The 57,671-nt window shown below is 61.1% G+C and carries 50 protein-coding genes, 2 tRNA genes, 1 other RNA gene and 2 pseudogenes (1 of these 55 cut by a window edge); 18 read left to right on the forward strand and 37 right to left on the reverse strand.

What is annotated here, in order from left to right; genetic code table 11:
- Positions 1–66: 66 nt before the first annotated feature.
- Genes HMPREF2808_RS10565 through nth form a run of 4 tightly spaced genes read right to left on the reverse strand, consistent with a single transcriptional unit; the run spans position 67 to position 3,204 of the window.
- The gene (locus HMPREF2808_RS10565; protein ID WP_070624616.1) at positions 67–1,254 is read right to left on the reverse strand and encodes a MarP family serine protease; all 1,188 of its coding nucleotides are present in this window, start codon (positions 1,252–1,254) and stop codon (positions 67–69) included.
- Between the two features lie 37 nt (positions 1,255–1,291).
- Positions 1,292–1,969 (reverse strand): NUDIX hydrolase, encoded by a 678-nt coding sequence (locus tag HMPREF2808_RS10570; RefSeq protein ID WP_070624617.1) that lies wholly within the window; start codon positions 1,967–1,969, stop codon positions 1,292–1,294.
- Positions 1,966–2,535: a TlpA family protein disulfide reductase gene (locus HMPREF2808_RS10575; protein ID WP_070597368.1), complete on the reverse strand. Its 570-nt coding sequence runs from the start codon at positions 2,533–2,535 to the stop codon at positions 1,966–1,968. Before HMPREF2808_RS10575 ends, HMPREF2808_RS10570 begins: the two co-directional genes overlap by 4 nt.
- Before the next feature lie 9 nt (positions 2,536–2,544).
- Positions 2,545–3,204 (reverse strand): endonuclease III, encoded by a 660-nt coding sequence (gene nth / locus HMPREF2808_RS10580; RefSeq protein ID WP_246816441.1) that lies wholly within the window; start codon positions 3,202–3,204, stop codon positions 2,545–2,547.
- Between the two features lie 300 nt (positions 3,205–3,504).
- Here nth and glxR point away from each other — a divergent pair, with 300 nt between their 5' ends.
- On the forward strand, positions 3,505–4,188 hold the full coding sequence (glxR, locus tag HMPREF2808_RS10585; RefSeq protein WP_010189962.1) for a CRP-like cAMP-activated global transcriptional regulator GlxR: 684 nt from the start codon (positions 3,505–3,507) through the stop codon (positions 4,186–4,188).
- An 87-nt stretch (positions 4,189–4,275) separates the two neighbouring features.
- Here glxR and HMPREF2808_RS10590 read toward each other — a convergent pair whose 3' ends face one another.
- From HMPREF2808_RS10590 to HMPREF2808_RS13160, 4 genes are read right to left on the reverse strand one after another with little or no spacing between them, the layout of a single operon-like run.
- On the reverse strand, positions 4,276–5,088 hold the full coding sequence (locus HMPREF2808_RS10590) for an MBL fold metallo-hydrolase (protein WP_070524074.1): 813 nt from the start codon (positions 5,086–5,088) through the stop codon (positions 4,276–4,278).
- 18 nt (positions 5,089–5,106) lie between these two features.
- Entirely contained in the window at positions 5,107–5,565 is a 459-nt protein-coding gene (locus HMPREF2808_RS10595; RefSeq protein ID WP_070524072.1) for a RidA family protein, read from the reverse strand.
- Positions 5,565–5,726: a Sp36 family protein gene (locus HMPREF2808_RS13380; protein WP_154737218.1), complete on the reverse strand. Its 162-nt coding sequence runs from the start codon at positions 5,724–5,726 to the stop codon at positions 5,565–5,567. Before HMPREF2808_RS13380 ends, HMPREF2808_RS10595 begins: the two co-directional genes overlap by 1 nt.
- 13 nt (positions 5,727–5,739) lie before the next feature.
- Entirely contained in the window at positions 5,740–6,075 is a 336-nt protein-coding gene (locus tag HMPREF2808_RS13160) for a WhiB family transcriptional regulator (protein WP_180952135.1), read from the reverse strand.
- Between the two features lie 178 nt (positions 6,076–6,253).
- On the opposite strand from HMPREF2808_RS13160, the gene HMPREF2808_RS10605 reads away from it, so the two are divergent.
- Positions 6,254–8,686, forward strand: a complete 2,433-nt coding sequence (locus tag HMPREF2808_RS10605; RefSeq protein ID WP_232755666.1) for a transglycosylase domain-containing protein — start codon at positions 6,254–6,256, stop codon at positions 8,684–8,686.
- 4 nt (positions 8,687–8,690) lie between these two features.
- On the opposite strand, the gene HMPREF2808_RS10610 is transcribed toward HMPREF2808_RS10605, so the two are convergent.
- Positions 8,691–9,155, reverse strand: a complete 465-nt coding sequence (locus HMPREF2808_RS10610; RefSeq protein ID WP_070524066.1) for a GatB/YqeY domain-containing protein — start codon at positions 9,153–9,155, stop codon at positions 8,691–8,693.
- Positions 9,156–9,196: 41 nt separating this feature from the next.
- Here HMPREF2808_RS10610 and HMPREF2808_RS10615 point away from each other — a divergent pair, with 41 nt between their 5' ends.
- Positions 9,197–10,102, forward strand: a complete 906-nt coding sequence (locus HMPREF2808_RS10615) for a metallophosphoesterase (protein WP_070524065.1) — start codon at positions 9,197–9,199, stop codon at positions 10,100–10,102.
- An 81-nt stretch (positions 10,103–10,183) separates the two neighbouring features.
- Positions 10,184–10,260, forward strand: a tRNA-Pro gene (locus HMPREF2808_RS10620).
- An 82-nt stretch (positions 10,261–10,342) separates the two neighbouring features.
- Here the strand turns inward: HMPREF2808_RS10620 and HMPREF2808_RS10625 are convergent.
- The 3 genes from HMPREF2808_RS10625 to HMPREF2808_RS10630 all read right to left on the reverse strand — a co-directional run bounded on the left by HMPREF2808_RS10625 (position 10,343) and on the right by HMPREF2808_RS10630 (position 12,286).
- Positions 10,343–11,251 (reverse strand): tyrosine-type recombinase/integrase, encoded by a 909-nt coding sequence (locus tag HMPREF2808_RS10625; protein ID WP_158014586.1) that lies wholly within the window; start codon positions 11,249–11,251, stop codon positions 10,343–10,345.
- A 116-nt stretch (positions 11,252–11,367) separates the two neighbouring features.
- Positions 11,368–11,565: a helix-turn-helix domain-containing protein gene (locus HMPREF2808_RS14005; protein ID WP_083304526.1), complete on the reverse strand. Its 198-nt coding sequence runs from the start codon at positions 11,563–11,565 to the stop codon at positions 11,368–11,370.
- A complete protein-coding gene (locus tag HMPREF2808_RS10630) occupies positions 11,552–12,286 on the reverse strand; it encodes an FtsK/SpoIIIE domain-containing protein (protein ID WP_168165079.1) in 735 nt (244 codons plus the stop codon). Before HMPREF2808_RS10630 ends, HMPREF2808_RS14005 begins: the two co-directional genes overlap by 14 nt.
- Positions 12,287–12,554: 268 nt before the next feature.
- Here HMPREF2808_RS10630 and HMPREF2808_RS10635 point away from each other — a divergent pair, with 268 nt between their 5' ends.
- The 4 genes from HMPREF2808_RS10635 (at position 12,555) to HMPREF2808_RS10650 (ending at position 15,263) form a co-directional block, all read left to right on the forward strand.
- Positions 12,555–12,842 (forward strand): hypothetical protein, encoded by a 288-nt coding sequence (locus HMPREF2808_RS10635; protein WP_232755664.1) that lies wholly within the window; start codon positions 12,555–12,557, stop codon positions 12,840–12,842.
- A gap of 236 nt (positions 12,843–13,078) precedes the next feature.
- Positions 13,079–13,363, forward strand: a complete 285-nt coding sequence (locus tag HMPREF2808_RS10640; protein ID WP_230310978.1) for an ArsR/SmtB family transcription factor — start codon at positions 13,079–13,081, stop codon at positions 13,361–13,363.
- Positions 13,360–13,581: a hypothetical protein gene (locus HMPREF2808_RS10645; RefSeq protein WP_005323143.1), complete on the forward strand. Its 222-nt coding sequence runs from the start codon at positions 13,360–13,362 to the stop codon at positions 13,579–13,581. Before HMPREF2808_RS10640 ends, HMPREF2808_RS10645 begins: the two co-directional genes overlap by 4 nt.
- Positions 13,582–14,372: 791 nt before the next feature.
- Positions 14,373–15,263 carry a DUF3800 domain-containing protein gene (locus HMPREF2808_RS10650; RefSeq protein ID WP_246818571.1) on the forward strand — a complete coding sequence of 297 codons (891 nt, stop codon included), beginning with the start codon at positions 14,373–14,375 and terminating at the stop codon, positions 15,261–15,263.
- Between the two features lie 153 nt (positions 15,264–15,416).
- Here HMPREF2808_RS10650 and HMPREF2808_RS10655 read toward each other — a convergent pair whose 3' ends face one another.
- The 3 genes from HMPREF2808_RS10655 to HMPREF2808_RS10665 all read right to left on the reverse strand — a co-directional run bounded on the left by HMPREF2808_RS10655 (position 15,417) and on the right by HMPREF2808_RS10665 (position 20,314).
- Positions 15,417–16,919: a DUF5129 domain-containing protein gene (locus HMPREF2808_RS10655; RefSeq protein ID WP_070597364.1), complete on the reverse strand. Its 1,503-nt coding sequence runs from the start codon at positions 16,917–16,919 to the stop codon at positions 15,417–15,419.
- A 262-nt stretch (positions 16,920–17,181) separates the two neighbouring features.
- Positions 17,182–18,633: a hypothetical protein gene (locus tag HMPREF2808_RS10660; protein ID WP_070561350.1), complete on the reverse strand. Its 1,452-nt coding sequence runs from the start codon at positions 18,631–18,633 to the stop codon at positions 17,182–17,184.
- Between the two features lie 124 nt (positions 18,634–18,757).
- Positions 18,758–20,314 (reverse strand): catalase, encoded by a 1,557-nt coding sequence (locus HMPREF2808_RS10665; protein ID WP_070533789.1) that lies wholly within the window; start codon positions 20,312–20,314, stop codon positions 18,758–18,760.
- Positions 20,315–20,490: 176 nt separating this feature from the next.
- Here HMPREF2808_RS10665 and HMPREF2808_RS10670 point away from each other — a divergent pair, with 176 nt between their 5' ends.
- The gene (locus HMPREF2808_RS10670; RefSeq protein ID WP_070524053.1) at positions 20,491–21,039 is read left to right on the forward strand and encodes an RNA polymerase sigma factor; all 549 of its coding nucleotides are present in this window, start codon (positions 20,491–20,493) and stop codon (positions 21,037–21,039) included.
- A gap of 277 nt (positions 21,040–21,316) precedes the next feature.
- A complete protein-coding gene (locus HMPREF2808_RS10675) occupies positions 21,317–22,639 on the forward strand; it encodes a YkvI family membrane protein (RefSeq protein ID WP_070564287.1) in 1,323 nt (440 codons plus the stop codon).
- Between the two features lie 136 nt (positions 22,640–22,775).
- Here the strand turns inward: HMPREF2808_RS10675 and HMPREF2808_RS10680 are convergent, their stop codons facing one another.
- Complete coding sequence (locus HMPREF2808_RS10680; protein ID WP_070524049.1) at positions 22,776–23,813, reverse strand: aspartate-semialdehyde dehydrogenase; 1,038 nt, start codon at positions 23,811–23,813, stop codon at positions 22,776–22,778.
- 19 nt (positions 23,814–23,832) lie between these two features.
- Complete coding sequence (locus tag HMPREF2808_RS10685) at positions 23,833–25,098, reverse strand: aspartate kinase (RefSeq protein ID WP_070561344.1); 1,266 nt, start codon at positions 25,096–25,098, stop codon at positions 23,833–23,835.
- Positions 25,099–25,244: 146 nt separating this feature from the next.
- Here HMPREF2808_RS10685 and HMPREF2808_RS10690 point away from each other — a divergent pair, with 146 nt between their 5' ends.
- A complete protein-coding gene (locus HMPREF2808_RS10690) occupies positions 25,245–26,117 on the forward strand; it encodes a DMT family transporter (RefSeq protein ID WP_070624621.1) in 873 nt (290 codons plus the stop codon).
- Between the two features lie 14 nt (positions 26,118–26,131).
- Here the strand turns inward: HMPREF2808_RS10690 and HMPREF2808_RS10695 are convergent, their stop codons facing one another.
- Positions 26,132–27,325, reverse strand: a complete 1,194-nt coding sequence (locus HMPREF2808_RS10695) for a mannosyltransferase family protein (RefSeq protein ID WP_070624622.1) — start codon at positions 27,323–27,325, stop codon at positions 26,132–26,134.
- A gap of 305 nt (positions 27,326–27,630) precedes the next feature.
- Between HMPREF2808_RS10695 and leuA the strand changes: the two genes are divergently transcribed.
- The 5 genes and pseudogenes from leuA (at position 27,631) to HMPREF2808_RS10720 (ending at position 35,315) form a co-directional block, all read left to right on the forward strand.
- Positions 27,631–29,445: a 2-isopropylmalate synthase gene (gene leuA / locus HMPREF2808_RS10700; protein ID WP_070624623.1), complete on the forward strand. Its 1,815-nt coding sequence runs from the start codon at positions 27,631–27,633 to the stop codon at positions 29,443–29,445.
- 305 nt (positions 29,446–29,750) lie between these two features.
- Positions 29,751–31,616, forward strand: coding sequence for a hypothetical protein (locus HMPREF2808_RS10705; protein WP_070624624.1), 1,866 nt, complete (start codon positions 29,751–29,753; stop codon positions 31,614–31,616).
- 98 nt (positions 31,617–31,714) lie between these two features.
- Positions 31,715–32,881, forward strand: a pseudogene (locus HMPREF2808_RS10710) (DNA polymerase III subunit epsilon); the annotation flags it as partial.
- A 372-nt stretch (positions 32,882–33,253) separates the two neighbouring features.
- The gene (locus HMPREF2808_RS10715) at positions 33,254–34,543 is read left to right on the forward strand and encodes a Mur ligase family protein (protein WP_070624626.1); all 1,290 of its coding nucleotides are present in this window, start codon (positions 33,254–33,256) and stop codon (positions 34,541–34,543) included.
- Positions 34,536–35,315 carry a type 1 glutamine amidotransferase gene (locus HMPREF2808_RS10720; RefSeq protein WP_070624627.1) on the forward strand — a complete coding sequence of 260 codons (780 nt, stop codon included), beginning with the start codon at positions 34,536–34,538 and terminating at the stop codon, positions 35,313–35,315. Before HMPREF2808_RS10715 ends, HMPREF2808_RS10720 begins: the two co-directional genes overlap by 8 nt.
- Positions 35,316–35,338: 23 nt before the next feature.
- Here HMPREF2808_RS10720 and recR read toward each other — a convergent pair whose 3' ends face one another.
- From recR to ffs, 6 genes are all read right to left on the reverse strand, one after another.
- On the reverse strand, positions 35,339–35,995 hold the full coding sequence (gene recR / locus HMPREF2808_RS10725; protein WP_070624628.1) for a recombination mediator RecR: 657 nt from the start codon (positions 35,993–35,995) through the stop codon (positions 35,339–35,341).
- 114 nt (positions 35,996–36,109) lie between these two features.
- The gene (locus tag HMPREF2808_RS10730; RefSeq protein WP_070524027.1) at positions 36,110–36,490 is read right to left on the reverse strand and encodes a YbaB/EbfC family nucleoid-associated protein; all 381 of its coding nucleotides are present in this window, start codon (positions 36,488–36,490) and stop codon (positions 36,110–36,112) included.
- A 57-nt stretch (positions 36,491–36,547) separates the two neighbouring features.
- Positions 36,548–39,100, reverse strand: a complete 2,553-nt coding sequence (locus tag HMPREF2808_RS10735) for a DNA polymerase III subunit gamma and tau (RefSeq protein WP_070624629.1) — start codon at positions 39,098–39,100, stop codon at positions 36,548–36,550.
- A gap of 32 nt (positions 39,101–39,132) precedes the next feature.
- On the reverse strand, positions 39,133–39,714 hold the full coding sequence (locus tag HMPREF2808_RS10740; RefSeq protein WP_246818572.1) for a suppressor of fused domain protein: 582 nt from the start codon (positions 39,712–39,714) through the stop codon (positions 39,133–39,135).
- Entirely contained in the window at positions 39,695–40,966 is a 1,272-nt protein-coding gene (locus tag HMPREF2808_RS10745; RefSeq protein WP_070624630.1) for an aspartate aminotransferase type Ic, read from the reverse strand. Before HMPREF2808_RS10745 ends, HMPREF2808_RS10740 begins: the two co-directional genes overlap by 20 nt.
- A gap of 81 nt (positions 40,967–41,047) precedes the next feature.
- Positions 41,048–41,146, reverse strand: an RNA gene (gene ffs / locus HMPREF2808_RS10750) — signal recognition particle sRNA small type.
- Between the two features lie 167 nt (positions 41,147–41,313).
- Between ffs and HMPREF2808_RS10755 the strand changes: the two genes are divergently transcribed.
- Positions 41,314–41,402, forward strand: a tRNA-Ser gene (locus HMPREF2808_RS10755).
- A 459-nt stretch (positions 41,403–41,861) separates the two neighbouring features.
- On the opposite strand, the gene HMPREF2808_RS13385 is transcribed toward HMPREF2808_RS10755, so the two are convergent.
- From HMPREF2808_RS13385 to gluQRS, 6 genes and pseudogenes are all read right to left on the reverse strand, one after another.
- A complete protein-coding gene (locus HMPREF2808_RS13385; protein ID WP_128081864.1) occupies positions 41,862–42,104 on the reverse strand; it encodes a hypothetical protein in 243 nt (80 codons plus the stop codon).
- 142 nt (positions 42,105–42,246) lie between these two features.
- Positions 42,247–42,717, reverse strand: a pseudogene (locus HMPREF2808_RS10760) (IS256 family transposase); the annotation flags it as partial.
- A gap of 216 nt (positions 42,718–42,933) precedes the next feature.
- Complete coding sequence (locus HMPREF2808_RS10765) at positions 42,934–43,299, reverse strand: VOC family protein (RefSeq protein ID WP_070624631.1); 366 nt, start codon at positions 43,297–43,299, stop codon at positions 42,934–42,936.
- 281 nt (positions 43,300–43,580) lie between these two features.
- Positions 43,581–43,916 (reverse strand): hypothetical protein, encoded by a 336-nt coding sequence (locus tag HMPREF2808_RS10770; protein ID WP_070624632.1) that lies wholly within the window; start codon positions 43,914–43,916, stop codon positions 43,581–43,583.
- A 48-nt stretch (positions 43,917–43,964) separates the two neighbouring features.
- On the reverse strand, positions 43,965–45,536 hold the full coding sequence (locus HMPREF2808_RS10775) for a cation:proton antiporter (RefSeq protein WP_070624633.1): 1,572 nt from the start codon (positions 45,534–45,536) through the stop codon (positions 43,965–43,967).
- 70 nt (positions 45,537–45,606) lie between these two features.
- Complete coding sequence (gene gluQRS, locus HMPREF2808_RS10780) at positions 45,607–46,539, reverse strand: tRNA glutamyl-Q(34) synthetase GluQRS (RefSeq protein WP_070624747.1); 933 nt, start codon at positions 46,537–46,539, stop codon at positions 45,607–45,609.
- Positions 46,540–46,597: 58 nt separating this feature from the next.
- Between gluQRS and HMPREF2808_RS10785 the strand changes: the two genes are divergently transcribed.
- Positions 46,598–47,929 (forward strand): hypothetical protein, encoded by a 1,332-nt coding sequence (locus HMPREF2808_RS10785; RefSeq protein ID WP_070564253.1) that lies wholly within the window; start codon positions 46,598–46,600, stop codon positions 47,927–47,929.
- Positions 47,930–47,954: 25 nt separating this feature from the next.
- On the opposite strand, the gene HMPREF2808_RS10790 is transcribed toward HMPREF2808_RS10785, so the two are convergent.
- The 7 genes in view from HMPREF2808_RS10790 to HMPREF2808_RS10820 are tightly spaced (at most 23 nt apart) and all read right to left on the reverse strand, a layout consistent with a single transcriptional unit that may run on beyond the window.
- Positions 47,955–48,452, reverse strand: coding sequence for a hypothetical protein (locus HMPREF2808_RS10790; protein WP_070562448.1), 498 nt, complete (start codon positions 48,450–48,452; stop codon positions 47,955–47,957).
- On the reverse strand, positions 48,449–49,459 hold the full coding sequence (locus HMPREF2808_RS10795; protein WP_070624634.1) for a TRAFAC clade GTPase domain-containing protein: 1,011 nt from the start codon (positions 49,457–49,459) through the stop codon (positions 48,449–48,451). The genes HMPREF2808_RS10790 and HMPREF2808_RS10795 overlap by 4 nt, the downstream gene beginning before the upstream one ends.
- Positions 49,459–50,418 (reverse strand): hypothetical protein, encoded by a 960-nt coding sequence (locus tag HMPREF2808_RS10800; protein WP_070524550.1) that lies wholly within the window; start codon positions 50,416–50,418, stop codon positions 49,459–49,461. Before HMPREF2808_RS10800 ends, HMPREF2808_RS10795 begins: the two co-directional genes overlap by 1 nt.
- Positions 50,419–50,436: 18 nt before the next feature.
- On the reverse strand, positions 50,437–52,170 hold the full coding sequence (locus tag HMPREF2808_RS10805) for a GAP1-N2 domain-containing protein (protein WP_070564251.1): 1,734 nt from the start codon (positions 52,168–52,170) through the stop codon (positions 50,437–50,439).
- A 2-nt stretch (positions 52,171–52,172) separates the two neighbouring features.
- Positions 52,173–54,563 carry a SaeA-related protein gene (locus HMPREF2808_RS10810; RefSeq protein WP_070624635.1) on the reverse strand — a complete coding sequence of 797 codons (2,391 nt, stop codon included), beginning with the start codon at positions 54,561–54,563 and terminating at the stop codon, positions 52,173–52,175.
- A 23-nt stretch (positions 54,564–54,586) separates the two neighbouring features.
- Entirely contained in the window at positions 54,587–57,424 is a 2,838-nt protein-coding gene (locus HMPREF2808_RS10815; protein WP_070564245.1) for a hypothetical protein, read from the reverse strand.
- On the reverse strand, positions 57,424–57,671 hold the 3' portion of the coding sequence (locus tag HMPREF2808_RS10820; protein ID WP_070564242.1) for a tubulin-like doman-containing protein. 3,418 nt of this gene lie beyond the right edge of the window; the window shows 248 of its 3,666 coding nt (coding positions 3,419–3,666); its start codon lies beyond the right edge, outside the window; it ends in the stop codon at positions 57,424–57,426. Before HMPREF2808_RS10820 ends, HMPREF2808_RS10815 begins: the two co-directional genes overlap by 1 nt.

The following is a 57,671-nucleotide window of genomic DNA, read 5'->3' on the forward strand; positions in this document are numbered from 1 at the left end:
CCCCATGAGCACAGAGACTAAAACAGCACCGTAGGCCCCGCAACCGGAAGAAGAAACTACCTGGTCTTAGCCTACGCAGGAGCCGGTTGGGGTGGCGTCGACAAGCTGCGTGACGTCACCCACGTGGCCGCGCACCTCGTCCGCGGTAAGCGCATAGCCCGTATCGGAATCCTCAACGGAGGCACCAAACACAACGCCCAGTACCTGACCCTCCGGGTTGATCATCGGACCGCCGGAATTGCCCTGCCGGATGCTACCGCGCACCGTGTAGGCATCGCGCTCCACGCGGCCCGTGGAGTAGATATCCGGACCAGCAATGGTCAGGCGATCCCGCACGCGCGCCGGCTCCGCAGTAAACGGCCCCGACTGCGGGAAGCCCAAGACGATGGCATCGTCCCCGGTAGCAGCCGCTTGTTCCGCCCACGGCAAAGGATCCAATCCCAATCCCGGGCTATGCAGCACAGCAATGTCCACGTCCGAGTTGTAATACACCACGTCCGCTTCCTTGAGGCCAAGGACCGTATCGAGGCGAACCTTATCCGTGCCCGCCACAACGTGGGCGTTCGTGATGACGTAGTCCGGCTCCGTGACAAAGCCCGAGCCCATAAGTCGGCGCGAGCACGCCTCGGCATCACCCAGCACGTGAATAACGGAAGGCCGCACACGCTCCGCAAGCTCAGGATCCCCAATATTCACCGCCGGCGCATCTACCTCAACATCGGCGCCAGAACGCTCCCAAGGCGACACCAACGGCGGCAGCCCAGACTCGTTGAGGAGCGCAGCCAAACCATTCGGCAGCGCCGCCAAGCGCGAAGGCGCCACCGCATTGAGCGAGCTCAGCACGCGCGATTCACGCAGCGCCTGCCCCGGCTGACCACCCAGATTGGAGGCCAAAGGCAAGGACACCAGCCAAATCACCACGATGGCCGCAGCCGCCTGGAACACCGCGCCAATCGACGAATCCACGCGCTGCCCCGAGCGGGTTCGCATGCGGTCCCGCAGCACCATGCCAAGCGACGTCCCCACCAACTGCCCCAGGCCCACCAACAAAATCAGCACACCGACGGCCAGCAAGAAGCGCACTGCCGCCTGGTCCGTCAGCCCCATCACCAGCGGGGCAACCACGGTTCCTAAAACCAACCCCGCAATGATTCCCACCGCTGCGAGGACCGCCGCTAAGGCGCCCTGCCGCCAGCCCACGCGCACGGCAAGGAGCACGGCAATCACGATCAGGATGTCAACAGCTAGGGACACAGGGGGAATACTTTCTTAAAGGCTAAAAGGAGCAGAACTAGCCTATCTTCTCATTATTCAAAGAGCGATTGAGTGAGTCACGCAGATCATGAACCATATTCTTATCCCATTCCACGCTCCAGCCCGCATGGTCCATCAGCCCGGAGAGCACTCCCGCGGTAAAACCCCACACCACGTATCCCCGCGCCCGGAAGGCCGGCCCCTTCCAGCGGCTAAACCCCACCATCATGCGGTTGGCCGGATCCGCCAGCTCCCGCAGCGGGACGGTGAAGACATCGTCGGTCTCCGCCGGGCTCGCCGGCCACACGGTGCCCGGTTCATGCCAATACGCCAGGACCGAGCTCACGGTGTTGCCGGTAGCCCGGATGTCCAGCTTGCCCCACTGCTCAAGAGGGGTGACCGTGGAGCGGTCGAGGCCGGTTTCTTCCTCGGCTTCGCGCAGGGCGACGTCGACAAGCGAGGCGTCCCCCTCCTCCCTACGCCCGCCGGGAAAGGCAATCTGGCCGGAGTGCGAGCGCATCGACGGCGAGCGGTGCGTGAGCAGCACCTCACCATCCTCAAAACTGGTGCCCTTCAGCAGCACCAACACTGCCGATTCACGCCGGCGCTTAGCGGCCGGGACATGCCGAATGAGACGTTCTTGGACCTTGTCTGTATCAACCCCGAGCGCCGGGCGCAGCCACTCCGGGGCATGAGCAGGAAAAAGACGGCTCACTTGAGAACCTCCTCGACGGCCTCCTCCAAATCTTCTGCGGAGTCGAACGGCTTCACAAACTTCTCCTCCACCGTGCCATCGCGCACCACCAGGGTGATGGGGATAACGCCCGGCAACCCGAGCTCACCTGCGAAGGCACCGTCATCGTCTTGGTAGCTGGGGATATCAACCTGCAGGTCGCTGAGAAGAGCGGCCCCGTTGGCGGCGTTCGCATCCGCATGCACGCCGACGACATTCCACGTCGGGTGCGCTCGCGCAAGGTCTTCGAAGAAGGGCAGCTCCGTGCGGCACGGTTCGCACCACCACGCCCACACAGTAACGATCTGGACGTTCTTGGCCGCCGCAGTACCGGCCGCACCCAAGCACGGAAGATCCACACCCGCAAGCGGTCCCTCGGGGCATTTGGGGCGCTTGGCCACCTCTTGCTCCTGCGCCTCGGGGAGGGCGACCTCCGGCTCATCATTCTCAAGCAGGTTCACCACGCCGACGAACGCGAGCGCCGCCAGCGCGATAATGGCAGCGATGCTCGCCTTCACGTATCCGGGCCACCGAGAATATTGGCTCATTGCTCCACCTTAACCTCGCGAGGGGCACCATGGGGCGAGGACGCAGGCCACGCACTGCGGCTTCCGCGCGGTGCACACGCGCCGTCCATGGAGAATGAGGCGGTGCGAAAACACGGTTTGTTCTGCTTCGGGCACGCGCTTGGCGACGTCCCTCTCAATCGCCCTCGGGGTCTTCGCCTCGGTCAACCCAAGACGCTGGCTCAGTCGCGTGACGTGGGTATCCACCGTGATCCCCGGCAGGCCGAAGGCATTGCCGCGCACCACCAGCGCGGTCTTGCGCCCGACGCCGGGCAGGGAGGTGAGCTCGTCGATGCCGCGGGGCACCTGCCCGTCGAAGTCCGCGACGAGCTTTTCTCCGATGCCTAACAGGTGGCCGGCCTTCGTGCGCTGGAATCCGAGCGGGCGGAGGATGCGCTCGAGGTCAGCGCGGTCCGCGGCCGCATAGTCCGGTGCGGAAGGATACTGAGCAAAAAGCTCTGGGGTGACCTGGTTGACGCGGGCATCCGTGCACTGCGCCGAGAGCACCGTAGCAATAAGTAGCTCGAGCGGCGTGGTGAAATCTAGCTCGCAATCGGCGTCGGGATATTCATCCGCCAAGGCGGTACGAATATGAACGATGCGAGCGGCCTCGTCAGCGTCATCGTGGTGCACGGGAAGGTCAGGGGACATAAAAGAGATCTTAGTGACGGCGGCTAGAATGGGAAGCATGATTTCGCTCGTCATCTTTGTGCCGCTGTGCCTCGCGCTGTTTGCCATCCTCATGGAGAAACTTGAGGCGACGGCTTTCGAAAACTAAATAGACCATTCAAGGCGTGTGATTATTTTTCACGTTGGTGGAAATAGTGACTAATTACACTGTATGATATTGTGCAGTGCCTCGTGGCGCACTGGAGACTAGGTGCGTCAAATCAAACCAAACCAGCTTGTGTCCCAGTGTTTTCCGGGCTGCGCAGGCTTTAAGGAGTAACAGTGGAAGGCGTACAGGACATTCTCTCCCGCGCTGGCATTTTCCAGGGCGTCGATCCGGTAGCAGTACAGAACCTTATTGAGCAGATGGAAACCGTCCGTTTCCCGCGCGGCACCACCATTTTCGAGGAAGGTGAGCCGGGAGACCGCCTCTACATCATCACCTCGGGCAAGATTAAGCTCGCCCGCCACGCCCCGGATGGCCGCGAGAACCTCCTGACCGTGATGGGCCCGTCCGATATGTTCGGCGAGCTCTCCATCTTCGATCCGGGCCCGCGCACCTCTTCCGCTGTCTGCGTCACTGAGGTCACCGCAGCCACGATGAACTCTGAGATGCTCAAGCAGTGGGTGGCCGATCATCCGGCAATTGCTCAGCAGCTTCTGCGCGTGCTTGCCCGCCGTCTGCGCCGCACGAACGCCAACCTGGCGGACCTCATCTTCACCGACGTGCCAGGCCGCGTGGCCAAGACCCTGCTGCAGCTGGCTAACCGCTTCGGTGTGCAGGAGGGCGGCGCGCTGCGCGTGAACCACGACCTCACCCAGGAAGAGATCGCCCAGCTCGTCGGCGCTTCCCGCGAGACCGTGAACAAGGCGCTGGCCACCTTCGCTCACCGCGGCTGGATCCGCTTGGAGGGCAAGTCGGTGCTCATCGTCGATACCGAGCACTTGGCCCGCCGCGCACGCTAGGCCTTAAAGGCCGAGCTCTCCGGCCTTGGACTTGTCCTAACGCAAAATCCCCCGAGAATTTCTCGGGGGATTTTCCTATGTAGTGCTTTAGTTCTGAGCCGCGAGGTACTTCAGCGCGGTGCGCGTCGACTGCTCAGCCGCGTGGCGCAGGACCGGATCGACATCGTCATACATCTCATCAACGAGAGTCTTGACGTCGACGTCCTCACCCAAGCGCCCACGGACTTCCTTGATCTGGTCCAGACGGTGGTGACGGCGGTCAATGTATTTGCGGGCAACCGCGGAGGTGTCCTCCAAGTCCGGGCCGTGGCCCGGGAAGAGCGCCACGTCCTTGCCGCGTTCTTCCAGAAGATCCAGGGTCTTCAGGTAATCAGCCAAGTCGCCATCCGTCTCAGACAGCAGCACGGTGTGGCGGCCTGCGATGGTGTCACCGGTCAGGATGCCCTCCAGGGTGGAGTTCTTCGCTTCCGCGGACCACACAAAGAAGCAGGTGGAATCTGCGGTGTGCCCCGGGGTGTGAACGACCTCAAGCTGCGGGGTGATGCCGTCGACGGTGATCACTTCTCCGTCGACAAGCGCGTCGCCTCCATTGCAGTAATTCGGATCGAAAGAGCGGATGGGAGCGCCGGTGAGCTGACGCAGGCGCTGGGCGCCTGATGCGTGATCATCGTGGCGGTGGGTTAGAAGGATCAGCGCAACCTCGCCCGCCTTCGCGGTCACGACGTTGAGATGACCTTCATCCTCCGGGCCCGGATCAACCACAATGGCGCGGGAATCTTCCCCAGCGCGGATGATCCACGTATTGGTGCCCTCCAAAGCGGTGTAACTGGGATTATCGCACAGCACGACACCGACGGACTGGCTCACGGGACGCAGTTGGCTATATGCAGGATGCTCCATGGTTCTAACCCTATCCGATTACTCAGCGATTTCTACGATGACTTCGATCTCAACGGGGGAATCTTTCGGTAGGACCGCTACCCCCACCGCGGAACGCGCGTGGATTCCGGCGTCTCCGAAGACCTCACCCAAGAAGTCGGAAGCACCATTGATGACCGCAGCTTGCTCAGTAAAGGAGGGGTCCGAAGCCACGAATCCAACCACCTTCACCACGCGGGTTACGTGGTCAAGGCCTACGAGACCATCGATTGCAGCCAAAGCGTTCAGCACGGCCACGCGTGCCAATTCTTGCGCCTTTTCTAGGCTAACCTCTGCGCCGACCTTGCCGGAAGCCGGCAATTCACCGCCCACAACGGGCAGCTGGCCAGAGGTCCACACCTGGTTTCCCGCGCGGGTAGCTGGGATATAGGACGCGAGGGGGACAGCGACAGAAGGCAGCTCGACGCCGAGCTCTTCAAGGCGGGCAAGCGCACCCATTAGGACTCCTCCACAGGACGCTTGAAATAGGCGACAACATTCTCCGGGTTCATACCCGGGGTGATGGTGACGAGCTCCCAGCCGTCCTCACCCCAGGAATCGAGGATTTGTTTCGTCGCGTGCGTAAGAACCGGCGCAGTGGCATATTCCCATTTAGTCATGGGCTCAATGCTACTAAATACCGATGAGTTCGCCACCCTCAGCGAGGTAATGGGCCCAGCTCGTGATGTGCGGGTTCTTGCGCAGAAGGGCGCGGCGCTGACGCTCCGTGAGGCCGCCCCACACGCCGAACTCCACGCGATTATCAAGCGCATCCGCGCGGCACTCATTGAGCACCGGGCAATGGCGGCAGATTACTGCAGCTTTACGCTGCTCAGCTCCTCGTACAAAGAGTGCATCAGGATCACCGTTGCGGCACTTAGCTTGGGTAACCCACTCACCACGCTCTGTGGTTAACGAGGCATTCTTTACCATTGCGGACCGTCCTGCACCTTTGACACTGACTGCCATGGCTAGGTAACTCCTTCCAAGCTCACCCCCGTCGAGCTCAAAGATCATGAATAACCCTCTACCCGACGGAATATTATGTACCCTTGGTAAGTCTATTCACAGACCGGTATACCTGTCTAACAGGTCACACTTTAGGGGGGTCTCCCGGATATCCTCCTAAACCACTAGTGTGTGGAGGGTGACTGTGATCAAATCCCTGGGAAAGCTCGTCCTGTCCACAGCACTGGTCGGCATCCTCATCGCGCTGGCCATCGCCCCCGTCGCTGGCGTCAGCGGTGTCGCCGTGGCCAGGACCAATGAGACGATGCAATCAGACGTCCAGGATCTCACCAACGGTGATACCCCCGGCGTGAGCACCATCTTGGATGCCAAGGGCAACCCCCTTGCGTATATCTATGAGCAGCGCCGCCATCCAGTGAAACCGGATGAGATCTCGGACGCCATGAAGAAGGCAGTGGTGGCTATCGAGGACCGCCGTTTCTATGAGCACGAGGGCGTCGACTTGCAGGGCAATGTCCGTGCGTTGTGGACCAACCTGGTTGCGGGCGGTGTCTCCCAGGGCGCATCCACGCTTGACCAGCAGTACGTAAAGAATTACCTCCTTTTGGTCAACGCGACTACCGACGAAGAACGTCAGGCCGCGACCGAACAATCCGTGGCCCGTAAGCTGCGCGAAATGCGCATGGCTACGGACATCGATGCCCGGCTCTCCAAGGATGAGATCCTCACCAACTATCTCAACCTCGTCCCCTTTGGAAACCACTCCTTCGGCGTTGAGGCCGCTAGCCGCACCTACTTCGGAACCGATGCCGCGCACCTCACCGTGCCGCAGGCTGCGATGCTCGCCGGCATGGTGCAATCCTCGGAATACCTCAACCCCTATACCAACGAGGAAGGCGTAACTGAGCGCCGCAACGTGGTGCTCCAAGCCATGGTTGACAACGGCTCCCTTTCCCAGGAGGACGCCGACGCCTTTTCCCAGCAGCCGCTCGGCGTGTTGGACAGCCCTGCAACCTTGGCTAACGGCTGCATCGGCGCGGGCGATCGCGGCTTCTTCTGCGACTATGTGCTGGAATACCTCAACGAAAAAGGCATCGACCGCGAGCACCTTGCGCGTGGCGGTCTGACCGTTAAGACCACGCTTGACCCCGACGTCCAAGACCAAGCGCTCAACGCAGTGCGAAGCAACACCGCCCCGGATGCGGCGGGCGTGGCGGAGGTCATGAACGTTATCAAGCCGGGCACCGATTCCCGCAAGGTCCTAGCCATGGTGTCGTCGCGCACCTATGGGCTCGACCTGAACAACAATGAAACCCTTCTGCCCCAGCCCAATTCTTTGGTGGGCAACGGCGCAGGCTCCGTGTTCAAACTCTTTACCGCCGCGGCCGCCCTGGAGGCGGGCTACGGCATCAAGGACAAGCTGGCCGTGCCCAATCGCTACGAAGCGGAAGGCCTGGGATACGGCGGCGCAGCTAACTGCCCGCCCAACAAGTACTGCGTGGAAAACTCCGGCAACTACGCCTCCACGATGACCATGCAGGACACACTGGCCTACTCCCCCAACACCCCCTTCATCCAGCTCACCGAGCAACTTGGCGTCGAGCGCCTGGTCGACATCGCCGTCAAGCTCGGCCTGCGTTCTTATGAAGAACCCGGCAGCTACGACGGCGAGTCCTCCATCGCCGACCACATTAAGGAATCCAATCTCGGCTCCTTCACGCTCGGCCCGACAGCAGTGAATGCACTGGAGCTGTCTAACGTGGGCGCGACGGTGGCGTCGCAAGGCATGTGGTGCGAGCCCAACCCCATCGAGGAAGTCACGGACTCCCACGGCAACGAGGTCTACCTCAAACACACGCCGTGCGAACGCGCAGTGGACAAGGAAGTGGCGAAGGCGCTGGAAAACAACATGACCGCCGATACCGAAAAGGGCACCGCCTCCGACTCTGCACGCGCTGCCGGCTTCAGTGGCCAGGCCGCCGCCAAGACCGGTACCACCGAGTCCAACCAGTCCTCGGCTTTCCTTGGATTCAACTCGGCAGTCGCTGCCGCACCGTACATCTACAACGACGGGACCACCACGAGCCCGCTGTGCACCGGCCCGGTACGCCAGTGCTCCAGCGGCAACCTCTTCGGTGGCAAGGAGCCGGCGGCGACGTTCTACACAATGGCCGCGCGCGTACCCGAGGCGCAGAAGGGCACGGTGCCCGATTATGACCGGGCCTACGACTCCGGCAAGGTTTCGCCGCTTATCGACGGCGTGAAGGGCAAGTCCGAAAGCCAAGCCCGTTCCGCGCTGGAGAAAGCCGGATACAAAGTCAGGACCGCCGAGGTCCCCGCGCCCGGCGTGGGCTATGGCAAGGTAGTTCGCGTCATCACCGGTCCATCCGGCGCGAAGAAGGGCGCGGAGGTCACGCTCCAGCTTTCCGACGGCTCCGCGAGCGATTCTTCTGATTCTGCGAGCACGAACCCCATAGTCTGGGACTCCAACTCGGGCTCTCCGTCCGCACCGAGCGGCGGCGAGCCGGGAGGCGGCCAGTCCGAGCCACTATTCACTCAAGAAGATGTTGACCGCTTCACGAATGACGTGCGGAGCTTCTTCGGGCTTTAGCGCTTTAGTTGAGGGCAGCCTTCACTGCAGTGGACAGGCGCTTGCCGTCCGCGCGTCCGGCAGCCTTGGCGGTGGCCACCTTCATGACGTTACCCATCTGCTTGATGGTCGCCGGCTCACCGGAGTCCTTCTCAACCTCGGCGATGGATTCTTTAACGAGGGCGTTCAGGGAGTCGTCGTCAAGCTGCTCCGGCTGGTAGGCCTCGAAGAAGGGGACGTCGGCAAGCTCCGCCTCCGCCAACTCCGGGCGGCCATTCTCCGCGTAAACCTCTGCGGACTCGCGGCGCTTTTTAATCTCACGAGCGATGACCTTGAGGATGTCCTCATCGGTGATCTCGTGGCGAGAACCGGAAGTTTCCTCCGCCTGGATGGCAGACAGCAGAGAACGGATGGCGCTCGTACGGGCCTTATCCTTGGCCTTCATCGAGGTCTTAAGGTCAGCGCGGATAGTTTCTTTCAACTCACTCATGCCCTTCAATCTACGCCAGCCGGCCAGGTAGTGTGGTGAGGGTGAAGATTTTCCCTGTCCTTGGCGGACTCGCCGCCGCCGGCCTGGGCACCGCCGCATGGGCGCACTCAGAGCTCACCAAGTTCGAGCTCAAGGAGTACACCCTGCCGCTGCTGGAGCCCGGCACGCTGCGCGAGGAGTCCGAGTTCCGCATCCTGCACGTGTCCGACCTCCACATGATTCCGGGCCAGCGCGCCAAAATCGAGTGGGTCTCAGGCCTCGACGCCCTCGACCCGCACCTGGTGATCAACACCGGTGACAATCTTTCCGACGAGCGCGGCGTCCCCGAGGTCCTCCGCGCGCTTGGCCCGCTGCTGAGCCGCCCGGGGATGTTCTGCTTTGGCACCAATGATTACTGGGCGCCGCGCATCCCGAATCCCTTCAACTACCTGATTGGGAAGAAGAACGAGCCCTCTTATGTGAACCTGCCGTGGAAGGGCATGCGCGCGGCCTTCCTTGAGCACGGCTGGCACGATGCCAACCAGGCTCGCGTGGAATTCAAGGTGGGCGATGTTCGCCTGGCTGCCGCCGGTGTGGACGACCCACACCATGATCTGGATGACTACTCGGAAATCGCCGGCGCCCCGAACGAGGATGCCGACCTTTCCTTGGCGCTCCTGCATTCCCCGGAACCCCGCGTCTTGGAGAAGTTCGCCGCCGACGGCTACCAGCTGTCCTTGTCTGGACACACGCACGGCGGCCAGTTGTGCCTGCCGTTTAAGGTGTTGGGCTCGCGCTCCATCGTGACCAACTGCGGCATCGACCGCGTCCGCGCCCAGGGCCTGCACCGGTTCGGAGAGATGTACATGCATGTCTCCAACGGGTTGGGTACCTCGAAGTTCGTTCCCTTCCGAGTCTTCTGCCGCCCGTCGGCCACGCTCCTGCGTATCACTGAGAAGACCGCCTAGGGATACCCCCTCCACGCTGCCGTTTTGTCCTTTCAGACCGGGGTGCGTTACAGTAATCCGGTACCGCTTAGAGCGAGACACCGGGATATGGCGCAGCTTGGTAGCGCGCTTCGTTCGGGACGAAGAGGTCGCAGGTTCAAATCCTGTTATCCCGACCACCTCAACGGGTCGATGACCTGCACTTACTTCAAATGCAGTGATTCGGCCCGTTTCTTTTGTGCTTTGTTTGTCACCGCTTTGTCACCCGTTCATTCGTTCATACGCCGCAAGGTCAATCCCCATACCCAGATACGTCGTATAGATTGCTGTTGTTTCCAAGTCCGCATGGCCAAGCCACGATTGGACCACATTCACCGGGACTCCCCGCCGTAACCAGTTGCATGCGGCGCTATGCCGGAGATCGTGAATCGTGCGCCCTCCAGAAATTTCTTCCCACTTTGTCGAGCGAGTAAATCGCCCACGCCAAATCTGGCTTTTACCGTTCCGCGAGAGCAGATAGTCATCACCAGTCTTGCCTCGTGAGAGCTCTTCCACGACAGGGACAAGTACCTTCGCTAGCGGGACCACTCGCATGCGGCCCGATTTAGGAGCCTTTTCAGGTTTCCCTTCAGGCTGTGACCTTTTCACCTGGATATGCGGTGGATTAGACGTAAGCTGCACATCCGCAACACGGAGCGCACGAGCTTCTCCCCAGCGCACCCCGCTATAAGCCAATACTCGTACGACAGCAGCATCAAAGTCCCTCAGACCTTTAGCCATTGCTTCAATCTGGCCTTCAGTCAGTGGGCTAATGGCGTGCATAGTCTTCTTCCGGCGTGGGATTTCTACAGCCTTCATGGGGTCACTCACCACATAGCCGCGTCGTGCCGACCACTTAAAGAAGGCGCACAGGCAGTCGCAATAACGTCGCACCGTCGCCGCCGACTTCTCTGCACGCCACGAATCCACCAGCAGTTGTAAATCTTGGGGCTTAATTCCCCGAATCTGCCGTTTGAGGAGTCCCGATGGAAGAATGCCGATGACCACAGAGTCCGTCGCATACGTAGAAGCCGCCACGTCGTCCTTTCGAACTTCGAGCCACACATCCGCCGCCGTCTGCACCGAGACCCTGCCAAGCCTCGCGGAGAACGTGGAATCGGCGTACTTCAACCGCTCCCGATCTTCCCAGGCTTTGGCCTCAGCCTCAGTCGCGAACGTCCGCGACACCTGCTGACCTCGAATTTTGACGAGCCCCTGCCAACGACTTCCTCGTTGCCGAGCCATAACTATCGGCTCTCCAGCAGCCGACGCACGTCAGCCCGTGCATATCGCACGACGCGTCCCTGCGCAATAACCGGCTCAAGCGGCGGATTCGTCAAAGCCTTCCAGGCCGAGAGCGTCGACCTCGACACCGACAATATTTCCGCGACCTCACTGGGGGTCAGCACCGGACCGTAGCTAGATAGCGCCTTAGACGTTTTCATCCTCTTTCAGCGACTGCACTTCCCAGGCCCAGATGCCGATCTCGTCGTCATCGACGTACGGTGCCCGAAACCGAACCGGCGCCGGTTCACCATCCGCCCGCACGTACCCAACACCAGCGGTCGCGTAACCGTTCGTCTCCGTCGCCGGAGAAATCTCATGAGCCGCAGCCCCTAGGGCAGCCGCCCCACTTCCGAGCACCAGATCGACCTCCTGCGCCGACTCCACCCGCAGACAAATACGATTCATGAAATGCGCTCTGTACGGCCCTAAATTCTCCTTTTGCGGCTGCTGCGCGGCTGCTACGACATAGATCCCGGCCGACCGCCCCTGCGACAAAATTTGCTGCATCGAGGCTCTCACTGAGCTTTGCCATTTGCGGTCCCCCATCGTCCCCAAGGCGTTAAGCTCATCTACTACCAGGATGATTAGTGGACGTCCTTCCCGTTGCTCAAACTGCCTCTCTCCGGTTTCCTGCCGTCGCTTCATCTCAGCGACCAGGTCGAGCAGCAAGGACTCAATATCCGCCAAGTCAAAAGCCACCCGCTCAAATGCTCCGTCCACCACACCCGCGAGCTCCGCACGCTTCGGGTCGATTCCCCAGAATTGAGCACCTCCAGAAAGATACCCATAGGCATCGAATACACTTATCAGATAGCGCCACAGTAAGGATCCTTTTCCAGACCCCGAAGCCCCCACAACCAGCGTGTGTCCGAGATTCACGTAACAAACCTCGCCCCGGTCGTCCCTGCCGATGGGAAGCTTCTTACCAACGGGTTCCTCAAAAAAACTCAGCATTCTCATACGCAGCGGGAATCGGGTCCTCAAGAAAGGCAGTCACCGTCGCTCGACCACGTCCACGTGGGGTAACAGTCACATCCTCCACACGTAACGCATCACGAATCGCTCCGCTACACGCCACGATATCCTCGACGGTTCTTCCCGGATTAGGGCGCTTACCCGGTCTGTAAACGAGGCCACGGTTGCAGACATGTCTGCCACCACACCAGGACTCACCATCAATCTGCCCAATAGTGTCCACGACGACCTGATCATTCGCTGCACGACTTTTGACCCGGACGGGTGCGTTCCCGAAGCAAAGGACGAGTTTCCCGGCGTGGACTACTGCCCTAGCCTGTACCACCTTTTGCGGGACGAACCATCTCCAGGCATCGACATCACCCACGACATTATCCGCGCACTACTTCCCTACCGCGGGATCCACATGGAGGTAGAGCCGAGGATTCTCGATGGCGATGTAGACATCGAGCGGCTGTAGCTGCTGGCTACGCTGTAAGCCATGAAGGAACCCAGCTGTGGTGTGTGCTGCGGCTGGGTTTCTTCTTGGGGAGGGTGAAGAGGGGACGTGATGGGACACCGGCCACGTCTTAAGTCGGGCAGCGTCTCCGCCAGACCCGGCAGAACTTGCGCACCGCTGACTGTAAGCATATACTTACACCTGACATCGTTCGATTACGATACGGAGGGATGATGGACGCAGCACGGCTCGCTCAGATGCTCAGTGCTCTTGGAAGTGAGCCTCGGTTGCGAATTATCGCCTCCCTAGAGACGGATTCGACCCATGTCAGTGAGCTGGCCCGCCGACTCGGGATGTCTCGGCCACTGCTCTACCAGCACCTCAACCGCTTGGAAGCTGCTGGACTCATCGAGAGTGGCCTGGAACAGCTCGGAGAGAGCCGAGTGAGGAAGCACTACTGGGTCGCTCCGTTTCAGCTTGAAGTAACTCCAGACCACATTAGGCACCTGATTAATCAAGAACAGAAAAGGGAATCTTCGTGACACTTACCGCTACCGTATTTCTTGTCATCCTCGCCGCCGCATTACCACTCGCGATCTTCGTTGCTCTTACCGTCTGGGTGGTACGCACCGTCACCAGCGCACGACGCGAAACGGCGACGGCGATCGATGGTTCCAACCAACTCATCGTGGAGCATCTACGCAACATCACCGAGCGGTTGGATCGGATTGAGGCCCAACTCAGCGAGATCCCCGAGTAATCAGGCTCTTCCTTAAACAAGGGGCGCGGTGGTTTTGGCTCCGCGCTATGGGCTGTCACAGCGTATGCGCTAAGCACGTCGCGTAGACCTCCAGCAACATAAACTTGCTTGTGACTTTGGCGGCGGGGTGTGTCTCCGGTCGTGGCGTTATCCTGTCCCTCTCGCGGATAGGGGCTAGGACTGGGGACGAACCACGTGGTGTGCCCCCACCTCCGACACCGCCCCGGCCCACCTGCCGACGGAACCGGGAACGGAAACCGACGGAAACCATAGCTGTGGTTCGGGTCGTTGCAGGTGGGTGGGTAGTTTCGCAAAAGACTCAACCCGCAGGAAACTGCGGGTTCTTTTTCGTTTTCACCTCTAAAAGAGGGGTTAAGGAGAAGCGTAAACAACGTGACGCGCTGCACCCCATCGACCGGGACATACCGCGTCCGAGATTTCTTCCCTGACCAACATCGTGACCGAAGCCAATGAGATTGGTAAGTTCGGCTAGCTCTGCAAACATGACCAGGTTTATTCTTCGTACTGAGAGCGCACCGCACCAGGACCAAGACGAACAGTGCAGCAGTTGGAGCACCGGGTCACAGTTAGGTCAGCCTAGACCTCCTCAGGGCAAATGCCGAGGGCACATCCCCCTCTTCCGCGATTGAAGGTACCGCATCAGTAGAAAGCCACCAATTGCCGACGCGTAAATACACATATATACTCACAGAAGTACGCCAGGCGTTGAGCCGCGAGGCAAGAATACCCCGGGCAACAACTCCGAGAGCCGATGCTTAGCATCGGCTCTCGTGCCATTTTCCGGAGTCACGGAGTTCAATTTGCTGCTCGCATACCTCGACGAAATTGGTTCCCCTGGGGCCTTTGTCCATCCTTCACACAAGAAGTTCTCTGATAGCCCCGCTTTTGGTTATGGCGGCTTTGTAATTCCCGAAGATAATGCTCGGCAATTTGGCGCCTTCTTCGCGGAACGAAAGAAACAATTCTTCCAAAATGATATTCCAGACAACGTCGATCCTGGTCGATGGGAAAGAAAAGGCGCAGATTTACTGTTCGCCAAGGCGTACGATGAACGTCCCCAAAATTTAAGACTGCTTGGAAGTCTGATTTCCAAACTTAGGCAATTGAATGGAAACCTTTTCTACTATGCTGAAGAAAAGCCAATAGGCACTCCCAAAGAGACTAACTGTGGTCCAAATGAATTTCGCCAGCGAGAAGAAACCTCAATGAGGGAATCCTTAAATAGGCTGGCGAATCATGCACATTCGTTAGACCAATCGATGCTCGTGCTAATGGATCAAATCAATGAGAAATCCCGAATCCAGCGCTTACCTGTGATGTACGCCCATATTCTGGGTCGAGCTACCGAGCATAAGGAAATGCGGCGATTGATTGAACCGCCTATGCACATCGACAGTAAACTCTCTTCTAATATCCAGTTTGCTGATTGGGTATGCGCTTTAGTAAAACGAGCTGTCGAATATCAACTAGTAGAAGATTCTCGCTATTCATGGATCCCCTTTGCGAGTCAGTTATCGGCTGCGCGAGGAGCTTTCACCTATGAATCGAAACTCCACCTATGTGGGCGATCCATCTCAGATCTCCACCATTCAGAGATTATCTATGCCGAGAGGCCAGTTATCGACTTCCTAAATGTGAGTCAGGAAAACCGGGAAAACTAGAACGGGTCAGGAAAGCCACACTCAGGTAAATGCATGGTTGCCACAAATCTCCTGCAGGAAGCCAATTCCTTGTGAGAGGTTTTGCCAACGGAACCAAGCAGTAGGCAGCTTCGAGTTCTTTTGCGTTTCACGGTTAAGGGCTTTTAACCAGCCCTAAAAGCTCGAAGATCCACCCGAACCGGAAAAGCCCGAGCTAAACCCGCTGTTGACGCCGCCGCTGCTGGAGGAGCTATCGCGGGCGGTGGTGGCATCGCTGTCCCAGGTGCTCACAACGTAGAAGGGCACGTAGCCGTGGTAGCCGGAACCGGCGAAGAAGTTGGAGTCATAGATACGCGTGCGCTCTGGGCGCTCGTCGGCCTCGTTGCGCTTCTGCAGCTGCGCCTGCAGGTGCTCAGAGAGTAGCGCGGTGCGGTCCAAGAGCTCCAAGTAGCGTTCCATGAACTGCGGGTGATTGGGCTCGTTGGAGAGTGCAACGGCGGCACCTTCTAGCTCCTTGGCGTGACGCTCAAGCGCCGAGTCGATATCCGCCGCCAAGTAGCCTGCCTGCGCTAGGTCCTTGCCCAACTCGTAGAGCTCGAAGCGGCGGGCATCGGCATCAGCGTCTTCGATACGGCGCAGCTTTTCGATGTTGACTTCGGCGGTTTCCACGCGCTCACACAGCTCGCGCGCGTGGGCGATGGGCTCGGCATGCGAACGGAACTGTTCATCCGGCGCATCGGCTGGAATCGACATAAGGGATCCCACCTGGGCATCGATGGCGAGGAAGTCATCGCGAAGGCCCTCCCAGTCCTCACGCAAACGCTCATCCACCAGACCCGATTGCAGCGAGTGCGCCCGGATATCGATCTCCCTCAGGCGCTGTGCCACACCGGTATAGGTCTGCGATACGTAGTCCCAATCCTCGCGCGCCTGCTGCGCCTTCTTCTGCCGGCTGCGCCGAGTACCGCCGACAATGCCCGCGCCCGCGCCACCGATGCCCAGGCCCGCCACGCCGAGGCCAATGGCCGCCCCAATGCGCCCATCCTTCGCGCTCTCGTACTGGGCATCCGCAGCACGGTCCACATCGATCGCCGCCGCCGCACCTGCAAAGAGACCAGCAGGAATGTTGTCATCCCGCACGCCCGGCTTAATGGCTTCGATGGACTGCTCCAAATGGCTGTCACCTTTGCGCAGCTTCATCTGCCCGGCCACGTCCTCACCCGCAAAGACGAAGGCCTGGCGCGGGTCGAGTCCTACGCCGACGAAGACCTGACCATCAGCAAACTTATCCTTGCCGATAAGCTCCGGGTGATTATCACGCAGGTACTCCTCCACGGAGTCGTTAACGTTTTCTTTGTTCTTGGCAAAGACCATGTAGTGCAGCCCCTGGACCACGTCGGGGGCGGCGATCCGGGAGACATCGCTAAGCATGCGCTCTTCCTCCTCCGGAGTGAGCACATCATCCGGGTCCATGATGTCAGCCTGCACCTCACGCTGTGCGGGCTGCATGACGTAGTCGGAGCGTTCAGGCGCATCGAAGGCCGCCAAGCTCGCGCCCGCGCCGATTCCCCCGAGCAACAGACCGCCCACCATGGCCGCACCGACGATGGCGTCGACCGATGTTATTTTGGGGCCGCGGCTGGCGGCGAAAGGTTTGATATCGCGAGAGTCAGTCACGGTGATACTCCAATTCTTCAGCAGTCGGTGCCGCCAACTTTACCCCCACAATTGGAAACGACGCGGTGCCCCTACAGCAGCCGCGTCGCCCCTATTCCCTATCACTCACAACGGATTGGAGAAACCGTTTGCCTACCCCCTAAGTAGGCTTTGTGAGCGACTTTTACTCTAGCACTCTTTTCATTCACAGCGGTAGCAAAATCTGGAAAACCGAGTAACATATCGTGGCACTTCTGCGATGTGCCGGACGCAGGGCCGTGAGCTAGGCTTTTTCTTTTTCTGCCCGCCCTGCAGGTGCCCCCACGAGCACGAAGGCCGCAATCGTAATTACCCCCAAAATGGCCAGAGCAGTCCACAACTGTGGGGACTGCCCACCATTACCTGCCACGGTGATGGCGGAGGTGGCCCACTGCATGGGGAAGAGATGCACGAGCGCGCTCATCGCGGCGTTGAGATCGGTGCCGGTCGACGCCGCCTTCCACGCCCAGCCCACAATGCCAACCTGCGCCACGGCGAGCACGCTGCCCAGGACCCAGCCGCCAGCGCCAAGGCCGCGCGCAAGCGCGAACACAATGCTTGCCGACGCCACCCCGGCCCCCGCCGCCGCGAGCCCCGCCCAGGCCACCGCGGCTGCGGTCACGCCAGTAGCCAGGAGGGCCACGAGCAAGCCCACAACGACGCCAATCAGCACCGCCCCGCCGAGGAGCGTGAGGATTCGGCGCTCCACGCGGGTCAACAGTGCGCCGATAACACCGCCGCCAAGAGCAGCGATGGCTGCTAGCAACATAGCGACAATGGGGCTCAGCAGCTGGGCGGGTGCGCTGCCGCCCTCGGCGGGCCCGGCGACGGTCGGCATCGCACGCTGTGCGCCCTGCACCTTGGTCCGGTTCTGCTTGGCCATGCCATCGACCTTCTCCGCTCCTTCCACAAGCTTGTCTACGCCCTTCAAGGCCTCATCGACCTTCGCGTTGAGCTCACCAATACCGGCGTTGAGCTGCTTCGCCCCCTCGGTGGCTTGGTAGACGCCATCGTGATAGGCATAACCACTGACGGCCAGCTGATTGGAAAGCTCGCGCGAACCATCCTTGAGTTGCGTCAATTGATCCTGAACGGATTGGTCGAATTGGAAGTTCTCCACCTGGCCGCGCAGATCACCAAGCTGCGAGCGGATGTTCTTCGCCTCCGCCGAGTTGTTTCCTTCTAGGTCCTTTAAGGTGCCGTCGATTGCCTGCAAGAGCTGTCCGCGAACCACGCCGAGGCCCACGACTTGATCCACGGCTCCGCCGACCCCGTCGGCCAGCTCGGTGGCGCCGTTGCCCAGCTGGGCGGTGCCGGACTGCAGCTGCACGAGCCCGTCATAAAGCTCCTGCGAGCCGCCGGCCAGCTGGTCTACTCCACCGCCGAGCTCATCAGCGCCATCCTGGAGCTCCCCTGTGCCGTCTGCGAGCTGCTTCGTGCCGTTGGCCAAAAAGCCGGCTTGGGCATTGGCTTCCGAGAGGGCACGGGAGACGTCGTAAAGCTCAGCCGGATCGATGGTGCCATCGCTGGGAGCCCCGGCCTGTTCCTGCGACCAGGTTTCGGCCGGCTGCCACTCGGACACGGCGGCGACGACCGCACCGACAATGAGCGGCACGATGAGCACGAGGGTGAGAATCAGAGCGCGGGTGCCAACCTTCCGGTTGGCGTCAGCAGGACTGGCTAGGCGTGAGGTCATGTAAAAGAAACTATCGTTCACGCTGGGAAAAAGCGGTCAGGCGCGCGGAAAAGCCCCGCCAGTACCGTGTTCTTCGGTCACTAGCGGGGCTACTGAGGTTACGTAATTAACGCGTATGCGTTAATTACTTCTTCTCCGCGAAGAGCTCGCGCACGCGCTTGCCCAGCTGCGGGGAGACAGCATCCCAGTAGGCGTAGACGCGCTCCTCGGTCTCCGGGGACACGCCAGCCATAGCGTTGGTGATGTTGTCTGCGAGGCGCTCCTTGGCACCGTCGTCGTAGACGTTCTCGTACAGGTCAGTGGCCTGAACGGTGTCATTATCCTCGGCGTGGCGGACGTAGGGCGCACGAACCAAGTCGATGCCGGCCGGATCCGGGTTCACGTAGAGGTCCGGAGCGGTGGTGGTCTCCTGCTCCTTGAAGCGCAGGTTCTCATCGCCGTCCATGTAGCCGCCGCCCTTGGCGTGGCGGTTCGGCGAGTAGACCGGATCCTCCGGGGCATTGAACAGGTACTGCATCGAGCCCTCGTGCTCGTAGGTGTTGACCTGGTTAAGCGGCTGGTTCACCGGCAGCTGCTTGTAGTTCGGTCCGATGCGGTAGCGCTGCTGGTCGGCGTACGCGAAGACGCGTGCCTGCAGCATCTTATCCGGGGACAGGCCAATGCCCGGGACGATGTTGGACGGATCCAGGGCAACCTGCTCAATCTGCGCGAAGAAGTTACGCGGGTTGCGGTTGAGCACGAAGTATCCGACATCCACCAGCGGGTAGTCCTTCTTGGACCAGGTCTTGGTGAGGTCGAACGGGTTGAAGCGGTATTCCTCGGCCTCTGCCACCGGCATGATCTGAACCTTGACGTCCCAGACCGGGAAGTTGCCTTCCTCGATGGCGTTGTAGAGGTCTTCGCGGTGGTAGTCCGCGTTCTTGCCGGCCATCTCAGTCGCCTCGGCGTCGGTGAAGTTCTCCACGCCCTGGCGGGTCTTGAAGTGGTACTTCACCCAGAAGGCGTCACCGGACTCGTTGACCCACTGGAAGGTGTGGGAGCCGTAGCCGTTCTGGTGGCGGGTGGTCTTCGGGGTACCGCGGTCACCCATGAGGTAGGTGACCTGGTGGGTGGTCTCCGGGTTACGGGTCCAGAAATCCCACTGCATGTCAGCATCGCGCAAACCATTGGCTCCCAGACGCTTCTGGGAGTGGATAAAGTCCGGGAACTTAATACCATCACGCAGGAAGAACACCGGGGTGTTGTTGCCCACGATGTCGTAGTTGCCATCCTCGGTGTAGAAACGCAGCGCGAAGCCGTGGACGTCACGCCAGGTATCCGGGGAACCCTGCTCGCCGGCGACGGTGGAGAAGCGGCCCATCATCGGGGTCACGGTGCCCTTCTGGAAGAGCTTGGCCTTGGTATAAGCGGATACGTCCTCGGTAACGTGCAGCTCGCCGAAGGCACCGTGGCCCTTAGCGTGCGGGGTGCGCTCCGGCACGCGCTCGCGGTTGAAGTGTGCGAGCTTCTCAATAAGGTGGATGTCGTTGAGCACGACCGGGCCGTTTTCGCCAGCAGTGATGCTGGTGTTTTCCGTTGCAATGGGCTGACCGGAAGGGCGGGTGGTGTTCTCGCCGCCCGGGGCGCGCTGGCCCTTATCCAGAACCTTGTCTGCAACGAACTCGTTTGAAGCGTTAGTCATGGGGTTAATGCCTCCTACAGTTGTTGATAATTTGTGATTCGTTATCAATCTCGGACCTTTCATAGCCTACCCATTAAAAATGACCTACGCAACAGATTTTTTCCCAAATGTAGACGCCCACAGAGGAGCCCCAGCGGTTCCCGAGGCCCACGCCCCCGACTGGTAAATTATGGGAGGTGAAACGACACTCCGAGCGCGACGATGCGCGCGTCACCGATCTCGCCCTCAAGGCGGGCCGCGGCGACCGCGCAGCCCTCACGGAGTTCATCAAGTCCACCCAAGATGATGTCTGGCGCCTGCTCGCCCACCTCGGCGGCCCAGATATCGCGGACGACCTCACCCAAGAAACCTACTTGCGCGTCATCGGCGCGCTCCCCCGCTTTGCCGCCCGTTCTTCAGCACGCACGTGGCTGCTCTCCCTCGCTCGCCGCGTGTGGGTGGACAACATCCGCCACGACATGGCCCGCCCGCGCAAGTCCGCCACCGAGTATGAGGACGCCGCCGCCCTTGCCGCGACCCCGGAAAGCTCGGGCACGTGGAGCGAGTGGATCGACGCCCGCGCGCTGATCGACGCCCTCCCAGAAGACCGCCGCGAAGCCCTCATCCTGACCCAAGTCTTGGGCTACACCTATGAGGAGGCCGCGAAAATCGCCGGGGTTCGTGTGGGCACAATTCGCTCCCGCGTCGCCCGCGCCCGCAAGGACCTCATCGACCAGCGCGGATAATCGTTATCGAGCCGTTATAAATGGGCGTCGGGAGTCACAGCACCTGCGCAGACGTGCGGCAACTGACAGGTCCTGGCGGCCCGTCCGGTGCCAGCTCAGCGAGAAATCGTAGTGTCAGCTGGAAAATACCTATCGACCACACCTAATCTTTTTCGAGGCACACGTGATAAATCGATAGTCGAACCGGGCCCGCGAGGCTTTCCCGATTGCCCGCACCACACCTTGGGTTGTGATGACATTCCCCGGCGCGTGTGAGATTGAGAGACCTCTTTACCTTATGTGGAAACGCGCAGTGGCCATTTCCATGGCCTTCATTGGTGTCGTCGTCGGCGCCGGCTTTGCCTCCGGACAGGAAGCAATCCAGTACTTCGTGGCTTTCGGAAACATGGGACTGTGGGGTGTACTCCTCGCCTCCGCCCTCATGATCATTACTGGTGTAGCCATTTTGCAGCTCGGCTCCTACTTCCAAGCGGACGAGCACACGGCCGTCTACGACAAGATTAGTGGCCCCATCGTCTCCCGAGTGCTGGACTGGGGCACCCTAGCCACGTTGTTCTCCATCGGCTTCGTCATGTTCGCCGGTGGTGGCTCGACCATCAGCCAGCAGTTTGACGGCGTGCCCATCTGGGTGGGTGGGGCCGTGATGCTCGTGCTCGTTCTGCTGGTAGGCCTCCTCGACGTGGATAAGGTCAGCAACGTCATCGGCGCGATTACGCCCTTCATCATCATCTTCGTGGTTCTGGCCACCGGTTACACCATCATCGTGACGGATGTTGACTGGTCTAGCGCCAATGATTTCGCGGTCAACAACGTCGAAAGCCCTCTCAGCAACTGGTGGCTGGCCGCGCTGAACTACACCGGCTTGAATGTCATGTGCGCGGTGTCGATGTCCATCGTCATCGGCGGCAACATCCTGGATAACCGCGCCGTCGGTGTCGGCGGCCTCATCGGTGGCTTTTTCTACCTGCTTCTACTTACCCTCCTCGTGGTTTCCCTCTACATGGTGGCGCCGGATGTGCACAAGCAGGACCTGCCGGTGCTCACGTTGATCAACAACGTGAACCCGATCCTGGGTTACTTCATGACCTTCATTATTTACGGCATGGTCTTCAACACCGCCATCGGCATGTTCTATGCCATGGGCAAGCGCCTAACCCGCAAGAAGCCGAAGCTCTTCTACCCCGTCTACGCGGGCGCCTGTGTCGTGGGCTTCATCCTCTCCTTCATTGGCTTCAAGCAGCTGGTCTCCAGCGTTTACCCGATTCTGGGTTGGATTGGCCTGCTCATGATTGCAGTCATGGTCATCAGCTGGATTACCCAGCGTGACAAGATCACCTCCGAGTCTGACCGCCGCGTGCGCGCCCGCACCTTGGTCAAGCGCCGCCTCGACCCGCGCGAGCACTTCACCAAGAAGAACGAGCGCGAGCTGCGTAAGCTGGCCGCTGCCTCCAACATGGAAACGGAGGAGTTCGTCGAAGTCGTCGCCGAGGAAATCCACGAGGAACTCGAGGCCGACGATGAGATTGAATACGACCGCGAGGATCCAGACCCCTCCGTGACCTTCGTGGAGCACACCAAGCCCGAGGTCCCGAAGGACTAGCGCTTCCCGCATGTGTAGCGGGCCGCGCGTCCCGCTACACATAGCCACAATTAGAAAGAAGTCCGCCCCAGAATTCACTCTGGCGGCGGACTTCTTTTATTGAGGAGAACAGTGCGGCACTGTCGTGCGCCACACGCTAGACCAGCAACTCCGCAATCTGAATAGCGTTGAGCGCTGCGCCCTTGCGCAGGTTATCGCCGGATACGACGAAGACGAGGCCCTTGTTGTCCTCGACCGTCTGGTCCTGGCGGATGCGCCCGACCAAGGAAAGGTCGATGCCGGCTGCCGCCAGGGGCGTCGGCACATCGACGACCTTGACACCCGGCGCGGCCGAGAGCACCTCGCGGGCCTGCTCCGGGGTAATCGGCTTCTCAAACTCCGCGTGTACGACCATGGTGTGGCCAGTAAACACCGGGATGCGCACGCACGTGCCGGACACCTTCAGCTCTGAGATGCCCAGAATCTTGCGGGACTCGTTGCGCAGCTTCTGTTCCTCGTCGGTCTCTTCGGTTCCGTCATCCACGAGGTTGCCCGCCAACGGCAGCGCGTTATACGCAATCGGAGCGACATAGGGGCCCAAATCCTCCTCGGAGACCTCAAGCGCAGAGCCGTCGTGGACGAGCTCAACGTTGCGGTCACCGATTGAGGCCACCTGCTTGACCAAGGTTTCCACGCCGGCCAATCCGGAACCGGACACGGCCTGGTAGGAGGCGACGCGCATGGTGGTGAGACCAGCGGCGTCGTGAAGCGCCTTCGTCACCGGCATGATCGCCATGGTTGTGCAGTTCGGGTTGGCGATGATGCCCTTGGTGACGTTGTCTTTATCCTGCGGGTTCACCTCTGACACGATGAGCGGCACGTCCGGATCCCGGCGCCACGCAGAAGAGTTATCCACCACGGTGGCGCCGGCCTCGGCGAAGAGCGGTGCATACTGCTTGGACGTCGAACCGCCGGCGGAGAACACGGCGATGTCGATTCCTGCAAGGCTCTCCACAGTCTGCTCTGCCAAATCTTCGACGACGACCTTGTCCTCGCGGAAGGTGAGCTCCTGGCCTGCTGAGCGTGCGGAGGCAAAGAAGCGGACCGTATCGGCCGGGAAGTTGCGCTCCTCCAAGAGGGTGCGCATCACGCGGCCAACCTGCCCGGTAGCGCCTACAACTGCAACAGTGGTCATGACCTTTACTCCTTAATTTTTAGCGTCCGGTACCAGCATAAACGGTGGCCTCTTCCTCGCCACCTAGCTGGAACTTATCGTGCAGGGCCACGGCGGCCTTCTCCAGATCGGCCTCGCGGGTAAGCACGGAAATTCGGATTTCGGAGGTTGAAATGAGCTCCATGTTGACCCCGGCGTCACGCAATGCCTCCGTGAAATCTGCGGTAACGCCCGGGTGGGACTTCATGCCGGCACCGACGAGGGAGACCTTGCCCACCTGGTCGTCGTAAAGCACGTTGGTCCAGTGCCCCTCTTCCTTGAGCTTGGCCAGGATCTCCATGGCCTTTGGGCCGTCCGAGCGCGGGCAGGTGAAGGTGATGTCGGTGGTACCGGAGTCCAGCGAGGAGACGTTTTGCAGAACCATGTCGATGTTGATCTCGGCGTCCGCGATGGCGCGGAACAACTTGGCCGCCTCACCTGGGCGGTCCGGTATGCCCAGGACGGTGACCTTAGCCTCGGAACGGTCGGTTGCGATACCAGTAAGTACTGCTTCTTCCACGGGGATATCCTCCATTGAACCGGCGATGAGCGTGCCGGGGTCGTTTGAATAAGATGAGCGGACTCGAAGGGGAACGTTGAACGCGCGGGCGTACTCGACGCTGCGCAGGACCAGAATCTTAGAGCCCACAGCTGCCATCTCCAGCATCTCCTCGAAGGACAGCTGGTCGAGTTTCTGGGCGTTGTGGACGATGCGTGGGTCGGCGGTATAAACGCCGTCGACATCGGAGTAAATCTCACACACATCGGCCTTGAGCGCTGCCGCCAGCGCCACCGCGGTGGTGTCCGAGCCGCCGCGGCCGAGGGTGGTCACATCACGCGATTCCTTGTTCACGCCCTGGAAACCCGCAACGATGCAGATCCGGCCTTTCTCCAAGGCTTCGGTTAGACGGCCCGGGGTGACGTCGACGATGCGGGCGTTTCCGTGGCGCTCGGTGGTGAGCACGCCGGCCTGGGAACCAGTGAAGGACTGAGCCTTGGCACCAAGGGACTCCACGGCCATGGCAACGAGTGCGTTGGAGATGCGCTCGCCGGCGGTCAACAGCATGTCCATCTCACGCTGCGGCGGGACGGGGTTGACCTGCGCTGCAAGATCAAGCAGGTTATCGGTGGTATCTCCCATGGCGGAGCACACAACAACGACGTCGTTGCCCTGCTTCTTCGTCGCCACAATGCGCTCCGCCACCGCGCGAATGCGCTCTGCGCTTTCGAGGGAGGATCCCCCGTATTTCTGTACGACTAGGGCCACTGACGGTCCCACCTTTCCTGTTTGTGAGGGCCATTACCTGTTCACCGCCCAATACCTATAGACCGGCAGTCAACTCCTTTAGACTACCGCCCTTTGGTTCCCATCGAAACACGTGCTGGATATTAATTCCAGGTAGGGTAGAAACGATGCTTTCAAACCTGGTTGCCATTACTTTTGCACTGGCCTCCGCGCTAGTCGTGGCCTGGGGCACAGTCATACGCCACCGCATCGTGTTGGACGCTAGCTCCAGGAGCGTCATGCGCACCGCTATTCGGACTCCCTTGTGGTGGGTGGGGACCAGCGCCGCCGTTATTGCCTACGCGCTACAGCTCGTCGCTCTCCACTTCGGCACGCTGCTCATCGTGCAGCCAATCCTCATCCTGTCCCTCATGTTCACGCTGCCGCTCGCCGCCTGGTATTCCCGGCGGCCGATGCCAGCGCGGGAGGTGTTCTGGTGCCTCACGCTGACCATCGCGGTGAGCATCATGGTGGTCTATGGGCGCCCCACCGCAGGCTTGACGACGCCCACCTGGTCCCAATGGTGGCCCGCCTTCGCCCTCGGCGCGCTTGCCCTCACCGCTCTCTTCGTGGCGGCCTATAACCGGCCGGAGGAATCCGCTCTAGCGCTCGGGAGCGCGTGCGGCATCCTGTACGGCTACGTAGCGCTCGTAGCGAAGGCAGTGGTGGACGTCCTCTCCCACGAGGGCATCGCAGCCTTGCTGGCCAGCTGGGAGCTATACGTGCTCATTGGGCTGGCGGCTGCCGGAACGGTGATCCAGCAATATTCCTTCCATGCTGGCGCCCTTGCGCACTCTCTGCCTGCGATGACCATCATGGAGCCCATCGTGGCCTTCGGTTTGGGCTACTGGGTCTTGGGCGAAAAATTCCAGGTCAGTAGCGTTGCGGGTTGGTGCGTGATGGTGGTTTCGCTCATCATCATGATCGTTGCCACAATCGTCCTATCCCGAGTGCCGGTCAACCCGGGAAGCGCTCAGCGCGCGGAGCAAAGCCCGCGCTAGGACTAGCTTCCGCGCTAGATGGCCCACTCAAAGACCACCAGCATATAAGCGGAGAACCACGCCGACCACAGGACCCAGGCGCTACATGCGAGCCAGAGCTCGCGGGGTCGCAGCGCCTCAGCCGCGCGCACGGCCCAGGGAAGCGCCAAGATAATCGCGGGTAGGAGGAGGCGGGGACGCGAGTGCATGATGCCGTCGGAAAGCAGCACATTCGCACACAGCGCGGCACTAAACCACCACGCCACCGGATTCAGCCTTCCCCACGCCGCCACCAGCAGCACGGGGACGCCCAGGATCACCAGAACGCTAAGCAGGTAGCCCACATCGTTCTTCTCCGTCAGGACTTCCCATACGAACCGTACGGTGGCAGCACCCCAGTCGAAGGTGGAATGCCAGTGCTCGGTCTGGATGCCAAAGTAGCCGCCGGCTTCTGCGAGGTAGCGCTGCGCCCACAATAAATACGCTGGCAGCGGAAGTGCCGCCACGATGAGGCTGAGCCAGGCCTGCCACGAACGCCGCCCATAGATGAGCACCCACAAGGCAAAGACAGCAAGGAAGTCCACGGAGGTCAGCCGCACAAACGATAAGGCAAAACCGAACGCCGCCGCGCGCCACCAGGCGCGATCATCCAGCGCGACGAGCCCCCACACCAGGAGGGCCCCGAAGAGGGCTTCGGTATAAGGCATCGAGAACACGATGGACATCGGAGCGCTGCTCACCACGATGGCAGCGGCGCATTGCCCACGGCGCCCCGCCCCCAAGCGCTGCGCCAAGACCATAACGCCGGCGGCCATGGCCACGGTGAGGAGGGTGTTAACGATGAGCGCGGCTACCTCGAGGCTGATCCCGGTCCATCCCAGGACCCGCAACAGCATGGGAAAGCCCGGGAAGAAGGCCATTGTCGTCTCATAGACAGGGCCATCAGTGTGGATATCCGCGTCAAAATATCCCACCCGAGCAATTTCCAGGTAGTACTTGGAATCCCAAGACGTGAGCTGATCCCACAGCTCCTGGTCATTGACGGCGGCGATGACGTTCAGAACGGCAATGCGCACCGCGGTTCCAACAACCGCGACCAACGTGGCGAGCGACACCAGTGACAGCGCCCTGTGCGTGCCAGCAGGGGAGGCATCTGCCGCGCGCCCGCTATCCGCCGTGGGCTCTTCCCCCGGATCCTGAGTAGTCTTCGTCGAGTTTTCTTCATGCACGCCACATCATCCTAGCCACCCACATCACACATCCCAATATGTGAAATCGGTTGCCATAGAATGAGAAGGGCTGTAGTGTGGCTCACATGACTTTGCGGCACACTCTCCTCCTTAGTAGCCGCGGCGGGTTTTAGGTTTCTAGCTTCACGGCCAGCGCCCCGCCGCGGAGCGCGGTGATGCCAACACACCGCAGCTGGCCGTCCCCCACGATTCACGCCGAAGCTGCGCACCATAAATAGCGCAGCACAGTAAAACGCCTTTGGCCCCAGACCCATAGGCCCCAGACAAGGAAGAGAACAACCACCATGTCCCCCAACGATTCTTTCATCTCCGCTCCCCGCGAAATCACCACCCCGGCTGGCCCGCGCAACGAAAACCAGCCCGCGTGGAACAAGCAGCGCGGTTCCTCGATGCCAGTAAACCGCTACCAGAGCTTCGCCGAAGAGGTAGAACCGGTCTCGCTGCCTGACCGCACGTGGCCAGACAAGAAAATCACCGTGGCGCCACAGTGGTGCGCCGTGGACCTGCGCGACGGCAACCAGGCTCTCATCGATCCAATGAGCCCTGAGCGCAAGCACCGCATGTTCGATCTGCTGGTCAAGATGGGCTACAAGGAGATTGAGGTAGGCTTCCCGTCCGCCTCCCAGACGGATTTCAACTTTGTTCGCGAAATCATCGAGGGCAATAAGATCCCGGATGACGTCACCATCCAAGTCCTGGTCCAGGCCCGTGAGCACCTGATCCGCCGTACTTTTGAGGCTTGCCAGGGCGCCAAGAACGTCATCGTTCACTTCTACAATTCCACCTCGAAGCTGCAGCGCCGCGTGGTCTTCCGCAAGGACCGCCCGGCCATTAAGAAGCTGGCCACGGACGCCGCGGAGCTCATCAAGGGCATTGCCAAGGATTACCCCGATACCAACTGGCGCTGGGAATACTCGCCGGAATCCTTCACGGGCACCGAACTGGACTTCGCCGTCGAGGTCTGCGATGCCGTTGTTGACATCATGGAGGCAACTCCGGAGAACCCCATGATCATCAACCTGCCCTCCACGGTGGAGATGATCAGCCCCAACGTCTATGCCGACCAGATCGAGTGGATGCACCGCAATTTTGCGAAGCGGGACTCCATCATCATGTCCCTGCACCCGCACAATGACCGCGGCGAGGGAATCGCCGCCGCCGAGCTGGGTTACATGGCCGGTGCGGACCGTATCGAAGGCTGCCTGTTTGGCAACGGTGAGCGCACCGGCAACGTGGACATCATTACCCTGGGCCTGAACATGCTGACCCAGGGCGTGGACCCGCAGATCGACTTCTCCGATCTGCCTAAGATCCGCGAGACGGTGGAGTATTGCAACCAGCTGCGCGTGCCGGAGCGCCACCCCTACGGCGGCGAGCTGGTATTTACCGCCTTCTCCGGTTCACACCAGGACGCCATCAACAAGGGCCTGGACGCCCTAGCGCAGGAGGTGCGCCCAGGCGCGAACAACACTGAGGTGTCGTGGGAAGAGCTGCAGGATACTACCTGGGAAGTTCCCTACCTGCCCATCGATCCGAAGGACGTCGGCCGCGATTACCAGGCGGTCATCCGCGTCAACTCGCAGTCCGGCAAAGGCGGCGTAGCCTACATCATGAAGACCGATCATGGCATCAATATGCCGCGCGCCATGCAAGCGGAATTCTCCTCCGTCGTGCAGGCGGTGACCGACGCCGAAGGTGGCGAAGTCAACTCCAAGAACATGTGGGATATCTTTGCCAACGAGTTCTTAGAGCGCACCTCCCCGCTGGAGCTCGTCACCTTCCAGGTTGATAACTCAACCACGGAGGACGAAGACGCCAAGGTCACCGCAACCATCGTCTTTAACGGTGAGAAGCGCATTATTTCCGGCATGGGCAACGGCCCCATCGCCGCGTACGCCAACGCACTGGAAGATGTCGGAATCGACTTCGAGGTCATCGATTACTCCCAGCAGTCCCGTACGGCCGGTGACGATGCCGAAGCCGCCTGTTATATCGCCGCCGAAGTCAATGGCGCACAAGTGTGGGGTGCCGGCATCGCTGGATCCACCACCCGCGCGTCCATCAACGCCATTACCTCAGCGGTCAATCGCGCGGACTAATCCTCCGCCGCGACACAGGGCAACACAGGGGGAGGCAAGCTGTTCCGCGCGTCTCCTCCTTGCGCAGTCTCTCGCACGCGCACTCCCCTCGCTAAAGCTACTGACCGTAACATCGCGCTGGTTACGCATTGTTGTAGGCCAGCACAGAGGGTTATACAATACGAATACGCGACACTAATTGCACAACGGCATTGAGCACCTTGTGCACCCAATAAGAATTTCAGTCCGAACTTCGACATTCTCTACTGCGCTCAGTTTTGCAACTGCGCGCATTTGTTGCAGTTCGGCAGGCAAAGGCGAACACCATGACGGTCACTAACTACGTGGTCCCCCACTCTGGGTTTGGTGAACCTCGCCGCCTCACGGTTGACGCCGTTAACCCAGAGATGTTCCTGCAGCTACTCTCCCTGGCGGAAAACAACCACCTTCCCGTCACCCTGTGTGGACACTCAAGCTCCGGCTTCCGCGTCCGGTATGAAGATGACATCGTTGGCGCCATCCCCGCTTCCCAATCCGCCGATTACACAGAACTGGACTGGATCATTAGCGCGGGTTTGACCCCGCAGGCCACTGCAGAAATTTCGCTCCGCGAGGACGCGGTGGAAGAAACCGTTCCGGCATTCGAAGTTCTCCTCCCGGAGCCAGGCCTGTGCGTCCCGATCAATGTTCCCCCGGCTCAGCGATGGGGCATGCTCGACGGCGACCGCGCCCTTCGCATCACTGACTTTTCGGCCCACACCCGTTCCCTGCCGAAGCACCCTGCGCATCTACTCGTGCGCTTGACTAACAGCCGGCGCTTCTTCCACCGCGCCATCGAGGTTCATCTCGATGACAAGCTCATCGCCACCGTTCCGCGCGATCAGGCCACGTGGCTGAGCGATACCATCGCGGGTTTCAAGCACGAGGGTCTCATTGCCATTGCGCGCGCCTACTTCACACCGGATGATAAATCCCCAGCCCTGACCGTCTACTCCGAAGAAGGAACACCAGACGCTCACGTCGCCGTGGGGACCGCCGGCGTCATCGCTGCCGCCGCTGGCGCGGTTGCCGCGACGGCCACAAACACCGATAGGGCTCATGCAGCAACCGCTCCGGTAGGCGGGTTCCAGGCAACGGGCACGGCACACACCGCAAGTTCCGCTGCCACACAGGGCGCACAAGTCCTCTCCTTGAAATCCTTCGGGACCGCCGCAACAGTTGGCTCAAAGATCGCCGCTGCTAGTACTGGTGTCAAGCTGGTGTGCGCGGCAAGCGTTGCCGTCATCATCGGCGGAACCGCTAGCTTTGTATCCTCTGTGCACGCACTTCACTCCGCCCCCAATCAGGTTGCTGACTCGGCTTTAGAGGAGCACACCACTTCGCTCCTTGTCCCCAGCCCGGCCAATAATGCAGAAGCTGACGCCGCGCTTTCCAGCGAAGCTGACGCAACCGAGGACACGGCTGCAGGCGCCCACCGCCCCGATAACCAGGGGCACTCGGTAGCACCACGCGCCCTCGACCGAACCACTTCCTCGACTCCGGCGGAGCCAACGGAACTGTCTGAGCCGACGGAGCCGATTAAGCTGGCCGAGCCCACGCAACGTGCAGAGCTCGTCACGCCCGGAGAGGCAATCCCTTCCCCGCGCAACACGCACCACGCTGAAGTCACACCGCCAGCACCGCGGGAAACCGAAGCCACAGAAGAGTCCACGTCGCGCACGTCACGGCCCCGCCAGGAGGATTCCACCTCCACCACCACAACTACGAGCGCACCTAGCTCCACGCGGAGCGTGCCGACGTCCTCGCCTTCGGCGACCCCAACTTCTTCGACGACACCGACCTCATCAACTTCGGCGCCGAAGACGACTGCTACGACGCCAACGTCCCGCACCACCACACCTGTCAGCACTCCGCCCACGACTACGCCAGCGGAGTCGACTACTCCTGCACCGACGACCTCCAAGCCCGCTGCATCCACGACTGCTACGCCAACCACGACAAAGACTCAGCAGCCCAAGCCCAGCACCTCGTCTCAACCAAGCACCACGACTAAGCCCAGCACCTCGTCTAAACCGAGCACCACACCTAAGCCCAGCACCACGCCTAAGCCCAGCACCACGCCGAAGCCGGAACAGACTTCTGAGCCCACGCCAGACCACGACGGCTGGGTCATCATCATCGAGACCGACTAGTCCGCAACACGCCCTGCCTCACTGCCGATTCGGGGGATACGGCAGCTTCACGTGTGCCCTTTCCAGCTTCCTCGCGGTTGGGTACTAAACTGTGAACAATGACTACGACACCCGGCCCCACCGAACCTGCAGCGCAGCTCAGCGCAGCAGAGACGCCGGCCGTGGCGTCGCCACAATCCAGCGCTCCGAAACCAGGACCGCGCCCTCACTCAGCTGAGAACAAGCAGAACAGCAAAGAAGATAGGGCGTCAGCCCGCGAAGCCGCCCTCGCTGCCTTCCCCTTTGTTGCGCTGACCATCCAGACCACTGGCATTCACCCCTCCACAGGTCGGTTGCTTACCGTGGATGCGCTCACACTCAACGCCGCGGGTGAAACCGGCCAAGAGTTCCACGCCGTCCTCAACCCCGGTGAAGACCCTGGCCCCCGGCATCTTCACGGCTTGAGCGCTGAGGAAATCCAGGCGGGTCAGTCCTTTTCCATGTTGCTCAAGCCGCTGGATCGGCTCATCGATGGCCGCACGCTCATCGTCCACGACGCCCCGTACACCTGGGGTTTCATCGTCGCCGAGGCACGCCGCGCGATGACTGCCGCCGCCCGTCAAAACCGCGCGCGCAACCGCAACCGCGGTAAAGGCCGGCGCCGTCGCTTCAAGGTGGGACACGTTCCCACCCCAATAACCATCGTGGATACGCTTGCCACCGCTCGCCGCCAAAGCGTGTGGGGCACCGATATCCGCCTAGCGGCCGTCGCGCGGGATACCGGTCTTCCCGCGCCCGACCCCACCGCCAGCGTCGCCCGTGCGCAACGACCGGAAAAGGACACCTCCCGCGAGGCAACCCGTCTGCTCGTGGACCTCTACCGTGCGCAAGCCGCGGGCCCGCTCAGCAGCGCGGCACCGGATGAGCTGCGAGCTGATCGCTTTGGGCTACAGCGCTCCCACGTCCGCGTCGACGCTGCCGAAGCTCCCCGCCAGCACCACAACCCCGGCCCCTATGTGCCCGGCAAGGAACTCATCCGCGGCATGGAAATCGTCGTTGCCCCGGAGATCACCGAGGACCCCGACACCATCATCGCCGCCCTGGCCCGTGAGGAATTGAACTACTCGGAGAAGCTCTCCCGCGAGACGTCCCTCGTGGTCTGCAACATCACCACCAACCTCGTGGGCAAGCCCATGCACGCTCACCGCAAAGACATTCCGCTGATGTCCGATGTTGCCTTCCTCGCAGCCCTTGAGCGCATCGAGGAACCGACCGAACCTGAAGAGCAATCCGCCTCCAGCGCAACGAGCAATTCGGGTAAGCGCCACAGCAGTGGGCAGCCCAACCGCAATCGTTCCACAAACAAGAACCGCCGCCGCTCGCGCCGCAAGTCCTCCAACGCCCAGCACTCCCCTAAACAGGGACAAGGGCAGAAGAAGCACCAGAGCTCCCCGGCCGACGGATCCGCAAGCGACAAGCCTGCTCAGTCGGACTCCAACTCGAACAACCGGAATAAGGGCGGCAACAAAGGGCGTCGGCGTCGCCGCCGCGGTGGACGCGGCCGTCGCAATAACGGTAACCAGCAGAACCAGCAAAACTCGGGACACAACCGCTCCCACAACACCGATAGCTAGCATCCCCCGACTACTCTGGGGAGCATGAATTTTAACTTCCGAAGCGCGTTTTCTTCCGCGCGCACCACGGTTGCAACCACCGCCGCGGCGTTGGCCACCACCGCCTCGCGCGCCACGGGCCGCGGCGCGGGCGGCATGATTGGCGGGCTCATCGCTAATGCCATTGATCCCACTATCATGCAGAACCTGGCCAAGCAGCGCCCAGCCGTCTTGGTCACTGGAACCAACGGCAAGTCCACGACCACGCGGATGCTCGCCGCAGCGGTACGCGCCGAGCACACCGTGGCCACCAATGATGGCGGCGACAACATGGATGCGGGAATCATCTCCGCGCTCCTCGCAGGCAAGGATGCGAGCCATCTGGTCCTTGAGGTGGACGAGCTTCACGTTCCCCACGTGGCGGACAACATCAACCCCACCGCGCTCGTGCTGCTGAATCTCTCCCGCGATCAGCTGGATCGCGTCGGTGAGATCAACAAGATTGAGCGCGCCCTGCGCGGCGCCGTCGAGGCCCACCCGGACATGCTCGTCATCGCCAACTGTGATGACGTCCTCATGACCTCCGTGGCATATGACGCAAAGAATGTCATTTGGGTGTCCGCGGGTGCCGGCTGGATGGGCGAATCCGTCACCTGTCCGCGCACCGGCGGCCACATCGTACGTGACGGTGAGGACTGGCGCGCGGTCAAGCCGCTTGCCGACGGCCGCGAGTTCCGCCGCCCCACCCCCACCTGGGCGGTGACGGAGGAGGGCATTGTGAGCCCGGGGGGCGTCGACAAGCTCAAGCTTGCTCTACCGGGACGGGCCAACCGCGGTAACGCCGCCCAGGCCGTCGCCGCTGCCGTGGAGGCCTTCGGCGTGGACCGCCACAAGGCTATCGCCGCTGCCGAAAGCGTCAACGACGTAGCCGGACGCTACTCCACCATCACGCTGGGCAAACGCGAAATCCGCCTGCTCTTGGCTAAGAATCCGGCCGGCTGGCAGGAGGCGCTGTCCATGGTGGACCGTGACGCCGATGGCTTGGTCATCGCCACTAACGGCCACGTGGCCGACGGTATTGATATGTCCTGGCTCTGGGACGTGCGCTTCGAGGATTTCGAAGGCATCCCCGTCAAGGCAGCCGGCGAGCGCGGCACGGATCTAGCCGTGCGTTTGGTCTATGCGGATATCTCGCACGAGCTCATTGCGGACCCGCTCACCGCTATTCAATCCTGTCCGGAAGGCCGCATCGAGGTTTTGGCCAACTACACCGCCTTCCGTGACCTGAAGAAGGCACTCACCGCCGCAGCAGCAAAGGAGCACTCGAATGACTAGCCTGCAGATTGGCCTCATCCTCCCGGACATCCTGGGCACCTACGGCGATGACGGCAACGCCCTAGTCCTGCGCCAGCGCGCCCGCATGCGCGGCCACGAGGCAGAGATCGTCCCCATCAAGCTGGGTGAGCCGGTGCCGGAATCCTTTGATGTCTACACCCTCGGCGGCGGCGAGGACACCGCGCAGATTCTCGCCGCGGAGCACCTCATCGCTGACGGTGGCCTCACCCGCGCTGCCTCCGCAGGTCGCCCGATTCTGGCAATTTGCGCGGGCCTGCAGGTACTCGGCGAATCCTTCCGTGCGTCCGGCCGCGTGGTGGATGGCGTGGGGCTTATCGACGCCACCACAGCCTCCATGGCCGAGCGCGCCATCGGCGAGGTAGCCACCGAACCCACCAAGGCCGGCATCACCGCTGAGCTCACCGAGCCACTCACCGGTTTTGAAAACCACATGGGTGCCACCATCCTGGGCCCTGCCGCCCAGCCGCTGGGAACGCTCACGCGCGGTACCGGTAACGCAGATACCGCCGCCATCCTGGACCTCTCCGACAAGGCCGTCCAGCGTGAAGCCGAGGGTGCGGTACAGGGCAGCGTCATCGCCACCTACATGCACGGCCCCGTCTTGGCGCGCAACCCGCAGCTGGCTGACCTTCTACTGGCCAAGGCCATGGGAGTCGCACTCAGCGAACTCGAGCCCTTGAACATCCCCGCCATTGATCAGCTGCGCACCGAGCGCTTTAGCGCCTCGGAGCCGCCGCGCTCGCAACGCTAGGGGCGCTCGGAGGCACCGCGCCGCTAGACCGTCAGGCGGCCGCTCAACGCACGCGAGAGCGTCAGCTCATCGACAAACTCAAGGTCGCCTCCCAGCGGCATGCCGGAAGCCAGGCGCGTGATCTTCAGTCCCGGGAAGTCTCGTAGCAAGCGCACGAGGTAAGCCGCAGTGGCCTCGCCTTCGGTGTTGGGATCGGTGGCGAGGATGACTTCGGTGATGTCCGGGGAGTCGTCGTACAGCGGCTCCTCGGGGGTGGAATCAGCAAGCTCTCGGTCCGGTAGTACGCCGCCGAGGCGCTGCAGCAGTTGCGTGATGTTGAGGTCTTTCGGGCCCACGTTCGCCAGCGGGTCGAGCGCGCCGCCCAGCACGTGGTAGCGGCCGTTATATTCGCCGGTGCGCTCGATGACCTGGATGTCCTTGGGTTCTTCCACCACGCAGATGGTGGAAGCATCGCGCTGCGAATTGATACAAATGCGGCAGACTTCCTCGCGCGAAATATTGCAGCAGATGCGGCAGAAAGTCACACCATCACGCACTGCCCCCAGCGCCTTCTGGAGGCGGTCGATCTCCTCCGGGTCTTGATGCAGAACGTGGAAGGCGATGCGTTGCGCTGACTTCGGGCCAATACCCGGCAGGCGCGAGAACTCATCGATGAGATCCTGCAGTGGTCCTTCAAACACGCAATGCTCCCCTCACTTAACAATCCCCACGACCTTGACGGCCGGAGACACAACAAAAGGCCGCGCCGCCCTCCGTGAAGAGAGCAACAACGGCCTTTAAGTCTAACGCGCGGCTTACTGGTTACCGCCGAAGACATCCTGGATGGACGGACCATCATAGTTTTGCTGGGACTGGCCCATCCCCTGGGACAGCGGGCCAATCTTCTCCTGTGCCAGGCGGCCAGCTGCGGCGTGAGCCTCCTTGAAGGCACCGACGATGAGGTCCTGGAGGGTATCGATGTCCTCCGGGTCCACCACGGACTTATCAATGGAGATGCTCTGCAGCTCAGCGCCACCGGTCATGGTGACCTTCACCAGGCCATTGCCTGCGCTGCCCTCGACGGTGGCGGCCAGGATTTCCTTCTGTGCCTTTTCTAGTTCAGCCTGGACGCGAGCGGCCTGCGCCAGGATCTCGTTCATGTCATTTGCCTGCTGCATCGGATCGTTCTCAGTCATGCTAAAAGTCCTTTCGTGCGGTTATTTTCACTACGCGCCAAGTGTACAGATGCCGCGCTACAGTCGCCGCGCTCCCAACTCCTGCGCGAGGAGCTCCATGGCGACCTCCGTGGCGTTGCGGTGGTCCATCTCTCCGGCGCTCTGCGCGGCCTCCATCATCTCGCGTTCCTCATCCGCGCGGGTGTACTCCGGCTGCGGTGCGGGCGCATGCTGGGGCGCTGACTGCTGCGACGAAACAGACGCGTGGCCTGCGCTTTCCGAAGCCCCATTCGCCCCCGCCGGCGGGCCGTACTCCTCCGGTGGGGCCTCGAACTCGCCTTCGTCCGGGCCCGGCTCCGGCGGCAGCGGAACGCCGTTGCCGAACTTGGGAACCTTGGAAAACTCTTCATCGCGTTGGGCTGCGACCTGGGTCGCCTGCGCGATGCGTGATCGCCATTGGCTGCCACGGGCCTCCCTCTTTGGGGGCACCGCCGCCCCGCGCGGGGCGGCCTCCGACCGCTGTGGTTCTGCCGGCGGGCGCGAGTCTGCCTTCTCGCGCACACCGTGCTGGGGCTGGGGTTGCTCCTTCGTCGTTTCAGACGACGGAGCCTGCTGCCCGATTTGGCGCGGCGCGCCCCATGGATCATCGCTGGCGTTGTTGGGTTCCTTCGCTGCCGGACTCTCTGCCTCCTCGTCGGGCTCGGCGGCCTCACGTTGCGGTTGGTTGGGATTCCACTGGGTGCGCTGGGTGGGCTCTGGCACCGTGAAACCGTGCGCCTTCGGGTCGGTACCGATAACACACGTGACCTTCAGTTCTCGGCTGAGCTTTTCCTTGAGGACAGTCACGATGACCTCATTGGTGCCTGGTGAATTGATGCGTTCAGCCAACGCGCCCGTGGTGTGTCCAAGGACGAGAGTCTCATCCCGCACGCCGAGGACACGGGCTTCGGCGAGCATGATTTCAGCGACCTTATTACGCCGCCCAATCGTGGCGCGCAGATCAGACCATCGCCCGCGAATCTCCGCGGCGAGGTCTTGCGGTTGCTCAGGCTCAGACTGCTGTTCTTGCGTCTTTTCTTGAGCCTGTTCTTGCCGTTCGTGTTGTACCGGCTGTTCTGCTTGCTCCGCGTGCTGCGGTTGTTCGCGCTGCTCCTGTTGCTGGTGATCCGGTTGCTGTTGGCCCTGTTCCGGCTGCGGATCAGGCTGTGCTTCCGGCTGTGCAGGGCGCTCCGGTGCCGGAGGTTGTGAAACCTCGGGAGCTGGAGTCTGCTGCGCCTGCTGGGCTGCTTCTTGAGCCCTGTCGGCCTGCTGTGGTTGCTGCTGTGCTTGTTGCTGCTGGGCCTCCTGCTTCGCTGCCTGACGGCTGCGACGCTGCGCGATGATGGCCGCGGCAGCGGCCGCCGGATCCTGTGCGCTGGCGACCGCAGATGGCTGGCGCTGCGCAGGCGCGGAGCCCTGCCCCGCGGGTGCGGAAGGCTGTGCCCCCGCACCTTGCGGCAAGGCACTGGGTACCTGACCGGCAGCTGCCGCCGCGGGGGCGGAGCCAACGATCAAGTGGGCACAGAGGATTTCTAGAAGTAGGCGCGGGGACGTCGCACCTCGCAGGGAGGACACGCGCTCGTTGACGGTTTCCGCCAGGTAGGCCAGCTGCGGACCGGAGAAACGCTGCGCCTGGGCGGTAAGGACCTCCCCGCGATCAGTCGGCGCCGAGACCAGACCTTCCTCCAATGCGGAGGGCACGGCTTGCAGGATCATCAGATCCCGCAAGCGATCCAACAGGTCGATGGCAAAACGGCGAGGTTCGTGGCCGGCTTCAATGACATCGTCGACAAGCCGGAAAAGCCCCGCCTTGTCCTGACTAGCCAGGGCATCCACCGTATTATCCAGCAACCCCACGTCCGTGACACCCAGAAGCGGGCGGGCTACCTCGTAGGTCAAGCCATCGGGGCCCGCACCCGCCAACAGCTGGTCAAGGATGGACAAGGTATCACGCGGCGAACCCCCGCCAGCCTGGATGACCATGGGGTACACGGTGTCATCCACGTGGACGTTCTCCGAGGCCACGGTGCGCTCCAGCAGCCCCTTCATCGCCGGCGGGGTCAGCAGACGGAAGGGATAGTGGTGGGTACGCGAGCGGATGGTGCCGATGATCTTCTCCGGCTCCGTCGTGGCGAAGATGAAGATGACGTGCTCCGGCGGCTCCTCGACAACCTTGAGCAAGGCATTCGCACCGGAGGCAGAAATCATGTGGGCCTCATCGATGATGAAGATGCGGTAGCGCGACTCCGCCGGCGCGTAGTAGGCGCGGTCACGCAACTCGCGCATATCCTCCACACCGTTGTGGGAGGCGGCGTCGAGCTCCGTGACGTCGAGGTTGCCCGGACCACCCGGGGCCAGCGAGACACACGAATCGCACACACCGCACGGCGTTGAGGTTGGCCCCTGCTCACAGTTCAGCGAGCGGGCCATGATGCGCGCCGACGACGTCTTTCCGCAGCCACGCGGGCCGGAAAAGAGGTACGCATGGTTAATGCGCCCTGCGTCGAGGGCGGCGGATAAAGGCGTGGTGACCTGCTCTTGGCCTACCACTTCCGCGAAGGTTGCTGGACGATATTTCCGGTAAAGAGCCACGGTTAGTCAGTGTAGCGTCTCAACCCGACACATCACTCTGAGCGCTTCCAATCCAGCAGATCGATGCCTTGTTCAGCCACCGCTTGTTGCAGCGCCGGCACGCCTTCCTCAACGGCGTAGGCATACTCGGCATCGCTTAGCATGAGCAATTGGCACACCAGCGTCAGGCGCTCCTTTTCCGCCAGCTGCGGGGTCTGTCCGCCCCACAGGTATGGGGCGATGAGCATGCCATGGCGCACGCTGAAATGAGCGAAGCGCTCGTCATCCTCCGCAAAAAGCTTGGGCAAGAGCAAGCCCGGCTGCGCGGGCAGCAACCCTGCGGCTTGTTTAAGCAATGCCGCTGCCGCACTCACCGCAGCGGCAACCTCCGGTTGGCCGGTGCGTGCAACGGTGAGCAGTTCGCAGCGCACATCGATCCCCTGCTCGGCATGCGCCAGCCCGGTATCGACATCGGCAAAGCCACACGTGACCGCGAGGGACTGCTCACCCTCCAGCGAGGCTAAGCCCAAACGCTGCCCCTCGACATTTTTAAACTCGAGGTCAGCCGGGATGATCTGGTCGAGCCAGTAGGCCGTCTCGTCGGAGTTGATTGCCTTATGCCCCCAGCTTCTCAAGTGCGGCGAGCAGCACGCAGGTGGCCACGCCATCCATTGCTGCCTCGACTTCTTCCTGCGGCGGCAGGGACGGCGCCAAGCGAATGTTGTGGTCCTTGGCATCCTCACCGTACGGGAAGGCAGAGCCAGCCTGGGTCAGGAGAATGCCGGCGTCACGGGCCAGCTCCCACACGCGGGTGGCGGTGCCCTCCATCACGTTGAGGGAGATGAAGTAGCCGCCCTTGGGGTGGGTCCAGTCCGCAATCTCATGGTGGGTGAGGTTCTTATCCAGGATGCGAAGAACCGCCTCGAACTTCGGCGCCAGCAGCGCAGCGTGGCGGCGCATAACCGCGCGCACGCCTTCGGCGGAACCGAAGAACTCGTAGTGCGCAAGCTGGTTGATCTTGTTCGGGCCAATGCCGCGGATACCAGCGTGCTCCAGGTACCACTCGAGGTTGTCTTCGGAGGAACCGAAGAAGCTCACTCCGGAGCCAGCGAAGGTGATCTTCGACGACGAGGACATAGCCCAGAAGCGGTCCGGGTTTCCTTCCTGTTCCGCAATCTCCAGAATCGGCAGAACCTCCGGGAAGTCCTCGGTCAGCGTGTGCACGGCATAAGCGTTGTCCCACACGATGCGGAAGTCCGGTGCGCCGGTCTCCATCGCAGCGAGGCGGCGGGTCTTCTCTTCAGAGATGACGGCACCCGTGGGGTTGGAGAACATCGGCACAACCCACATGCCCTTAACCTGCGGGTCCTTGGCCAGCTCCTCGACTGCTTCGATGTCCGGGCCATCTTCTTCCATCGGCACCGTAACCAGCTCGAAGCCGAAGGATTCCGTGATGGCAAAGTGGCGGTCATAACCCGGGGTAGGGCAGAGCCACTTGATGGTCTCTTCCTTGGACCACGGCTTCTCAGAGCTGTTGGTGCCAAAGGTGTAGGCCCACAGGATGAGGTCATACATGATGTTCAGGGAGGAAGAATCCGCCGCGACGAGGAGCTCTGGGTCCATGTTGGTGAGCTTGCCCCACAGATCGCGCAGCTCCTTGATGCCCTTCTGGTTGCCGTAGTTGCGCAGGTCATTGCCTGCGGCATCGGTGTAGTGACCACGGCCCGGCAGGACGAGCAGGTCATTAGACAGATCCAGCTGGGCCTTGGACGGCTTACCGCGGGTCAAGTCAAGATCCAACCCCTCAGCCTTGAGGGCCTCGTAGTCCTTGCGCACCTGCGCGGCAAGCTCATCAAGCTCGGACTTTTCAAGATTAAGAAGAGACATCCGTCTTCCTTCCGGGACGTAGTGCGGGCATATGGCAACCATACTAACGCCCCGTCACATCCCCCGTGTGATGGCATACATACAAAAAGGGGACCCCGCGCACCCGCCAGAGCCTCCTGACCCTTGCTGCATTCCTGCCCTGGGGGAGTTCAGAGGATGGACGCCACGCGGAATCCTGCGGTCTAGCCTAGCGCGCCTTGCTTGTCGACGCCAAACCGCTCCCCCGCCACCCAACTCCCCACTCCGCTTCCAAGCGCACTCCCCACCTCAAACCACTAAATTCTTAAGTTTTCGGCCCTGACCTGGCGATTTTGCTTCATTAGGGGGCTCATGTAATGTTTTCCAGCGGAGGATTCGACTAGCGGCCTATGTCACACGCCTGGAACGCGTGCGGGAGTCACATCCCTCAGGGGTTCAAATCCCCTATCCTCCGCCATTAGGAAGTCCCCTGGATGTCATCATCCAGGGGACTTTTCTTCATGCGCAGGTGGCCGATTCTAGCGGTCGTGGAAACACGGTTTTAGATTTCGTTGGCATAGCCTTGGAGTTCGGCCATTTCTTCGGCTGGTATTGCAGATCCTAGGGTTGCGCGTGGTCTTCTTCTTAACCACGTAGGCCGAGTTTCCCGCAGTCGTAGGCGACTATTGTCGATACGACTGCGGACAGCGAGATATCCCATGAGCTGTTTGGCTAAGAGGTAGCCAGGAATGGGTGGAACATTTGTGATCATGTCGACCGTGCTGTCGCATGGTATCTCTTCCGAAATCGCCTACGCCTTGCCGCTAGGGGCTTCTACGTGCTTGAGCTGACAGACAACAACCGGCAAGGCGCTACCTCAGCCTTCAATGAGTCGGCGTCCTTCTATATGACAAAACCTAGACTGAGCATATCCCTATTACTCTTTACTTCTCCTTTTAGCTGATGCAGCAACTGAAAGAGCTATTCCTAGAAGGGCCATAGGAAGCCCAAGATTAGTAAGCCGAGTTTCCCAAAATAAGCCCGCTATACACAACAAAGCGCCTGCAATGAGAATGACAAGGGTAAAGACTTTAAATAGTTTCATTTCCGCATCTTCCTTACAACTTCCGTCATCGCCCGAAGGCAGGAATCCCCACGAGAATAACAATTCTTTACTCACAATTGATCCCCCCCACCTAAATTTGGAACTTTCGTATACTCTTCTCGGGTTCTATGGCTTGAAGAGTGCATGAAAGAGAAAATAGGTGTGTGCCATTAGTCGGCACTGTGGAACCCAACCACCGATCAGCAAAGGTTCACTCCCCCGACCCGTCGGTGGTAACGATGTACGATTCCGCGATTTTGTCGAGCAGTTTCAGGTACTCGTTTGAGCTTTCACGCAGGCACCAATGTCGGGCGATGACGTGCGTTTCGGTGCAGGCTACCAGCAGGCATTTCTTGTGAAAGTAGGTGCCGTCGATAAAGACCTGGTCATAGACACGATAGGGATCTGCTGCTGTTGGCACGATGATAAACCACAGCAGCTTAAACCACCGGGTCAAAGTCCGCCTTGTTATCCCAAGGCGTTTGGCCAAGTGGTCTGCGGATTCCCCAGAAAGGACCCAGTCAATAAAAGATTTTAAAATGCCGAATCTCACTGGTGTGCGCGGGTGTTAATCGATGAAAACGTTGCACTGAGGGCATAGCCGGCCTTGGGGTCCTGCCGCAGTTTTGTTGTTCTTAACCAGAAAGTGGCCGCACATGTCACACGACGGCCGATTCCTATTAGCAATAGGAATTGGCATTACCGCACCAGCAGCAGTCCTCCCACCACAGGTCTATGGCTATCCGATGTCGATTTCACCGATCAGGCTGTTGGAACCGATTCAAAATCAAGATCACCGTATTATCCCAGGCTGCCTTGGGAATCCGTATCGGTTTATCCACACGAAAAGTCCCTTAAGCCGTTAATTCTCAGAAGCCGATTTCTGCGAAGCAGCAAACTGATTTCACCACGTATAGAACTCCAGAATGTTTCCGTCTGGATCCGAAATGTAGGCGGAATAAGAACCCCATGGCATTTTCTTGGGTGAGGCAGAAGCCTCGCGATAGGAATCTGGAAGTTGACCCCAATACTCGTCGACGTCCTCGACAGAGAATTGGATTACTGCTCCGCCGGGGGTTGCCGGACTAGTGTTAGTGGCTGAAGCAAAAACTGAAGAATCGAATACGCCAATTACGCTGTCATCAAACGACACTTCAAAATATCCTTCTTCAACAGACAATGGCTTTGCTTCGGAGTTTGGAAGTTGATGGTAGAACTCCCATGAGGCTTCGATATTGCGGATCAAGATGGTCAAATGATCGAATCGCATGTTTGGCATAACCTTTCTCGCTGCGCCAAGGATTAGTTGCGATTATTCCAAATACCCTTTGCACCTGTGCGGTGTTAGGAATCGAGGCTATTGGATTCTTCATGCGGTGACTTTGAGCCTTCAAGCAAAGGAACCAAAGTAAAGGCACCATTTGCGGGGCCTAGGATGGAAAACCCCAGGTGATTGCATGCGGAGTTTCGCATAAGGTGTCAGTACTTTGGTTCCTTTGTGGCTGGGCACTCGAGCTGGGCGCCTCATCGAACGCCCACAGCTGCACACCCCTAATCGAACTCGGGGGCCGCGAAACCGTCTTCCTTGAGCCACTCCACGTGCGGCGGGGTGTTCATGCCCCATTCCGTGCGGGCAAGCAGGAAGGCCTCCTTCACCTCGGCCTCGCCATAGCCGCCATCGCGCAAGAACTGGCGGAAACCGCGGGGGCCAGGTTCTTTGATCCACAGCCAGACGTAGTCTTCCAGGGTGTGGTCGCCCAAGATGTCTTCCATGCCTTCTGGCAGCAGCTCACGCCCGGCGCGCACGCGCTCCTCCAAGTCAGCGTCGAAGAAGTCGTAGAGGTAATCCAGGCCGTCTTCCATCTGGGCGTACTCATAGGCGTCCATTGATTCGCTCCTCTCGCCACCATTCTTAGTCACGGATCAGCACTCCCCTCAACTGTGTTTCTTTGCGCCGAGGGACATCCGATCGACGTCGGCAAGCACTTCGTCCACAATCATCGGGTTGAATTCCCTATCGCGGCGCAGGCGCAGCAACTCTTGCTGGGCGCCGGCGAGGGCTGTTCGCCGTGCCGCGAGGGCCACCTCACGGGCCTCGATGGCCATGCGCAGACGAGTTGTAGCGTCCTCACCATCCTCGTCTTCGCCGAGGCGGTCCTCAAACCATTGGGCAATATTTGCCGCAGTGTCGGGGTCCAGTTCCTCATACTTCGCGCGCATCGCAGCAATGCCGGCTTTACGCGCGCGGGAGGTAATGGTCGCGCGCATCTTATCCGTGGCTGCCTGCGAATACGTGGTGAGGTCGAGCTGACGCATAAGCCACGGCAGCAACAGGCCGGGAATCACCATGGTCATGAGCAGCACCACGAGGGCGATAACGGTCAACTCGTTGTAGAAGCTCAATCCACTCGGAACAGACAGAACCAGCGCAAGAGTCACCAAACCGCGCATGCCGGACCACGTCATAAGCAGCACTTCTTGCAGGCGCAGCGGCGCCAGGCGTGGCTTCCCGCGGCGCCTATTAATGAGATAGAAGGCGTACATCCACACCAAGCGCACGAGGAAAGCAACAACGGACAGGATGACGCCGATGATGACCGCATGCCAGAGGTCCGCGCCCGCGGCGTCGATGGCGCTGAACACGGTCAGGCCGATGAGGCCGAAAGCCACGCCCGTGAAAAGCAGCTCAACGGTCTCCCAGAATGACTGGCCGGAGAGGCGGTCCTCCGCCTGAATCGGTGCGCGGGAGTGCAGTTCCACCGCGGCAATCACCACCGCGATGACACCGGAGGCACCGAGTTCCTCCGCGGCGATGTACACGGCAAAAGGAATCACCCACGTCAAGGCATTGCGAGCGACAACCTCGTGAACCGCGCCGACGAACCACGAAGACACGCGCCCCACGACGAGCCCGAGGATGGCGGCTACAGCCGCGGAGTAGAGGAAACGCGTCACCGCTTCCCCGGCGTGCATCTCACCCGAACTCGTCACGGCTTCCAAGGCGAGGTGGAAGGCCACAATAGACGCGGCATCATTAAACAGGCCTTCGATCTGCAGCACGGAAATGATGCGCCGTGGGATACCGGCAGGTTCTGCCACGGCCTCGACGGCCACCGGATCCGGCGGGGCAATCGCGGCGCCGATAAGGATGGCGGCAGCTAGCCCCAAGCCTGGCATGAATGCGCGAGCAGTGAATCCCACCGCAAGGGTCGTAGCCACCACAAGCAGCACGGACAGAGCCAGGATGGTCATCCACTGCTCACGAATAACACCCCACGATGTCCTCCTTGCCAGCGCCCACAGCAATGGCGGCAAGAAGATCGGAAGAATGAGGTCGGCGGGCACGGCGAACTCGAATGTGCCATTCGAAAAAGTGGCGTATACCGAAACCGCCACCGCCGTGAGGATGGTCAGAAGCGCTGGCCAGGGAAGCCCGAGCTTGTCCCCCACCGCCATGACGATGACGGTCAACAGCATCAGGCCAATAAGGACAAATAAAACTTCCATACGCACTTCTTTCCCCGTTTAAGTTTTTCTGTTCTCAGACTACCGTTGCGTGGCCGGCGAGGGAGAGCAGTTACACAGCGCCATCCCAGACGAAGGCCTCCCGCGATAGCTTCTCCGGCTGAAACTGTTGGCACAGCTCCTGCACGGAAGAGGCCTCATACCCTAAGGATTGGGCCAAGAGCTTGACGACGTCCCCCGCATCCCTACCGTGCCCCTCGAGCAGCTGACGCAGGGTCACCGCCCCATCGCGCTTGGACAAACGCACGCCCTCAGCGTTGAGCACGAGCGGCACGTGAACGAACTCCGGCTCCGGATAGCCCAGCTTGTGCGCGAGGTAGGCCTGGCGTGGGGCAGAAGACAGCAAGTCATCACCGCGCACGATCTGATCGACGCCTTGGAAGGCATCGTCGACGACAACCGCCAGGTTATAGGCCCAGTCCATGCCCTGGTTCGGATCCGCCGGGGGCTGGCCGCCGCGGCGCAGGATGAAATCATCCACCTCGCCGGTGTACTCGCCGGCGAGGGCGTCGTGGATGGTGAAGGAGGAAGCGTCGGCACGCAGACGTATGGCTGGCACGCGGTTCTGAGCGGCGAGTTCGGCGCGTTTGGCGGCGCGCTGATCGTCGCTAAGCTCGCGGCACGTCCCCGGGTACTGCCCAGGGATAGCATGCGGCGCGCGGGAGGCTTCCTGGATGTCCTTGCGCGAGCAATAGCACTCGTAGGTAGGAAGCTGCGCCAGGGCCTCCTCATAAGCCGCGTAGCGATCCTGCTGGTAGATGACTTCCCCGTCCCAGTCCAGGCCGAGCGCGGCGAGGTCCTCCAGCTGGCGCTGCGCCGCCTCCCGCGAGGAGCGCTGCGTATCGATGTCCTCCACGCGCACAAGGAAGCGGCGCCCGCTGCTCCGGGCGTAGAGCCAGGCGAGCAACGCCGTGCGCAGGTTACCCAGGTGAAGATCGCCGGACGGGCTCGGGGCGTAGCGTCCGGCGGGGCTAAGAGAATCCATGGCCACCAGTCTACGAGGAGCCCCGCGCGCACCGGAGTCCTCTACTAGACTCTCCCCCATGGCTTCTGATGCGACGTATCCCCTGCTTGATTCTGCCGACGCCGAAAAAATGCTCGCCTATGCGCGCGCCCAGGCTCCCGGGCTTTCTCTTCCCACCGATGAGTCCGCCCACATTGATGAGCAGATTAGCCGAGTACTCGCAGATGATACTTTCCTAGGCAGCCTGGAAGATGCCGTTCCCGCCGCCCTCTATTTGGAGGCCCGGGAGACCCTCCGCGTGGCCGCCGGCACCATCAAGAACGTCGACGATTCCTTCACCATTGCCGCACTCGGCGCGCTGACCGGACAGCCATCGCTGGTGGCCGCAGGCTATACCCGCGTCGCCCGCGCATGGCTGGATCACAACGACACCGAGGAAGCAGAGAAGTTCGCCGCCAAGGCAGCCGCGGCTGGAGATGACACGGCGTTGAATGAGATTGCCGCCGCCCGCATCGCAGCAAGCCACAAGGACTTCTCCGAGTCCGCCCCCGCCAGCGTGGATGCTTCAGCCGACGCCAATAGCCCATCCTCGAACTTCGGCAACAGCGTCTCGCTGGCCGAGCTCCAAGAGCGCCTAGAATCCGCCAAGAGCGGCGAAGCGAAAACACACGCTGCTGAATTCGTGGCTATCAACGACGCCGTGACCGCAGGAGAATTCGACGGCGCAGGGGCCACGATGGGGGATATCCTCCGTACCATCCTCGAATCCGCCGTAGGCGCGCTGTGGGCATCAGACTCTGCCGCCGACTGCGAGCGCGTTGCTGCGCAATCCTTCACCATCCTGTCCAACGCACGCGCGGATGAGGAATACCAGCAGCTCCCGGCACCGATGCTGGCCCGCTTTTACAGCGATGCTGCACAGCACTCCGCTGCGGATGTGGAGCAGCGCGTGGCCTGCTTCACCGCTGCTGCCCGCGAGTTTCAGCGCTACGGAGACCTCGACGGCGAGCTCCGTTCGATTCTCAAGACCGTGACCCTCGACGTACAACACCGCGCCCCTGAGGAAGCCTATGACATCCTGGCCTCCCGCTACGTGGATTCACTCAAGCTCCAGAGCCTGCCCGTATCGGCCAAATGGACCGTCCTTTATTCTGAAAGCCTGCTTTTACAGGCGCAGGACATGTACAAATCCAAGCAGGTCTTGCTCAATTTCTTAGACCGGCACCCTGACACCGAGGCCACGACACCTTCGGAGCACAACGCCCTCGCGGAAGTCGCCGAGCTCCTAGGTGATCGCCACGCCTCCACCGGCAAGGCCGACCTCGCTCGCAGCATGTACTTCTTGGCGTACAACCTGTTTGAAAAGGCCCACAATGTCCGCGCGCTCGAGGAGCTACGCAAGAAGGCCTAGGCCCCGCGATGCACGAGGCCTAGCCTCATCGCGCCTGGCCGCCGAACCACTGCCGGTTCGCCGGCAGCCACAGCAGCACAATGACCACCGCCGATGCGATGGACGCGGGCATGACCGAACTCGCCGGAATGAGCAGCACCACGATGGCGCTGATAACGGTCAGCGCAATCCGCGCGGACTGCTGCGCGTGCAGGACATAGGTGGTGAGGACGCACACCAAAAGAACCAGCGCGCCAAGCGCTACTCCCAGCTCGGTGGAAAGCTGGTCCGTGCGGGTTACCGCCGCCGGACTGTTTTCAAAGGCAATGAGCCGGCAGATGTTGTAGACGGTGTAGCTCGTGATGAAGACCTCCAGCACCGCTGCGATCTTCAACGGCCACGGGGCCCATTGCGCCTTCATATCGGCCGCGCGGCGGGCCTGGCGGACGGTGTCGCTGACCTGCCCATAGCGATAGTCCGGCGCGGGTGCAGCAGGCGAGCCTGGCTGTGGGGTTCCTGGGGACTGCGGGTTGCCGAAGGTCATGACACATCCTCAGCAAAGACGCCGCGTTGACTCAGCAACCAGCGGATGGGATCCAGAACGCGATAGGGCGCAATGCCGCTGCGGGCTAGCTGGCGGCCCGTCGGGGCCTCACCCAACGCCGAGGTCACGAAGAAACTACCGCCACTCGGCGCTGCCGAATAGATCTTGTTGATGAGGTCGTTGGCACCCAGGAAGCGCAACAGCGATTCGGCTTCGAGGTGAACCATCCAGCGGTCCGAATCGCGGAAATTCCACCCGGTATCCCGGCGGAAGGCGGAGCCGCGGTTGGCCATGAGCTTCTTCCAGCGCACGTCATCGACTTGTTCCAGCTTCTGCACCGTGTCGAACTTCGAGATGGTCACGGCCAGCGGCGGCGGAGTATCCGTGTCGAGCAACGCCAGTAGGTTATCCAGGACCCGCAAGGAATCCGCACCGAGCTCACCAATATTGGGGATCAGCCCATGGATAAAATCCTGAATCTGTTGCACGCGCAGCGGGTCAAAGAGGAAGATCACCAAATCTGCGTGGGAGAAGAACGCAAGATTCTCGCGGTCGGCTTCGTTCTCCGGCGGGTTCTCCAGGTCCTCGCCCGCAACGTCGCGGAAGACCAAGTAATTCATGCGCTCACGGCCCTGCTCATCGGGCCACTTGCCGAGCTCAAAAATCAGCGGATCGCGCTGGTAGGCGTCGGTAGCCACCGCGCTCGGCGTGGGGTCCATGGCCCGCATCTCCTCAAAGAGCGGCTTTTCATATACCTCCGCGTAGCGCTCCCGGGTGGATTCATCCGCCGCTTGCACGGAGCGGTTGTGTTTGTGCGCCAGCTGCTTGAGCTGCTTAATCATCACCGCGGTATACAGCGACTTACCGGAGTTACGCGCGCCCGCCATGGCAACGCAATGCGTCACGGCGTCGGTCCATCCCTGCGGCAACTCCCGGTTGGTGTACGGGCTCACCGTCACACCATCCTCGAGCGGTTTAAAGGTCCACGGGCAACGTGCCTGGGTCATTAGTTCCTCTCCTTCAGCATGGCGGTGACGCGGTCAGTCAATTCCGAAAGCTCAGTGTTGGCTCCGGATTCGAGCTGCTTGACGACGTCCCCGTCGATCACCGCATAGGCCACATGAGCCGGAGTCCCGTTGATGCGCGCGAGCTCGAGCTCCTGGCGGCCGATGGCGCTGGTGATGAGTACAACGGTGGGCACCTGGGTCTCCAGCATGGAGGCCACGGGAGAATCGGTGATGTAGATGACCAGCGAGGACGTGGAGGTGAGAGTCGGCAAGCGCCACGGCCGCTGGCCTACGCGCTCCGCGCCACTATCAATCACACCCGCGATGAAACGGGTGAGCTCATCCACCTTATGGGTCTCGATGCTGTCCTGCCCGTCAGTGGCGCGGAAGTGCCGGAAAGCATCTGAGAGCGCATCGATGTACTTAGCGGCCGCTTCAATGATCTTCGGAGTGACGTTGACCTGCATGGAGGCAGAGCCATCGATGACCACGGTGACATCATCGAGGCCAGCGACATCCAGCTCCGCGCGGCGCATTTTGGAACGCACCTCGCGGGCGGAATCTGTGATTCCGGCGCCCTCGGTCGTGCCGAATGCTTCCAAGAGGTAGCTCCCAGATTCCGGGGTGACCTCGGCGAGGCGTTCGGCGGAGTCCTCGGCGGCGTCGATAAGCACGCGCGGGAACGTCACCGAATCACCGGCGTTGCTTACCGTCAGGCGCACCTCGCTGCGCAGGCCGAAGGTCCCATTCCGCTTGGGGCGTACGACGATGGTGGCGCGCTCAGGCAGGGAGTGCACCATGATGGAGAGGTCGTGGACGCGCACGGCATCAACGCCTTCTCCCATAATCGCCAGCTCCATCGAGGCGCCGCCAGTTCCCATCTCGAAGGCTTCAACGCGCAGGATGCCGTCTGAGCCGATGCGGCGGGACTCTCCGTCCCGCAGTGTGTATTTAGCCATGACGCTTCTTCCCTTCTCTTACCTTCCGTGGAATCCCATGTTTCGACCGTGTTCGCCTGGTCCTCCGTGAACTGCTCCACGGTGCTGCCACGCTGTGTGCTGTGCAAAATGCGATGGGGCGGGTTGTTGCTGCGCGCGCGCCGAGCGCTCCGCGAGCAACTGTGTCGTGCGGTCCAGCACCATGGCGACGCGCCCCGTGGCATAGCGCTCGCAATGCTCCGGCACGAATGTTCCTGCAAAATGCATAGCGGTGAGGTGCGCGATGTGCTCGAGCTCGCGGTCCTCCCAGAGCCGGAGCGCATCCTCTGCCAGGAGGTTGAAGTCCCGCGGGAAATAGAACACCCAAGAGGCAACGATTGCGGACATCAGTAACTTGTCCAGCCCCTCACCCAACGAGTTTCTGTCGAGGTAAGCCAACTGGATGGCGCGTCCGCGGTTGGTATCAAGGTGCTCGATCCACCAGCGCGGATCGAAATCCTTGAGCCTATGCCATTCCTCGGCGCTGAGCCCAGGAACATTGGCGTTGCCACCCGATGCCGCTGCCGGCAGCGGATGTGCTTCTTCAGCTGCTGGTGCGGCTTCTGCACTTGGCGACGGCGCCGTTTCTACTGTCGTGGCGAAAGGGTTCTCCTGCGACGTACTCGGCGCGGGGGTATCGAGGGGATTCGGCGGAATACCCGCAGGGCCATGACCCGGGGCCGCAAAAGGCGAGGCGTCTGGGATAGGCGCTCCAAAATCAGCTGGGTCTTCGCCCCAGGAGTCGTCGAAGCTGAGTGCTGCACTCTTCTCAGGCTTGCTGGCTGTTGCAGCGCTCTCTTCCAATTCCTGTGCTGCACCCGTGCGCTGCTCGGCCTGCTCGTGCTGCGACTCCGGGGCCACGGCCTCAGTTTCTTCCGCAGCACGTGCTTCGTACGCGCTGACATCGGGCAGGGCCTCATCAAGTGCAAACACGACTGGATTGCCGGGGATCGCGGTTTCCTTAAGACGCTGCTTCTCGCTAGGCGGCACCACCAGCATGGTGGACGTACTCAGCGGAAACTCATTGATGGCGGCGGCCTTCTCAAAAGTGGAGAACCCGAAACCATCCTCCCCTACCTCGCGGGCGGTGGCGGCGATCCACAGCGCCGCCTGATTATCGGGCGCCACGAGAATCACCAGGCCATTGCGGGAATTCAAAACCGTCGCCATGGCGGTAACCAACGCACGGTTGAAGGTGGGGTTGGGGTTCGGGGTCACGGCTTTGAACGGCGCGGGAAGCTTTTCTGGGCGGCGGAACTCGCCATCCAGAAACTCCTCCAGCAACACATCCGAGTGCAACGGACCGCGCGCCGAGATCTTTTCCGGAATCTGGACTTTGTCCACCTCGTAGATGGAAAACGGCGCTGGGATATCGGGAGAAAACAGGACCGTCGCCGGCGCCGGCGGAGTGCCCGTGCGCGAAATGGACGTGTAAGTGAAGACGTTTCCGCCACGGCCTGTCGCATCGAGGCCTGCGGGGACGGAGACCATAGTGACCCACTTTTCCGCCTCAGGAGTGAGAGCAAAAACCGCGGTGCGACGAACCAGCTCCGCACGCTGCTGGGCGGAAGGGAAATCCGGTATCGTCGTGCCGTTGTTGAGCGAAGTCGGCACGAAGGACACCAGCTCAGCCAGCTCCTCCTGGGTAATATCGCCGGCCTTCTGGCCCACTCCCCAACCACCGGCACGGCCATTGGCGCGGGAAAAAGATGCATAGCTAAAGGCACCGCCCATAACTACTGGCCTCCTTGGAAGTACTGGTCTTGAGAATAATCCTGGCCATAGTTGTGCTGGTCATAAGCGTTGGGCTCATATCCTTGTTGGCCGTACTGCGGGTCATAGCTGGGAGCTTGGTTCTGCACGGGTGGGGGCAGCATCAATTTGTAAGACACATCGCCTTCCACCACCACGGCTTTATCCAATGCACTCAACGTGGAGGAGGCATCGCTGTAGCTCTCCGAGAAACTACTAAAGACGTCCTCACCGCCGAAGCTGTCGAAAGAGGTATCGACCTGGCTATCAAAGCCCTCGACGGCGAACAGACGGATGAAACCCCTACGTTGAATTCGCTCGCCTACTGACACCGTGAAATTTGGGTACTGCCCGCGCATCGGGCCCAGTCCTTGAGCCACGTGTGTGGTGCTCTGCAGGTTGGTCTCCACAATGCCGAGTGCCTCGCCGTCTTCGGGGAAGAGCGGCAGGCGGTCAGCACGGTAGACCACCTGGCAGGAGAACTGGCGCTTGTCGCCGTTGCCCAAGCTCCAGAGGAACACCCCGATCTGGCCCTGAGCGTAATCAACCTCAAAGTCATAGGTCACTGGGCGCAAGCCCTCGTACTGAATCACGCGTTCATCGCCCTCAGTGCGTTTGCCCGCGAAGACTGCATAAGGCTTCAGGCGCACGGTATCGCCGTGCTGATCGAGGTGCAGGCGGATTCCTCCTTGAAGGTCGTAATCCTCCTCGCGGATCTGATCGTGCTCGCGATTAGTGGAGTACTCCACTGCCGTCGCGCCCTTCGGCCAATCAAATGTAATGAGCTGGCTGTCCACGCGCTCGATGAGACGGAACTGGTCATCCTCAATGGACTGCACGCGCTGCAGCACTTTGGATTCGCCCACCCAGGCATCCGCGTCGTTAAAGTTCACCGGGGTGATATAGACCTCGTACCAATCCGGCGGCCACGGCACCGTGGTGGTTTGGAAAGAGCCCGGTTCAGACACTCCACGGGTCTCACTGATGGCGCTCGATAGCGCACTTTCGACGTACGTCTTTGGCACCGCGGACGTGCGAAGGTCCGCCTGCGGGGCGTTGGGTGTCAGATAGATCTTTACCTCGCCGGTCTTGGGCGAGTACCAATCAACTTCGATGCTGTCTTGTCCGTATTCGCTGCGGCGCTCACAGCGTGAGAGCTCCAGCTTCTCCAGCTCGCTGGCAAGTTTCACGGAGCGCTGGACGGCGACTTCGTCCTGGCTCTGCTCGGTAGCGCCGTGGAACTCCGCTTGGCCTAGCAACGAGATGACGACGGTCTGCCCGGCTTCCTGCACCGGAATGGTGGCCTTGCGCCCACTGCTATCCACGTCTTGTTCGAAGCGCGGGGAGAGCTTTTCCTTCTCGCTGTCCCGGCAGGCATAAACCATGGCGCTCGAGTGCCCCGGTAACAGGTCCCAGGACACCTGGATGGCTCCCTTGATGGTGGATACCTGGACGTTCACCGGTGGGAAGACCACGCCCGTGTCTCCCATGAATACCGGTTGGCTATTGATGAGCTCGCGAAGATCCCGGCCCTTGTACGCCCACACCGCGTAGTGGCGCAGACCTGCCTCGCCCGGGGTGTGATCACGGTAGGCAGTTCCTTTTGTGTAAACGAGGGTGTCACCGGCATCCGGGGAGGCCACCATTTCTGAATCATCGGCCACAACCCGGTAGAACACCACCTCATCCGGCGAGTGCTCAAGCTCGGGCCACCACAGGCGCACCGGATGGCGAAGGTCGTTGTCCTCCGGCTCCGGTTCTGGTTCGATGCCATAGCCAAAGTCCTCGTGAGAATCCTGCGCCAGCGCGTCCTCTTGCGGCACCTCAACTTCAAATTCGATGCCGGGAGCTTCCCAGTTCGGGTCTTGGCGGAACTGATACTCCGCCTTAATCCCAAAGCCCGGGATAGTGATGTAGTCCTCTTCGTTGACCTGGGTCTTCTGCTCTTCCTCGGCCTGCAGTGCCTCCCACTCGGCAAAGAAATCATGCGGCTGTGCCGCTGGCTGTGCCGGATCTGGTTGAGGCGCGGGGCCTACCTGCGCCACGCCACGAGCTGCGGTACTAGCTGCAGCGGCACGTTGTGCCTGTTCCCGCTGGCGGGCTTGTTCTTCGGCTCGCGCTGCCTTTTCCTGTGCCGCACGTTCCTGCGCGGCACGTTCTTCCTGGGCCACTGCGGCGTTGCGCGCCTGTGCGCTCAGCTCTGGGTGGGCCACCTCTTCGCCGTTATACGCGGCGGCAATTTGTTCGGCGAACTGCCTAAACGGCGCCGATACGGCCGCGCGCACATCATCGGCGTTCACGCGCTTGAGCTGGTGCAGGGACTTAAGCTCGCTCAGCGGCATATCCGTGATCGAAGGTTTCGGGTTGTGTGTCATCAACGTTCCTTAAGGAGGTCTCGTCAGAAAGTTTCGTCGAGGTCTGAGAGGTCCGGTGCCTCCGGCCGACCAAACGGCGGCTGCGTAGTCGGCCCTTGGTTATCTCCCTGCACCGGCGATTTAAAGCCCATGTGGTCCATGTCATCCAGGTCGTCGAGTGAAAAATCCGCAGGATTCACAAAGGACGGGGCATTCGACGCCGCGTCGGGAATCAGGTACTTGAAGTCAGTGATCTTTCCGTACTGCACCACCGTCACAGAGCGCGAAAGCTGGCTGGTCAGCGCGGTCTGGCTGTCTACCTCGACGATGCGCGTGCGGGAGCCATCGATTTCGGTATACCCTTCAGCGCCACCGGCGCTGGTAAGCGCATTCGGGCTAAAGGCCTGGAGGGCTCCCTTTTCCTGGTTCATGCCGTCGAGGAACTCGGCGGTGCTCTGAACGCGACTGCCGCCTTCCTCGCGGAAGGTCACGCGGCTGAGGTATTGCTGCAAGCTGCGGGTCATGCGCGGATCCGTGATGACCTTCTGCCATTCCTGCTGCTTGTGATCGCGGTCCTGCATGTAGGGGTGGTCAAGGCTGCGGGACAGGTTATCCAACGCAGTGCTGGAGCCGAGGCCAGCCATTCCCCACATCTCATTGAGGGCCACAGCCGAGTGGCCGGTGCGGTTGCGCTCAAAGGTGTCATTCATGTCATCGAGCAGTGACTTAAGCGAACGGTGTGCCCACTCCGTTTGGAAAATATGGGAGCGGATTTCATCCGTCATGCGCACAGCATCGTCACGGTTGAGCACGGCCTGGGCAATGCGGGCATTCTCCGGAAGACCCGACTGCGGCGTCCGCAGGTGATCGCTCGACGTTTCCTTACGCCCAAAGGGCGCGTAAATCGCGCGGCCCAACAGCGCCGACCAGCTCAGGAACTGGTTATAAGCGTTGGAGATGCGCGAGATCTCCGCAGAGGCCGTGGCCAGATTCTGGGCGGCGATCTCTTGGTTGCGGTTCAACAGCTTGCGCCGCTGCACGTAGTCGAAGATCTCACGCTGTGCCTTGGTAAAGACCGCCCAAGAACACACGAGGAAAATAAGGACAGCCACGATGATGCCCACGACGTACCACGGCCAGTCGAACCACTGCAGGTACTCACCCAGCGGCAAGTCCGGGTTATAGCGGCCAGCCACCATGTAGGTCATCAGGGCAAGCACCACGAAGAGGACGATCCACATCGTGCGCAGCTTCCGGGTCAGTGCTTTGTTCTCCGCGTTGAAATCACGCGCCTGGAAACTATTGGCCAGTTCTTGCAGCTCGCGCGCCTTGGCGTGCGCGTCGCGGTACTTCTGCTGGGCGTGCCCCAGCTTATCCCAGAGGCCCTGGCCTACCTTCCACGCGAAGGTGGTGCTGTTCTTCGCTCGCCAGGAGGCAAACTCGTGCTTCTTGCGGCTGACCGCTTCATTGCGGGTCTGCTGGCTGGTGTACTCGATGTCGGCGGCAAAACGCTCAGCGCCTACCGGATCGAAAGGCGCGACGGTTGCTTGGGACTCGTGCGTATAGCCCAACGTGCTGGTCATGAGCGGATGGAAGCCCTCAAAAGAAGCGCTGACATCCTGCACGGACTGGCCACCGTACTGCACGATGTACATGTTGCCCTGGTTATTGCGCAGGCCCTTGGTATCGATGCTGTCGCGCCAGGAACCGTCGACAAGCCCCAGTGCGTAGTCGTGGTAGGCCTCCCACGTGCGCGAGAGCTGCGGTTCCTGGCCCAAGGAAAAGTGCTGCTCCCGGGCGACTCGCATGGTGTGCTCACTGGCTTGGCGCAGCTCGTCGACGCTCGTTGCGCCACTGCCCTTGCCGGAGTGCCCAGCCAAGACAACCTCCACGCTGGAGTCTTGGCCATAGAGCATCTTCTGCAGGAAGGTGGCGGCGTTCTTGTTCATCGCACCGCGCTGGCCCTCGACCCAATCCTGCGGCTTGCCCACCACAGTAGACCAGTACAGGCGCAGATTATCCTTCAGCGCCGCCCAGCCGCTGACCTTGTGAGATTGCAGCTCCTCATAAGCGGTCGGAGCGCTCACCAACGGGGAAATCTCCTGGTTGATGAACATCTGAGCGCACTGATCCGTCAGCTGTTCCGGATTGGCGTAGTGCACGGCGCGCGAAATGTTATTGACCTGCGGCTGCGGCAAGCGCTGACTGGGATCGAAAACGGCCTTCCTGACCTTGTCCTCGATATCACTGGCATCGATGGTGCGGTGGAAGGCGCGCACCAGACGGAAGCGCTGCCGGTCTCCTGTTTCGATGACGCGGTGAGTTTCTGGATCCAACACCGCAGGCTCGGGCATCCCGCGCCATAAACCAAAGATGCTGGCTACGGCCGGGGCTGCGAACTGGGCAAGCTCGAAGCCATCTGCGGTGCGCTTGATCGGGCGAATGCGCGAGGAGGCCGGGGTCCCGCCCTCTTCTGGGGAGAGCACGAGGTTGCTCCATCCCTGCAACGGAGCGATGTCCACACTCTCGCGCGGAAGGGCTGACAACAACAGGCGCACGCGCAGGTTGGAGGCCTGAATCAGGCGCTGGTCGACGGCCCCGACCCACTCCGTGAGCTTGTCGACGTCCTGCGGTTGTTCCGCATCCATCGGGTCAATGGTGGCGAGGAGGACGTCCCCGCTGAAGCTGCGGAGGGCCTCGTCGAGCGTCGACAAGCGCGCCGTGCCCTCCTCCGTAAAGGAGCGCACAACAGCTCCACTGGTGGGGTGGGCGTAGTCGATCCAGAGGAAGTCCTGCAGGAGGCCGACCGCACGCAAGTCACAAAGGCGGGAGCGGATGTCATCCGCGGTGGCGCCGTGTCCGAAAATAATTACGTTCGTCATTAGAAGGTGTCATCCAGGTCGTTGAGGTTGAATTCCGGAGCGAGGTCCTGGCCAAAGCCAGAATCGGAGCTGCGCACCTGCGGGGCAGGCTGGGCGACGGGGTTCTCCGCCACCGTCTTGGCCTGATTCAGGTAGTTGCGGATGACCGGGACCATCTCGATGACGTCTAGCGCCAAGTCACGGTAGTACGGCGTATGCGAGGCGACCTCGCGGGAGCGTATCTCCGCAAAGGGCTTTTCCTTACGTC

It is taken from the genome of Corynebacterium sp. HMSC078A10 (genome assembly GCF_001811565.1).
Lineage (GTDB): Bacteria > Actinomycetota > Actinomycetes > Mycobacteriales > Mycobacteriaceae > Corynebacterium > Corynebacterium hesseae.

Coding starts and splice junctions, on each gene's coding strand:
- HMPREF2808_RS10790 (WP_070562448.1), bottom strand. CDS start 48,452: ATGACCTTCGGCAACCCGCAGTCCCCAGGAACCCCACAGCCAGGCTCG.
- HMPREF2808_RS10660 (WP_070561350.1), bottom strand. CDS start 18,633: ATGACCTCACGCCTAGCCAGTCCTGCTGACGCCAACCGGAAGGTTGGC.
- HMPREF2808_RS10810 (WP_070624635.1), bottom strand. CDS start 54,563: ATGACACACAACCCGAAACCTTCGATCACGGATATGCCGCTGAGCGAG.
- HMPREF2808_RS10765 (WP_070624631.1), bottom strand. CDS start 43,299: ATGCGATTCGATCATTTGACCATCTTGATCCGCAATATCGAAGCCTCA.
- HMPREF2808_RS10785 (WP_070564253.1), top strand. CDS start 46,598: ATGGCTTCTGATGCGACGTATCCCCTGCTTGATTCTGCCGACGCCGAA.
- gluQRS (WP_070624747.1), bottom strand. CDS start 46,539: ATGGATTCTCTTAGCCCCGCCGGACGCTACGCCCCGAGCCCGTCCGGC.
- HMPREF2808_RS10795 (WP_070624634.1), bottom strand. CDS start 49,459: ATGACCCAGGCACGTTGCCCGTGGACCTTTAAACCGCTCGAGGATGGT.
- HMPREF2808_RS10690 (WP_070624621.1), top strand. CDS start 25,245: ATGCTTTCAAACCTGGTTGCCATTACTTTTGCACTGGCCTCCGCGCTA.
- HMPREF2808_RS10770 (WP_070624632.1), bottom strand. CDS start 43,916: ATGGACGCCTATGAGTACGCCCAGATGGAAGACGGCCTGGATTACCTC.
- HMPREF2808_RS10680 (WP_070524049.1), bottom strand. CDS start 23,813: ATGACCACTGTTGCAGTTGTAGGCGCTACCGGGCAGGTTGGCCGCGTG.
- HMPREF2808_RS10775 (WP_070624633.1), bottom strand. CDS start 45,536: ATGGAAGTTTTATTTGTCCTTATTGGCCTGATGCTGTTGACCGTCATC.
- nth (WP_246816441.1), bottom strand. CDS start 3,204: ATGTCCCCTGACCTTCCCGTGCACCACGATGACGCTGACGAGGCCGCT.
- HMPREF2808_RS10590 (WP_070524074.1), bottom strand. CDS start 5,088: ATGGAGCATCCTGCATATAGCCAACTGCGTCCCGTGAGCCAGTCCGTC.
- HMPREF2808_RS10665 (WP_070533789.1), bottom strand. CDS start 20,314: ATGACTAACGCTTCAAACGAGTTCGTTGCAGACAAGGTTCTGGATAAG.
- HMPREF2808_RS10640 (WP_230310978.1), top strand. CDS start 13,079: ATGCTCAGTGCTCTTGGAAGTGAGCCTCGGTTGCGAATTATCGCCTCC.
- HMPREF2808_RS10675 (WP_070564287.1), top strand. CDS start 21,317: ATGTGGAAACGCGCAGTGGCCATTTCCATGGCCTTCATTGGTGTCGTC.
- HMPREF2808_RS10635 (WP_232755664.1), top strand. CDS start 12,555: ATGTCTGCCACCACACCAGGACTCACCATCAATCTGCCCAATAGTGTC.
- HMPREF2808_RS10800 (WP_070524550.1), bottom strand. CDS start 50,418: ATGGCTAAATACACACTGCGGGACGGAGAGTCCCGCCGCATCGGCTCA.
- leuA (WP_070624623.1), top strand. CDS start 27,631: ATGTCCCCCAACGATTCTTTCATCTCCGCTCCCCGCGAAATCACCACC.
- HMPREF2808_RS10730 (WP_070524027.1), bottom strand. CDS start 36,490: ATGACTGAGAACGATCCGATGCAGCAGGCAAATGACATGAACGAGATC.
- HMPREF2808_RS13380 (WP_154737218.1), bottom strand. CDS start 5,726: ATGACTAAATGGGAATATGCCACTGCGCCGGTTCTTACGCACGCGACG.
- HMPREF2808_RS10595 (WP_070524072.1), bottom strand. CDS start 5,565: ATGGGTGCGCTTGCCCGCCTTGAAGAGCTCGGCGTCGAGCTGCCTTCT.
- HMPREF2808_RS14005 (WP_083304526.1), bottom strand. CDS start 11,565: ATGAAAACGTCTAAGGCGCTATCTAGCTACGGTCCGGTGCTGACCCCC.
- HMPREF2808_RS10745 (WP_070624630.1), bottom strand. CDS start 40,966: ATGTCTCTTCTTAATCTTGAAAAGTCCGAGCTTGATGAGCTTGCCGCG.
- HMPREF2808_RS10805 (WP_070564251.1), bottom strand. CDS start 52,170: ATGGGCGGTGCCTTTAGCTATGCATCTTTTTCCCGCGCCAATGGCCGT.
- HMPREF2808_RS10575 (WP_070597368.1), bottom strand. CDS start 2,535: ATGAGCCAATATTCTCGGTGGCCCGGATACGTGAAGGCGAGCATCGCT.
- HMPREF2808_RS10610 (WP_070524066.1), bottom strand. CDS start 9,155: ATGAGTGAGTTGAAAGAAACTATCCGCGCTGACCTTAAGACCTCGATG.
- HMPREF2808_RS10815 (WP_070564245.1), bottom strand. CDS start 57,424: ATGACGAACGTAATTATTTTCGGACACGGCGCCACCGCGGATGACATC.
- HMPREF2808_RS10720 (WP_070624627.1), top strand. CDS start 34,536: ATGACTAGCCTGCAGATTGGCCTCATCCTCCCGGACATCCTGGGCACC.
- HMPREF2808_RS10715 (WP_070624626.1), top strand. CDS start 33,254: ATGAATTTTAACTTCCGAAGCGCGTTTTCTTCCGCGCGCACCACGGTT.
- HMPREF2808_RS10705 (WP_070624624.1), top strand. CDS start 29,751: ATGACGGTCACTAACTACGTGGTCCCCCACTCTGGGTTTGGTGAACCT.
- HMPREF2808_RS13160 (WP_180952135.1), bottom strand. CDS start 6,075: ATGGCAGTCAGTGTCAAAGGTGCAGGACGGTCCGCAATGGTAAAGAAT.